This window comes from Scrofimicrobium canadense (assembly GCF_009696615.1).
Taxonomy (GTDB): Bacteria; Actinomycetota; Actinomycetes; order Actinomycetales; family Actinomycetaceae; genus Scrofimicrobium; species Scrofimicrobium canadense.
Genome location: NZ_VULO01000004.1, coordinates 57672 through 115342 on the forward strand (window position 1 = coordinate 57672; position 57671 = coordinate 115342).

The 57671-nt window shown below is 51.9% G+C and carries 56 protein-coding genes (2 of these 56 cut by a window edge); 10 read left to right on the top strand and 46 right to left on the bottom strand.

Features of this window, described 5'->3' with window-relative positions; all coding sequences use genetic code 11:
- The 7 genes from ruvX to aspS form a co-directional block, all read right to left on the bottom strand.
- A protein-coding gene (ruvX, locus tag FYJ24_RS03960) for a Holliday junction resolvase RuvX (protein WP_318656514.1) crosses the window boundary here: on the bottom strand, positions 1-102 show its 5' portion. Its footprint begins 387 nt before the window's first position; the window shows 102 of its 489 coding nt (coding positions 1-102); it begins with the start codon at positions 100-102; its stop codon lies beyond the left edge, outside the window.
- On the bottom strand, positions 102-2777 hold the full coding sequence (gene alaS, locus FYJ24_RS03965; protein WP_154543821.1) for an alanine--tRNA ligase: 2676 nt from the start codon (positions 2775-2777) through the stop codon (positions 102-104). The genes ruvX and alaS overlap by 1 nt, the downstream gene beginning before the upstream one ends.
- 219 nt (positions 2778-2996) lie before the next feature.
- Complete coding sequence (gene rpsD / locus FYJ24_RS03970; protein ID WP_154543823.1) at positions 2997-3620, bottom strand: 30S ribosomal protein S4; 624 nt, start codon at positions 3618-3620, stop codon at positions 2997-2999.
- 107 nt (positions 3621-3727) lie between these two features.
- Positions 3728-5062, bottom strand: coding sequence for a replication-associated recombination protein A (locus FYJ24_RS03975; protein WP_154544038.1), 1335 nt, complete (start codon positions 5060-5062; stop codon positions 3728-3730).
- Positions 5062-5679: an L-threonylcarbamoyladenylate synthase gene (locus FYJ24_RS03980; RefSeq protein ID WP_154543825.1), complete on the bottom strand. Its 618-nt coding sequence runs from the start codon at positions 5677-5679 to the stop codon at positions 5062-5064. The genes FYJ24_RS03975 and FYJ24_RS03980 overlap by 1 nt, the downstream gene beginning before the upstream one ends.
- 85 nt (positions 5680-5764) lie before the next feature.
- Positions 5765-6484, bottom strand: a complete 720-nt coding sequence (locus FYJ24_RS03985) for a TSUP family transporter (protein ID WP_154543827.1) — start codon at positions 6482-6484, stop codon at positions 5765-5767.
- A gap of 72 nt (positions 6485-6556) precedes the next feature.
- Entirely contained in the window at positions 6557-8350 is a 1794-nt protein-coding gene (gene aspS / locus FYJ24_RS03990; RefSeq protein ID WP_318656515.1) for an aspartate--tRNA ligase, read from the bottom strand.
- 79 nt (positions 8351-8429) lie between these two features.
- Here aspS and FYJ24_RS03995 point away from each other — a divergent pair, with 79 nt between their 5' ends.
- The 4 genes from FYJ24_RS03995 to FYJ24_RS04010 all read left to right on the top strand — a co-directional run bounded on the left by FYJ24_RS03995 (position 8430) and on the right by FYJ24_RS04010 (position 11877).
- A complete protein-coding gene (locus tag FYJ24_RS03995; RefSeq protein ID WP_154543829.1) occupies positions 8430-10073 on the top strand; it encodes a DEAD/DEAH box helicase in 1644 nt (547 codons plus the stop codon).
- Positions 10074-10134: 61 nt separating this feature from the next.
- Positions 10135-10287 carry a hypothetical protein gene (locus FYJ24_RS04000; protein WP_154543831.1) on the top strand — a complete coding sequence of 51 codons (153 nt, stop codon included), beginning with the start codon at positions 10135-10137 and terminating at the stop codon, positions 10285-10287.
- A 6-nt stretch (positions 10288-10293) separates the two neighbouring features.
- The gene (locus FYJ24_RS12840; RefSeq protein ID WP_154543833.1) at positions 10294-10704 is read left to right on the top strand and encodes a hypothetical protein; all 411 of its coding nucleotides are present in this window, start codon (positions 10294-10296) and stop codon (positions 10702-10704) included.
- Between the two features lie 93 nt (positions 10705-10797).
- Positions 10798-11877, top strand: coding sequence for an ABC transporter permease (locus tag FYJ24_RS04010; protein ID WP_263970218.1), 1080 nt, complete (start codon positions 10798-10800; stop codon positions 11875-11877).
- On the opposite strand, the gene FYJ24_RS04015 is transcribed toward FYJ24_RS04010, so the two are convergent.
- The 4 genes from FYJ24_RS04015 to FYJ24_RS04030 all read right to left on the bottom strand — a co-directional run bounded on the left by FYJ24_RS04015 (position 11874) and on the right by FYJ24_RS04030 (position 15162).
- The gene (locus FYJ24_RS04015; RefSeq protein WP_206192488.1) at positions 11874-12605 is read right to left on the bottom strand and encodes a YaaA family protein; all 732 of its coding nucleotides are present in this window, start codon (positions 12603-12605) and stop codon (positions 11874-11876) included. The two genes, FYJ24_RS04010 and FYJ24_RS04015, sit on opposite strands and share 4 nt — an antisense overlap.
- Before the next feature lie 89 nt (positions 12606-12694).
- Positions 12695-13822, bottom strand: coding sequence for an acyl-CoA dehydrogenase family protein (locus tag FYJ24_RS04020; protein ID WP_154543838.1), 1128 nt, complete (start codon positions 13820-13822; stop codon positions 12695-12697).
- 10 nt (positions 13823-13832) lie between these two features.
- Positions 13833-14651 (bottom strand): polyphosphate kinase 2, encoded by an 819-nt coding sequence (gene ppk2 / locus FYJ24_RS04025; RefSeq protein ID WP_154543840.1) that lies wholly within the window; start codon positions 14649-14651, stop codon positions 13833-13835.
- A 16-nt stretch (positions 14652-14667) separates the two neighbouring features.
- Positions 14668-15162, bottom strand: coding sequence for a SixA phosphatase family protein (locus tag FYJ24_RS04030; RefSeq protein ID WP_206192489.1), 495 nt, complete (start codon positions 15160-15162; stop codon positions 14668-14670).
- A gap of 52 nt (positions 15163-15214) precedes the next feature.
- Here FYJ24_RS04030 and FYJ24_RS04035 point away from each other — a divergent pair, with 52 nt between their 5' ends.
- Positions 15215-15445, top strand: a complete 231-nt coding sequence (locus tag FYJ24_RS04035; protein WP_154543844.1) for a hypothetical protein — start codon at positions 15215-15217, stop codon at positions 15443-15445.
- On the opposite strand, the gene FYJ24_RS04040 is transcribed toward FYJ24_RS04035, so the two are convergent.
- Positions 15432-17042 carry an ABC-F family ATP-binding cassette domain-containing protein gene (locus tag FYJ24_RS04040; RefSeq protein ID WP_318656516.1) on the bottom strand — a complete coding sequence of 537 codons (1611 nt, stop codon included), beginning with the start codon at positions 17040-17042 and terminating at the stop codon, positions 15432-15434. The genes FYJ24_RS04035 and FYJ24_RS04040 overlap by 14 nt on opposite strands.
- A gap of 26 nt (positions 17043-17068) precedes the next feature.
- Here FYJ24_RS04040 and FYJ24_RS04045 point away from each other — a divergent pair, with 26 nt between their 5' ends.
- Both FYJ24_RS04045 and tgt read left to right on the top strand, forming a co-directional pair.
- Positions 17069-17707, top strand: a complete 639-nt coding sequence (locus tag FYJ24_RS04045; protein WP_318656517.1) for a queuosine precursor transporter — start codon at positions 17069-17071, stop codon at positions 17705-17707.
- Entirely contained in the window at positions 17697-18980 is a 1284-nt protein-coding gene (gene tgt / locus FYJ24_RS04050; RefSeq protein WP_154543848.1) for a tRNA guanosine(34) transglycosylase Tgt, read from the top strand. Before FYJ24_RS04045 ends, tgt begins: the two co-directional genes overlap by 11 nt.
- A 3-nt stretch (positions 18981-18983) precedes the next feature.
- On the opposite strand, the gene FYJ24_RS04055 is transcribed toward tgt, so the two are convergent.
- The 26 genes from FYJ24_RS04055 to xerD form a co-directional block, all read right to left on the bottom strand.
- The gene (locus FYJ24_RS04055; protein WP_154543850.1) at positions 18984-19379 is read right to left on the bottom strand and encodes a metal-sulfur cluster assembly factor; all 396 of its coding nucleotides are present in this window, start codon (positions 19377-19379) and stop codon (positions 18984-18986) included.
- Positions 19372-19845 (bottom strand): Fe-S cluster assembly sulfur transfer protein SufU, encoded by a 474-nt coding sequence (sufU, locus tag FYJ24_RS04060; protein ID WP_154543852.1) that lies wholly within the window; start codon positions 19843-19845, stop codon positions 19372-19374. The genes FYJ24_RS04055 and sufU overlap by 8 nt, the downstream gene beginning before the upstream one ends.
- Positions 19842-21092 (bottom strand): SufS family cysteine desulfurase, encoded by a 1251-nt coding sequence (locus FYJ24_RS04065; protein WP_154543854.1) that lies wholly within the window; start codon positions 21090-21092, stop codon positions 19842-19844. The genes sufU and FYJ24_RS04065 overlap by 4 nt, the downstream gene beginning before the upstream one ends.
- Positions 21089-21838, bottom strand: coding sequence for a Fe-S cluster assembly ATPase SufC (gene sufC, locus FYJ24_RS04070; RefSeq protein WP_154543856.1), 750 nt, complete (start codon positions 21836-21838; stop codon positions 21089-21091). Before sufC ends, FYJ24_RS04065 begins: the two co-directional genes overlap by 4 nt.
- Before the next feature lie 18 nt (positions 21839-21856).
- Positions 21857-22159 (bottom strand): Rieske 2Fe-2S domain-containing protein, encoded by a 303-nt coding sequence (locus FYJ24_RS04075; RefSeq protein ID WP_154543858.1) that lies wholly within the window; start codon positions 22157-22159, stop codon positions 21857-21859.
- A complete protein-coding gene (gene sufD / locus FYJ24_RS04080) occupies positions 22160-23290 on the bottom strand; it encodes a Fe-S cluster assembly protein SufD (RefSeq protein WP_154543860.1) in 1131 nt (376 codons plus the stop codon).
- Complete coding sequence (gene sufB / locus FYJ24_RS04085; RefSeq protein WP_154543862.1) at positions 23290-24723, bottom strand: Fe-S cluster assembly protein SufB; 1434 nt, start codon at positions 24721-24723, stop codon at positions 23290-23292. The genes sufD and sufB overlap by 1 nt, the downstream gene beginning before the upstream one ends.
- Before the next feature lie 18 nt (positions 24724-24741).
- Positions 24742-25443, bottom strand: a complete 702-nt coding sequence (locus tag FYJ24_RS04090; protein WP_154543864.1) for a helix-turn-helix transcriptional regulator — start codon at positions 25441-25443, stop codon at positions 24742-24744.
- Between the two features lie 176 nt (positions 25444-25619).
- On the bottom strand, positions 25620-26228 hold the full coding sequence (locus FYJ24_RS04095; protein WP_154543866.1) for an NUDIX domain-containing protein: 609 nt from the start codon (positions 26226-26228) through the stop codon (positions 25620-25622).
- Positions 26218-27894, bottom strand: coding sequence for a CTP synthase (locus FYJ24_RS04100; RefSeq protein WP_154543868.1), 1677 nt, complete (start codon positions 27892-27894; stop codon positions 26218-26220). The genes FYJ24_RS04095 and FYJ24_RS04100 overlap by 11 nt, the downstream gene beginning before the upstream one ends.
- 46 nt (positions 27895-27940) lie before the next feature.
- Positions 27941-28834 (bottom strand): copper transporter, encoded by an 894-nt coding sequence (locus FYJ24_RS04105; RefSeq protein WP_154543870.1) that lies wholly within the window; start codon positions 28832-28834, stop codon positions 27941-27943.
- Positions 28835-28842: 8 nt separating this feature from the next.
- Positions 28843-29991: a putative cytokinetic ring protein SteA gene (gene steA / locus FYJ24_RS04110; RefSeq protein WP_154543872.1), complete on the bottom strand. Its 1149-nt coding sequence runs from the start codon at positions 29989-29991 to the stop codon at positions 28843-28845.
- Complete coding sequence (gene recN, locus FYJ24_RS04115; protein ID WP_154543874.1) at positions 29988-31622, bottom strand: DNA repair protein RecN; 1635 nt, start codon at positions 31620-31622, stop codon at positions 29988-29990. Before recN ends, steA begins: the two co-directional genes overlap by 4 nt.
- Entirely contained in the window at positions 31615-32451 is an 837-nt protein-coding gene (locus FYJ24_RS04120; RefSeq protein ID WP_154543876.1) for an NAD kinase, read from the bottom strand. The genes recN and FYJ24_RS04120 overlap by 8 nt, the downstream gene beginning before the upstream one ends.
- The gene (locus FYJ24_RS04125) at positions 32444-33286 is read right to left on the bottom strand and encodes a TlyA family RNA methyltransferase (protein WP_154543878.1); all 843 of its coding nucleotides are present in this window, start codon (positions 33284-33286) and stop codon (positions 32444-32446) included. Before FYJ24_RS04125 ends, FYJ24_RS04120 begins: the two co-directional genes overlap by 8 nt.
- Positions 33287-33357: 71 nt before the next feature.
- On the bottom strand, positions 33358-35403 hold the full coding sequence (locus FYJ24_RS13350) for an HAD-IIA family hydrolase (RefSeq protein ID WP_154543880.1): 2046 nt from the start codon (positions 35401-35403) through the stop codon (positions 33358-33360).
- A 111-nt stretch (positions 35404-35514) separates the two neighbouring features.
- Positions 35515-36324 carry a formate/nitrite transporter family protein gene (locus FYJ24_RS04135; protein ID WP_154543882.1) on the bottom strand — a complete coding sequence of 270 codons (810 nt, stop codon included), beginning with the start codon at positions 36322-36324 and terminating at the stop codon, positions 35515-35517.
- A 33-nt stretch (positions 36325-36357) separates the two neighbouring features.
- On the bottom strand, positions 36358-36789 hold the full coding sequence (locus FYJ24_RS04140) for a hypothetical protein (RefSeq protein ID WP_154543884.1): 432 nt from the start codon (positions 36787-36789) through the stop codon (positions 36358-36360).
- Positions 36786-37283 carry a hypothetical protein gene (locus FYJ24_RS04145; RefSeq protein ID WP_154543886.1) on the bottom strand — a complete coding sequence of 166 codons (498 nt, stop codon included), beginning with the start codon at positions 37281-37283 and terminating at the stop codon, positions 36786-36788. The genes FYJ24_RS04140 and FYJ24_RS04145 overlap by 4 nt, the downstream gene beginning before the upstream one ends.
- On the bottom strand, positions 37284-37970 hold the full coding sequence (gene cmk / locus FYJ24_RS04150; RefSeq protein ID WP_318656519.1) for a (d)CMP kinase: 687 nt from the start codon (positions 37968-37970) through the stop codon (positions 37284-37286).
- Positions 37970-39082 (bottom strand): prephenate dehydrogenase, encoded by a 1113-nt coding sequence (locus tag FYJ24_RS04155; RefSeq protein WP_318656520.1) that lies wholly within the window; start codon positions 39080-39082, stop codon positions 37970-37972. Before FYJ24_RS04155 ends, cmk begins: the two co-directional genes overlap by 1 nt.
- Positions 39079-39828: a pseudouridine synthase gene (locus FYJ24_RS04160; RefSeq protein ID WP_154543890.1), complete on the bottom strand. Its 750-nt coding sequence runs from the start codon at positions 39826-39828 to the stop codon at positions 39079-39081. The genes FYJ24_RS04155 and FYJ24_RS04160 overlap by 4 nt, the downstream gene beginning before the upstream one ends.
- The gene (scpB, locus tag FYJ24_RS04165; protein WP_154543892.1) at positions 39825-40403 is read right to left on the bottom strand and encodes an SMC-Scp complex subunit ScpB; all 579 of its coding nucleotides are present in this window, start codon (positions 40401-40403) and stop codon (positions 39825-39827) included. Before scpB ends, FYJ24_RS04160 begins: the two co-directional genes overlap by 4 nt.
- Positions 40400-41152 (bottom strand): segregation and condensation protein A, encoded by a 753-nt coding sequence (locus tag FYJ24_RS04170; RefSeq protein WP_318656521.1) that lies wholly within the window; start codon positions 41150-41152, stop codon positions 40400-40402. The genes scpB and FYJ24_RS04170 overlap by 4 nt, the downstream gene beginning before the upstream one ends.
- Positions 41136-41993: a ParA family protein gene (locus FYJ24_RS04175; RefSeq protein ID WP_318656522.1), complete on the bottom strand. Its 858-nt coding sequence runs from the start codon at positions 41991-41993 to the stop codon at positions 41136-41138. The genes FYJ24_RS04170 and FYJ24_RS04175 overlap by 17 nt, the downstream gene beginning before the upstream one ends.
- Positions 41994-42017: 24 nt before the next feature.
- Positions 42018-42938: a site-specific tyrosine recombinase XerD gene (gene xerD, locus FYJ24_RS04180; protein ID WP_404814693.1), complete on the bottom strand. Its 921-nt coding sequence runs from the start codon at positions 42936-42938 to the stop codon at positions 42018-42020.
- Between the two features lie 130 nt (positions 42939-43068).
- Between xerD and tkt the strand changes: the two genes are divergently transcribed.
- Positions 43069-45144, top strand: coding sequence for a transketolase (tkt, locus tag FYJ24_RS04185; RefSeq protein WP_318656523.1), 2076 nt, complete (start codon positions 43069-43071; stop codon positions 45142-45144).
- Positions 45145-45348: 204 nt separating this feature from the next.
- Here the strand turns inward: tkt and secG are convergent, their stop codons facing one another.
- The 8 genes from secG to uvrC all read right to left on the bottom strand — a co-directional run bounded on the left by secG (position 45349) and on the right by uvrC (position 53859).
- Positions 45349-45591 carry a preprotein translocase subunit SecG gene (gene secG, locus FYJ24_RS04190; protein ID WP_318656536.1) on the bottom strand — a complete coding sequence of 81 codons (243 nt, stop codon included), beginning with the start codon at positions 45589-45591 and terminating at the stop codon, positions 45349-45351.
- 50 nt (positions 45592-45641) lie between these two features.
- Positions 45642-46418 (bottom strand): triose-phosphate isomerase, encoded by a 777-nt coding sequence (gene tpiA / locus FYJ24_RS04195; RefSeq protein ID WP_154543896.1) that lies wholly within the window; start codon positions 46416-46418, stop codon positions 45642-45644.
- 3 nt (positions 46419-46421) lie between these two features.
- The gene (locus tag FYJ24_RS04200) at positions 46422-47612 is read right to left on the bottom strand and encodes a phosphoglycerate kinase (RefSeq protein ID WP_154544054.1); all 1191 of its coding nucleotides are present in this window, start codon (positions 47610-47612) and stop codon (positions 46422-46424) included.
- A gap of 95 nt (positions 47613-47707) precedes the next feature.
- A complete protein-coding gene (gap, locus tag FYJ24_RS04205; protein WP_318656524.1) occupies positions 47708-48712 on the bottom strand; it encodes a type I glyceraldehyde-3-phosphate dehydrogenase in 1005 nt (334 codons plus the stop codon).
- Positions 48713-48890: 178 nt separating this feature from the next.
- Entirely contained in the window at positions 48891-49874 is a 984-nt protein-coding gene (gene whiA / locus FYJ24_RS04210) for a DNA-binding protein WhiA (protein ID WP_318656537.1), read from the bottom strand.
- Between the two features lie 26 nt (positions 49875-49900).
- Positions 49901-50905, bottom strand: a complete 1005-nt coding sequence (locus FYJ24_RS04215) for a gluconeogenesis factor YvcK family protein (protein ID WP_154543898.1) — start codon at positions 50903-50905, stop codon at positions 49901-49903.
- Between the two features lie 6 nt (positions 50906-50911).
- Complete coding sequence (gene rapZ / locus FYJ24_RS04220) at positions 50912-51853, bottom strand: RNase adapter RapZ (RefSeq protein ID WP_154544058.1); 942 nt, start codon at positions 51851-51853, stop codon at positions 50912-50914.
- 26 nt (positions 51854-51879) lie between these two features.
- Positions 51880-53859, bottom strand: coding sequence for an excinuclease ABC subunit UvrC (gene uvrC / locus FYJ24_RS04225; protein WP_404814694.1), 1980 nt, complete (start codon positions 53857-53859; stop codon positions 51880-51882).
- A 375-nt stretch (positions 53860-54234) separates the two neighbouring features.
- Here uvrC and glnA point away from each other — a divergent pair, with 375 nt between their 5' ends.
- Both glnA and FYJ24_RS04235 read left to right on the top strand, forming a co-directional pair.
- Complete coding sequence (gene glnA / locus FYJ24_RS04230; RefSeq protein ID WP_154544062.1) at positions 54235-55659, top strand: type I glutamate--ammonia ligase; 1425 nt, start codon at positions 54235-54237, stop codon at positions 55657-55659.
- A 127-nt stretch (positions 55660-55786) separates the two neighbouring features.
- Positions 55787-57671 carry the 5' portion of an AMP-dependent synthetase/ligase gene (locus FYJ24_RS04235; RefSeq protein ID WP_154543900.1) on the top strand. It continues 53 nt past the right edge of the window, so 1885 of the gene's 1938 nt are visible here — the first part of the coding sequence; the start codon lies at positions 55787-55789; its stop codon lies off the right edge, out of view.

Consider the following 57671-nt stretch of genomic DNA (forward strand, 5'->3'; position numbering starts at 1 on the left):
TACCGTCTCCAACGGGATTGCCACGGTGCCTAGTGGATCCGACCGTGCAACTCCAATCCTCACAGTGCCAACATCAATGCCTAGACGAGTCCCCTGACGCACTACTTTCGTCCAATCTCGCTTTCGATAGCAGCTAAGGCTTCTGCACTCTTACTAGCATCCGTGCCACCGCCTTGCGCAAGATCGTCTTTTCCGCCGCCACCACCACCAAGGATGCCAGCACCGATTTTAACTAACGCTCCGGCTTTAATCCCCTTATCTCGCGCTAATGCGTTGGTTGCCGCTACCAAAACCGGTTTACCGCCGCTTTCCCCAATAACCGCGACAATCGCTGGCACGTCTTCACCTAGCTGGGAACGAATATCCCCGACTACAGTCCGGAGCGCATCGGCACTTCCGGCTGACCCCAGATTTGCTGTGACGACAAGAAAGTCACCAATTGTGGCGGCATTATCTACCAGAGAACGCGTCCGTGAGGACAGTAACTGAGTCCGCAGATCGGAAATCTGTCGCTCTCTGTCTTTGACTTTGTCCAGAAGTGAGCTGATCTTTTCTGGAAGTTCTTCTGGTCTACCTTTGAGGATACTTGCCAGCTGTGAAACCAGAGCGTGTTCCCGTGCCTGGAACTCATAGGCACCCTCCCCTACCAGAGCATCAATACGTCGCACTCCCGAGCCAATTGAGGCCTCTCCCAATACGGTAATGCGGCCAATTCTCCCCGTTGTAGGAACATGTGTCCCCACACATAGCTCACGAGACCAGTCGTCACCGATAGAAACAACCCGGACTTCTTTTCCATATTTCTCTCCGAAGAGAGCCATCGCACCAAGTGCTTTGGCAGATTCCAAATCCATGGTTTGATCTGTCACAGCCAAGTCCTGAGAAAGCTTCTCATTGACAAGGGACTCGATGTCTCCAACCTGCGCCTCTTCTAAAGCCTTTCCATGCCGGAAATCGAATCTCAGACGGGAAGGTGAGTTCTCCGAACCCGCCTGAGTCGCCTGCTCAGACACGATTTCATGTAATGCTTTATGCACCATATGCGTAGCAGTGTGTGCCTGTGCTATGGCGTGACGACGTTGCGGATCAATGCGTGCAATGACTGCGTCTCCCAACGCAATAGTGCCCTGATCTATGTGAGAGCGGTGGATTGCTAAACCTTTGATAGGCGCTTGGACATCGTTCACACGGGCTACTGTCTCATTACCCGAAATAGTGCCCCGGTCGGCTAATTGTCCACCTGACTCGGCATAAAAGGGAGTCTGATCCAAGATAATATCGACATCAACTGGCCCTGTAACCGCTGGAACTGCTTCACCCCCAACCAACAGGCCAGCAATTGTTGCCTCATCTTCCACGCGGTCATAGCCGATAAAGTTACTTTGACCACCGATAGAGTCCGCTAGCTTATGATAGACAGAAGCATCCACATGCCCTGCCTTCTTGGCTCTGCTATCAGCCCGGGCACGTTCTTTTTGCTCATTCATGAGTGCCCGGAAACGCTCTTGGTCAACACTGACGCCCTTTTCAGCGGCCATCTCTAGAGTCAAATCGATAGGAAAACCATAGGTATCATGCAAGGAAAACGCCGCATCCCCAGGAAGCACTGAGTTATGAGACTCTTTCGCTTTCTTTACTGCCGTATCGAAAATCGAAGTACCGGACTCCAGGGTGCGCCTAAAGGCATCCTCCTCACCATATGCGACATCCGCGATTGAGGACCATTGAGACACCAGCTCTGGATATGACGGTGCCATTGCGTCGCGAGAGACGGGAAAAAGCTGCGGCATTGTCGCCTCGTCCAGACCCAGCAAACGCATCGAACGCACCGCGCGACGAATCAGACGGCGCAGGACATAACCCCTACCGTCATTCCCTGGTCTCACTCCGTCACTAATGAGCATCATTGATGAGCGCACATGATCCGCTACTACGCGCATGCGCACGTCGGCTTCTGTATCTGAGCCATAGCGACGTCCCGTCATCTCTTCAACTTCGGTAATGACTGGACGAACTTCATCAATTTCAAACATATTCGGTTTGTCCTGAAGGACAAATGCGATGCGCTCAAGTCCAGCGCCCGTATCGATAGACTTATGATCTAGTTCGTGCAGTAGAGGGTAATTTTTGCCTTCTCCTGGGCCACGCATGTACTGGTCAAAAACTAGATTCCATAATTCCAGGTAGCGATCACCACCAGGGTCCACATTGCCGCCTTGTGCCGAAGGACCGTAGGAGGGGCCCCGGTCATAGTGCCATTCGCAGCATGGCCCAGCCGGTCCCGGCTGACCTGTATCCCAAAAGTTTTCTGAGCGAGGCAAACGAACAATATGGGCCGGTTCTAACCCGATCTCTTTCGTGAGGATATCGAAGCTTTCGACGTCTTCGTCCCAAATGGTGACCCATAGCCGATCGCCGTCAAGCCCGTACTTTCCTTCGTTTTGGGAACCGGTGAGCAGGTCCCAGGCATATCCGATCGCACCTTCTTTGAAATAATCGCCGAAAGAAAAATTCCCATTCATCTGGAAAAAAGTTCCGTGTCTGGTCGTGTGACCAACGTTGTCGATGTCGTTGGTACGCAGGCATTTTTGTACCGATACCGCACGCGGCCATGGTGCTTTTTCTTCCCCAGTAATGTATGGAATGAACGGCACCATCCCGGCAATGGTGAACAAGATTGAGGGGTCGGGTGAGATCAACGATACTGATGGCCTAAGTTCGTGACCATTGCTTGTAAAATAGTCCAGCCAACGTTGACGAATCTCAGCAGTGCGCATGTATCCTCGCTATTGATAGGTTCCCATGGACAAGTCTAAGGGTATTGGGGCTACTTCTTGACACGAGCAAGAATACGAGAGCGGATTGACTCTCGGCGTATTCTCTCCACAGAGGATAGCTAGGTCGTCTAAACCGTTGACGAACCCAATTCCTACATTGGTATCAAGACGAAAATCGGGCTCCGCGTTGTAGCAGAGCCCGATTCTATCGCTATAAAATTAGCGTGAGTAGTATTCAACGACCATCTGCACATCACAGATGACGGGAACTTCAGCGCGCTTAGGGCGACGGACCAGAGTGGCTTTCAGCTTCTCTAGCTCAACTTCTAGGTACGGAGGAACATCGGGAAGAACGTCCCGGTGAGCACCAGCAGCTGCGACCTGGAAAGGAACGGTGGTCTGTGACTTCGGCTTAACCTGGATAACCTGACCGGGCTTTACGCGGAAAGAAGGACGGTCAACAATCTTGCCGTCAACTAAGATATGCCGGTGAACGACCTCTTGACGTGCCTGCGGCATCGTACGTGCAAATCCTGCACGAAGAACCAGCGCATCGAGACGCATTTCCAGCAGCTCTACGAGGTTTTCACCCGATAGGCCTTTTTCTTTACGAGCTTCTTCGAAGGCACGCACCATCTGAGCTTCACGAATGTAGTACTGAGCGCGCAGACGCTGCTTTTCCTTCAAACGCACCGCGTAGTCAGACTCTTGACGACGACGGCTACGTCCGTGCTCTCCCGGACCATAAGGGCGCTTCTCAAAATAGCGCACGGCCTTGGGGGTCAATGCAATTCCGAGTGCGCGTGATTCACGCACCTGCTTGCGGGAACGATTCCCTGCCATTTTTTCTCCTGATCGTTAGTATCACGCGGAATTCCGCATGGGGCCCACCAAGTGGCTAAGACCCCAGGATTGTCTATATGGATTTCCCATATAGCAACTGCTCTAGATTAGCCCATATCCAGTATTTCTCTGAGCCGATCGAGGCGTTTAGTGAGCATTCCCTCATCACCGCGCTCCGTGGGGTGATAATAGCGGGTCCCTATCAGCGGATCTGGCAAATACTGTTGAGCGGCAACGCCGTGGGGCGAATCGTGGGCATAGCGATATCCCTGTCCATGCCCCAGTCCTTTTGAACCCGAATAGTGACTATCGCGTAGGTGCATAGGAACAGCGCCGATATTTCCTTTGCGGACATCTGCAAGCGCAGCATCAATAGCCATATAGGCTGCATTGGATTTTGGAGCCATTGCTACAGCTAAGACTGCTTCTGCCAGAATTATTCGCGCCTCTGGCATCCCGATAAGAGCTACGGCCTGAGCCGCTGCAACCGCTGTACGCAGAACAGATGTGTCAGCAAGTCCGACTTCTTCGGCCGCAGCGATAACCACGCGCCTGGCGATAAAACGGGGATCTTCCCCCGCTTCAATCATGCGGGCTAAGTAATGGATAGCCGCATCAGGATCAGAACCGCGCATCGACTTGATGAAGGCAGAGGCAACATCGTAGTGTTGATCTTCATCCCACCTCACTAAAGCGGTATTTGCTGCCTGGGCAACATGATCGGCTTCGATGGTTGTTGTGCCGATCTCGCGTGCGACTCCTGCAGCAGCCTCAAGCAATGTGAGAGCGCGCCGGGCATCCCCTCCAGACAGACGCCCCAAAGCATCGATCGCATCCTCATGTGCATGATATTTACCAGCCAGCCCCCGCTCGTCTTCGAGGGCACGGTGCAAGGCACTGTGCACGTGTTCTTCCGTGAGTGGATGCAAGACCAGGAGAATTGATCGCGATAGCAATGGGGAAATAACTGAAAAACTTGGATTTTCGGTGGTTGCCGCTACTAGCGTAACCCAGCGATTCTCTACGGCTGGCAAAAGCGAATCTTGCTGCGTTTTTGAGAAACGATGCACCTCATCAACAAAGAGTACTGTTTGCTCACCTGACGCGAAAAGTCTCCGTTTCGCCTCTTCAATCACCGCGCGTACTTCCTTCACGCCAGCAGACACAGCTGAGACTTCAACAAAGGTCTTTCTTGACTCTCGGGCAATGAGATATGCCAAAGTCGTCTTACCGGTTCCTGGAGGTCCCCACAGTACGACTGACGATGCGTCGTCAACATCTGGGGACAAAAGCCTCCGCAGCGGTGAGCCCGGCTCAAGAAGGTGGTCTTGTCCCAGGACCTCATCAACTGAGGATGGACGCATACGAACGGCCAAAGGAGCGCTGAGACTTGGTTTCGGTATTCCTTGGTTATCGACACCAAGAGAGGAAAAAAGGTCCATCACTCAAAGAGGGAGGTATCCCCCGCACCTTCGCGCACCACCTCAGGATAACCGGGAGTAAAGTCAATGACCGTAGTCGCACCTTCAAGACCAACTGGCCCCTCCACAACCGCATCTACGCTTTCCCCGATGGCATCCTCAACATCATCAACCTTGTAGAGAGCATCGTCAGTACCCGGAAGTATCAATGTCGAACAAAGCAAGGGTTCTCCAAGTTCTGCGACTATTGCCTGGGTAATCTTATGGTCTGGCAATCGCACACCGACAGTGTGCTTCTTCTTATTCAGCGTCATTCGAGGCACTTCTTTTGTGCCTTGTAAAATGAAGGTGTAAGCACCCGGGGTCAGAGCCTTGATAGTTCTATAGGCTTTGTTATCGACATGGACCAGCTCACCCAACTGAGCAAACGAGGCACACAGCAAAGAAAAATTATGCTTTTCGTCAAGTTTGCGAATATCCCGAATGCGGTCCATTCCCTCCTTATTACCAAGCTTTGATGCAATCGCATATCCCGAATCAGTGGGAAGAGCAATGATTCCACCATCATTGAGGATATCAACGATTTGGCGGACGAGGCGGACTTGTGGATTTTCTGGGTGGAGTTCGATTTTGCGCATAGTCATAGTGTAACCGGGCTCACCGACAAATGTTTATGAAAAAGCGACAATGCGCAGCAACTGCGCAATTCTCTCCTGGTCGTCCTTACAGGAAACTAGCGATTCCTGATCCAAGCATCACGCACCCTCCCAGTGCAGCAAGAGCCAGAATCGCAAGACGGGCCGCTTTCACCGGCAACTTGTTGGCAACGAGCATTCCACTAACGGTCCCCACTACAGCGGCACAGCACAGGAAGATCACGGTGCGAATATCCCACAATGGAATGCCAAGCGACGTTACAGAAGCCAAAGACATTCCCATGAAAAAGACCTGTAAAGTCCCACGCGTTGCGCTCGGTGACCACTGCGCGTTGACAGCATAGATAGCGACAGGCGGCCCTCCGGATCCTGAAAGCATATTCATCACAGCCGATAACAAGCCTGCTCCGGTCGCCCCGATTTTGCCTTTCAGTCGGGCAACATTATGTCCATTGAGGAGGAAGAATACGCTCATAAGAACAGCCACTCCCGCAGCCACAAGAAGATAGCCGTCGGCGACCTTACGCAGTCCCAAAGCTAATAGTGGTGTAGCAATGAGCGCTGGAATAGTCATGAATACGGCATTTTTCCATTGAATATCCCGGTGATTTTGCCAAAGAATTGCCGCCATCATCGGAATAGAGATAAGTGACAATAGCACGATTGAAGGTTCGCGTCCCAGAGTCACTACCAGTATTCCCCCACTGATAAGACCGAGCCCAGTTCCCGCTGAAGCTTGAGCAAATGCCCCTACCAGGACAGCTAAAACGCTAATCGCAATCGTCACATAGGCATACGCTACACCGATAACTCAACGGTGCCCGCCCTCTGTTCATAGGGCGGGCTCGTGGGTGCCAGATTAGCCTTGTTCGTTTTCCTCAGTTTTTGCCTTTGGCTTTGCATCAACACCGGCTTCTTTTCGTTGTTCGGGTGTGATTGGAGCCGGTGCCGACGTGAGTGGATCGAATCCGCCCCCCGACTTCGGGAATGCGATAGCATCGCGAATCGACTCAGTGTGAGCAAGAAGAGACACAATACGGTCCCAACCAAAAGCTATGCCGCCGTGAGGGGGTGCTCCAAACTGGAAGGCATCAAGAAGGAAGCCAAATTGTTCTTGAGCGCGCTCTTCGTCGATTCCCATGACTTTGAATACTCGTTCTTGAACCTCACGTTGATGGATACGAATAGAACCTCCACCAATCTCATTGCCGTTGCACACAATGTCATATGCGTAGGCCAAGGCGTTGCCAGGATCTGTATCGAAAGTATCGAGGGATTCCGGTTTTGGTGAGGTGAACGCATGATGCACCGCTGTCCACGCACCAGACCCCATAGCGACATCACCTTCGCTGACGGCATCAGCAGCCGGCTTGAATAGCGGAGCGTCGACAATCCACACGAACGCCCACTCATCCTGGTCTATCAAATTACAACGCTTGCCAATTTCAAGGCGTGCAGCACCCAGAAGCGCCCGAGCACCGTCTGGTTCTCCAGCGCCAAAGAAAATGCAATCTCCAGGCTGCGCACCAGTGGCTTCGGCCAATCCGTCACGTTCACCATCAGAGAGGTTTTTAGCGACCGGGCCGCCTAGGACTCCTTCGTCGTTAATGGTCACGTACGCGAGGCCTTTAGCTCCCCGAGACTTAGCCCACTCCTGCCATTTATCGAAGGTACGTCGCGGCTGCGAGGCGCCACCAGGCATAACTACTGCTCCAACATAAGGAGCTTGAAACACTCTGAACGTGGTGTTCTTGAAGTAATCGGTAAGGTTTGTAAGCTCCTGTCCGAATCGAAGATCGGGCTTATCAGAGCCAAAACGTTCCATTGCTTCTAGGAAGGGCATGCGTGGAATCGGAACAGAAATTTCGTAACCACCCGCAGCCCAGACGGCTTTCAGAACGGCTTCGGCAACCTCAATCACATCGTCTTGGTCGACGAAACTCATCTCGACATCCAACTGAGTGAACTCAGGCTGGCGGTCCGCACGGAAATCCTCATCACGGTAGCAACGGGCAATCTGGAAGTATCGCTCCATCCCCGCCACCATGAGCATCTGCTTGAAGAGCTGAGGTGATTGCGGTAACGCATACCACGAGCCAGGCGACAATCGAGCTGGAACCAGGAAGTCACGTGCCCCTTCGGGGGTAGATGCGGTAAGTGTGGGAGTCTCGATTTCAGTGAAGCCTTTTTCATACAAGGTTTCCCTCGCTGCCCGATTTACAGCAGATCGAAGCTTGAGAGGGTAGGCTGCCGCCGGACGCCGTAGATCGAGGTAGCGATATTTCAAGCGAACCTCTTCGCCCGCTGTTGGCTCACCCTCATGTGTTGAGACTTGGAACGGCAGTGGCGCCGAGGTGTTGAGAATCTCCACATCGTCACCGAGAACCTCAATAAATCCGGTAGGAAGGTCAGGATTCTCATTTCCTTCGGGACGCGCCGCAACCTCACCGGTGACTTTGATGACATATTCGCTGCGCAACTGGTGAGCAATATTCTCGTCACGGACAACTACCTGGGCGACCCCACTTACATCACGAAGGTCCACAAACACCACGCCACCATGATCTCGGCGCCGATCAACCCATCCAGTGAGGGTCACGGTTTGCCCGATCATGTCTTTGCCGAGTTCTGAAGCAGTATGTGTGCGTAGCACTGTGTGATCCTTCCCTTGCGTCGAATGGAAGTCTACCTGCCTTAGCCCCGCTAGACTAAGCGCGGTTAGAAGGGACAGAATGACAACCACCACCTTTTATGATTTAGGACTCCCAGAGTCTCTCATTTCCGTCGTCGATAAGCTCGGATTTGAACACCCCACTGATATTCAGACTGCCGCGATTCCAGTTCTTCTCGAGGGGCGTGACGTCGTCGGCATTGCGCAGACAGGCACCGGAAAGACGGCAGCATTCGGGCTGCCGCTCATTGCCCGGCTCGACAAAAATTTGGCCGAAGTGCAGGCATTAGTCCTGGCACCCACAAGAGAACTTGCTTTGCAGACGGCAGCAGCAATGGAGAGCTTTGGTGCCGATGTCATCGCCGTGTATGGGGGCAGTCCATATGGTCCCCAGCTACGCGCACTCAAAGAGGGCACCCAGGTAGTCGTAGGAACACCAGGCCGTGTTATTGATCTCATAAAAAAGGGGGCCCTACGCCTCGACCATGTCCACACTTTCGTTCTGGATGAGGCGGACGAAATGCTGCGGATGGGATTTGCAGAAGATGTTGAACTCATCGCCGCAGATATTCCAGAACACCGTTTGACCGCACTTTTTTCTGCAACAATGCCGCGCGCTATTGCCCGCGTCGCAGATACGCATTTGCATAATCCTGTTCGACTAGAAGTAAGTGTGCAATCCACCACAGTTGACACTATCCATCAAACCTATGCCGTGGTATCACCTCACTGGCGTTTTGAAGCACTTTCGCGAGTGTTAGCTGTACGCGAGGGTGGAACTATCGTTTTCGTTCGAACGCGCCAAAATGCTGAGGAGATTTCTCTTGACTTGGCGGCGAGAGGTTTCAAGGCCGCCGGAATATCTGGTGATGTTCCACAGCGCGATAGAGAACGCCTGGTTGAGCGCCTGCGAGGAGGTTCCCTCGACGTATTGGTTGCTACAGATGTTGCTGCGCGAGGCCTAGACGTCGAGAGGATATCTCTCGTAGTGAACTATGAGCCGCCGCGTGAGACTGAAGCTTACGTTCACCGTGTAGGCCGCACCGGCAGAGCTGGGCGAGACGGAGAGTCGCTCACATTTTTCACACCGCGCGAACGGCACAGGCTGCGCCAAATCGAGAACCTTACAGGTACCAGGATGGAACGTGCTCATATTCCTTCCGGTGCTGATGTCGCAAGATTTATTGCCCAACGTAAACTCTCAGCCACCGGCAATGGGGCGATTCCATTCGAGGAGGTCTTGCGCGATGCCATCACTGACGCAGTTCATGCTGGACAGGGATTGGAAGAGATTGCACTACGACTGTTGGCAACGTCCATAGGAGCTGACGCTCAAGGTCCAGCTGAGCTGACCGAAGACTGGTGGACACCAGGAGACAAGAAAAAGCGCAGCGGAAACAAGCGAGATCCTCGCCGAGATGAGGACAGTAGTTTCCATCATCGCTATCGCTTAGAGGTCGGAAAACGCGATGGCGTGAGTCCCGGAGCCATTGTTGGTACGATTACGGGCGAAGGCAACCTGCGGGGTTCATCAGTTGGAAAAGTTCACATTTTCCCGTCTTTTTCCCTTGTAGAACTCTCGGAGAATCTCTCATCTTCTCAAGTGAAAAAGATCGGTCGTGCCACCATCAAGGGACGAAAGCTCCGTATCTCAGTTGATCAAGGAGCCGCACCCCGGAATAGGGGCGGCAGAAAGTTTCGCTAAGGTCGGTTCTTTCCCTCTCAGGAGGGAAGACACGGGAACTACCAGCGCATAGCCTAAGCACATGAACGCGCCATTCCGTCATGACAACCGAGTGAAGGTTGACACGGTAATAGCGATCGGTCTCTACTTTCTGAGCGCTATCAGCATGGTGCTATGGCAGATGACAGGTCTCTTTAATGACCCTCTAAGTATGGGATGGTCACTTCTGCTATGAGCATTAGTGATCCTTCCTCTAGGGTTACGCCGAGTGGTGCCCTGCTCTGTTGCTGCCTTGGTGACAGTCGCGTTTTGTATCGCGACAGCATTCGCAGTCTCCGAAAGCTCGATCATTACCGTCGCTCGTTTTCTAGCTCTCTACAGTGTGGGGGCAGAAACCACAGACCGCACTCGCGCGTCGTGGGTGCAGGGCGCGCTGGTGGCAGTGCTCTTATCAGTGACAATAATAAGTCTCTACATGGTCAGCACGAATGAAAGTATCGCTGCCGACTTCGGAGGCGATATACAGGATTGGGCACTATCGCCCTTGGTTGCCTATTCGCTGGTAATAATGCTGATCAATGTAGTGTACTACGCTGCGCTATATGGTTCGGTAATCGCGCATGGGCGTCCAAACAAGACCGCGAACAGTTAGTGAACCTCACCAAAGCACTAGCGAACCAGCAACTCCAATCCGAACGTCAGGCAGTCACTATTGAGAGAATGCGGATTGCAAGAGAACTCCATGATGCTGTTGCCCACCACCTTCTATCTCGTGGCCAAACGGGAGATTCTTTCACAAGTAAAAACTAAATCCTTCCTGATCACAACGGCAATTCTGCTGGTCGTAGTTTTTGGGTCTATTATCTTTGGCAGTATCTTTTCGGGTGGCGAATCCAAACCAGATAGTGTGGCAGTTGTTGAGGGAATCACACCTGAAATTGACCTTTCAGGTGTGATCACTCCAGTAGCCGTATCGTCAATCGATGAGGCAAACGCATTAGTTCGCACCGGAGATGTCTCAGCAGCCATTATTCCTGAGGACTCCGTTCTCGGATATTCTCTTGTGGCCCTCGACAAAGAACCACAAGGCCTTATAACAGCCCTGAGCGTGAGCCCTACAGTAGAGTTACTAGAGCCCCCGGAAAGCAGTCCGTTGCTTCGCTATATAGTATCGATAGCTTTTGGTGCCATTTTTATGATGATGGCAATGGCTTTTGGATCAACTATTGCTCAAAACACGATCGTTGAGAAACAGACCCGAACGGTGGAATTGCTGCTGTCAGCGATTCCTGCACGGGCACTTTTGGCAGGAAAAAACGTTGGAAACTCTATTCTTGCCTTTGGTCAGATGGCCGCGATAGCTGCAGTCACTATTATCGGATTAGTGGTCACTGGGCAAGAAGAACTATTGGGACTTATCGGTGCCCCACTACTCTGGTTTCTCTTGTTCTTCGTTGTTGGTTTTCTTCTCATCGCATCAATCTTTGCGGCATCCGCGTCTCTGGTATCGCGGATCGAAGATTCGGGCACAGTTTTAATGCCCGTGATGATGCTGATAATGCTGCCCTACTTCGTTGTGATTCTCTTTGGTGACAACCAGCTAATCATGTCCATCGCCTCATACTTTCCTTTCTCGGCTCCAGTAGCAATGCCCGTTCGACTATTCACCGGCACTGCCCTCTGGTGGGAACCGCTGCTCTCACTCGTAATTTTGCTAGTATCAACACTGTGTGTCGTTCTTGTTGGTGAAAGAATCTATACAGGATCTCTGCTCCAAGTTGGCCGAAGACTGAAGATTCGCGAGGCACTCTCGCTTTCGCGTTAGGCTACAACGACCGTTACTCTCAACCCGTCGATGATAACGTCTTTCACATCAGGGCGTCTTGACAACCCTGCCAGGATCGCATACGGATCCTGTGCAGGGTTGCGCAGAAGTTCACGGGCCGCTACTCCTCGCCAGTACTTTGCAAAATGACTGACAACCTGTAGTTTCCCAAAGGCATTAAGTTTTACAGCTTTCAGCTCAATCACTGACGCTGTCTTTGGAAGAGGAAATGCCTGTCGATAGGGTCCAGAGCGTGCATCAAAAACACCTTCGTCAGGTACTTCGAGAACCTGTTGAAGATGCTTTCTCCACATCGCCGTTAGCGGACCAAGTGCGGGCAACGTAACTCCGATAGAAAGCCGATGGTTGGGAATAGGGTCTGTGGCTCTCACTACACCAAAGAGTCCCGAAAAAATTCGGATCTTCTTCAGTGCCTCTTCCGGCAGCTCGCTTGGTTGTAGGGCCTCGTAAAGAACTCCTGTATACAGGTCAATTGCTGGAGCACACGGCCCTTCAGCAAGTCTCGTATTTGCCTCAATCTCAAAGGCAGCTTTTGGCCCAACTTTGAGAATTTTTAATGCATCTTTGGACGAGGAAACTTCCTGTAAGTCCCTCATGACACGCGAACGAACCTCTCCTAGCTCCGGCAAGTACAGCGTCTTCAGGTCAAGCGCAGGCCCCGTTGTAGGTGCGTGTTTTCCCTCTGAAGGTGGCAACCAGATTTGCACACAAAACCTTTCATCGTGACAGGGACAGGTATTCCCGTACGGCCTATAGCTCGCAGCGATAAGATCGCAGCAACAATGTGCAATTGCGTCTAGTCGCCAGTAGGCCCCAAAACTATCCCCGCCCATGCACCGTGAAGAGATTCTTGATCTGAAGGCTGGAATAGACCAGCCAAGACATCTCGATATAGGCGAGAAAGTTCGTTCTTCGTGTAATAAGAACTACCACCACATGCGCGAATACACTGGTCTACTGCGTGGAGCGAGGCCTCTGCTGAAGCATTTTTCACTGCGGATAACCGTGGCATCCATAAGGCTCCAAGCTCATCCTTGTTATCGAAAGAACGCGCAAGTTCGCGAATCTGAGGACCGACGCCATCCATTCGAATCGCTGCATCGGCGATTCTCCACCGGATGTCTGGATCGTTGGCATACACGGATTGGTTCTTCACAGATTTCCTGGTTTTCACGTGCTCGGCTGCAACCTCGATAGCTCGCAAGCCAATCCCCATATACGTAGCAGCCAGCAACACTTCAAAGTTTGCGAAAATGCCAAAGACAACGGGGTCTGTCGACGGGCCTGGATCTGTAATCGTGAGAATCCAGTCGCTCTGTGCGTTATCGAGAACCGTAGTATTGGACTGAGTCCCACGCATGCCAATGGTGTCCCAATCATCCTTAATCATTATTCCAGGGGTTTCTCGAAGTATGATTGCAAATACTGACTTTCCAGTGTCAGTATCGCGTCCAAATGTAAGCATGCGAGTCCACGCTGGGGCCATAGAAGTAAAGACTTTAGTTCCTGTAAAAGAGTATCCCTCAGCGTTAGGTGTTGCCTGAGTGATGGAGCCAAAGAGAACCAGGTCATTGCCTGGCTCAGAGATACCGAATGCGAAGAGCTCCCCAGCCACAGCATCCTCAAGTATCTTTCGTCCCTGGTCCAGTCCTTCGCGAACCATATGGCGGGCCACGCCTACAATAATTTGATGCATGTTAACTGCCAAAGCAGTCGACGGCGAGGCTTTTGCCAACAGGGTTTGTTCAGCAGCAATCTCTTCGAGGTTTAGTCCTCCTCCCCCGTACTCTCGCGGAACAAATGCACCCAGATAGCCACATTCTTTCAACGCTTCGAAGTCCTCTTTTGGCCAAGCATTGTTCGCATCATAGTGTGGGGCGCGATCATGAATTGCAGTTAAAACGTCGTTGGAAAGAAAAGACATTATTTAACCTCTACAGGTGCGATTCGGGGTCTCCCAGTAGTTCAGCGACATGATCGGGAACATACGTCGAGAGATCTTTGGGGGGACGTTCATAGTGACTTTCCTGAGGAATTTCTGAAGGAAGCTCAACCTCAGGCCAGGGAATTTCTTTATAAGGGATTGTTGAAAGCAGATGAGCAATCATGTTGAGTCGCGCGGACTTTTTATTGTCTGATTCGACCACATACCAGGGAGCCCAGGGGGTATCGGTGTGCGTGAACATATCGTCCTTCGCCCGCGAATACTCATCCCAGCGATTGATCGATTCCAGGTCCATGGGCGATAGCTTCCAACGTCGGACTGGGTCCTTTAGCCTCGATGTAAAACGTTTGAGTTGCTCTTCTCTTGATACCGAAAACCAATACTTGCGTAACATAATCCCGTCGTTGTTCAGCATCTGTTCAAAGATAGGCGCTTCTCGTAAGAAACGAGCATGTTCCTGCTGAGTGCAAAATCCCATGACCCGTTCAACACCTGCCCGGTTATACCATGAACGGTCAAACAGCACTATCTCACCTGCTGAAGGCAGGTGTTCAGTGTAGCGCTGAAAATACCACTGAGTCTTCTGACGTTCGGTAGGTGTTGGGAGCGCGGCGATGCGAGCAACTCGAGGAGATAGGTATTCGGTGACTCTCTTAATTGCACCTCCTTTGCCCGCTGCATCGCGACCTTCAAAAACAACAACGATGCGCTCCCCCGTGCTCTTGACCCATTCTTGGAGTTTTACCAGTTCGCTCTGCAGGCGAAATAGTTCAGCCTCATAGACCTTATTCTTGAGCTTGCGCACCATCGCGATCTTTTCTCGTTTAGTGAATGAACTCTGCTGTGGTTGCCACGTGTGAGTGCCATTCTTTCCAATCGTGGCTTGCACTAATGATAATGGCAGATGCGGTAGGAATCCCTGCTGGGACCTCAACGTCATCCTTGACACTCAAACGTGCCACCTCGGAAATAGTGGGCTCATGGCCAACGACAACGACAGTTTCGCCATCTCCTTGGGCTCTCACCATGTCGAGAATCGCATGCGGCTCACCGGCATAGATCACTGGATCTTGCTGAGGATTGGGAAGATCTCCCGTAGAAAGGCCAGCTCCCTGTGTCATCTGCTCCCAGGTCTCAATTGCCCTAGTTGCGGGAGAAAGAAATATTTTGTCGACTTTAGCAAGAGTCGCTGTTAGTTTCTTCCCTAGCTGTTGCGCCTGTTCCTTACCCTCGTCTGTGAGAGCACGGCCACTGTCCCCCGTGGCTGACGACTGCGCAGCTTTAGCATGGCGTATGAAAATCACTGTATGTCTACTCATATCTTCAGGGTATGACAGACTTTGCCGGCAGGCTCGTTGTATCCTGTGGATCATGCCACTCACTCCTGGTCCCGATACGTTGATTTGCTCAGCTCGCGAATGCACACACGATGCGGTGAATGCAGTGGTCTGGTCGAACCCAAAAATTCATTATGGGCGACATAAGACCTGGCTTGCATGCGAAGAGCACACTCAAACTCTTCTTGAATATCTTAAACATCGCGGTTTTCCCGCTGAAGTAAAAACTCTGGACGAAATTGAGAACGACTCTACGTCAGACTGACCAGATCTAAATAGCTCTCATCCCACAGATCTTCATCGCCATCTGGCAGTAAAAGTACCCTGTCTGGGTTGAGGGCCTCCACGGCACCTGCATCGTGAGTCACAAGGACAACTGCGCCTTCATAGGTCCGCAAAGCACTGAGAATTTCTTCGCGTGACGCCGGATCGAGATTATTCGTGGGCTCATCTAAAAGCAAAACATTAGCACTTGACGCTACCAGAGTGGCCAGAGCCAAACGAGTCTTTTCACCTCCAGAAAGAACCCCGACTGGCTTAACGATGTCATCGGCGCCAAAAAGAAACTGTCCCAGAATCGATCTGAGTGCAGTATCGTCAAGGAAAGGGGCACCAGAGCGCATATTCTCTTCAACGGTGGCCTCGGTGTCCAAGAGGTCATGTTCCTGGGCGTAGTATCCAAGCAGCAACCCGTGCCCGGGCTTCACCTCACCGGAATCGGAGGATTCGACTCCCGCAAGAATGCGTAGCAAAGTGGTTTTTCCTGCGCCATTGAGACCGAGGACCACCACACGGGCACCACGATCAATTGCAAGGTCTACACCAGTAAATACTTCGAGGGAACCATACGACTTTGAGAGCCCCTCTGCGGTGAGGGGTACCTTTCCACACTCAGCAGGTTCAGGGAAACGAATGCGCGCCGCACGCTCTTCTGATGCCTCTTCACCGGCGGCTTTCCGCAGCTCCTCTGCGCGCCTAAGCATTTGTTGCGCAGCGACCGCCTTCGTTGCTTTGTATCGCATTTTTTCGCCCTGCGCCTGCAACGTCGCTGCTTTACGTAACGCATTAGCACGTTCCTTGCGGCGACGCCGCTCATCTTCTTCGCGTTGACGCAAATATGCTTTCCATCCCAGATGATAGACATCCAAAGTGGCAGTACGGGCATCAAGGTAAAACACCTGGTTGACGGTCTCTTCTAAAAGATTCACATCGTGACTAATGACCATAAATCCACCCGAATAGTTTTGTAGCCAATCGCGCAGCCACAGAATGGAATCATGATCGAGGTGGTTTGTCGGCTCGTCAAGAAGAAGCGTCTGTGCCCCTGAGAACAAAACTCTTGCCAACTCGACTCTACGGCGTTGCCCTCCCGAAAGAGTATCGAGAGTCTGGTCGAGTAGTCTTTCGTCAACTCCTAAAGCTGCGGCAATTTGAGCTGCTTCCGAGGCTGCTGCCCATCCACCGTTATTGGTGAATTCTTGGTCCAGACGAACGTATCGTTCCATGGCCTTCTGCTGGCGAGGTCCCGTTTGAGTACTCATCTCGAGCTCTGCCTTGCGTATACGGGCTAATAGTTGGTCGATACCTCTTACTGAGATGATTCTCTCTCGTGCACTCTGTGTGAGGTCACCTTCAGTAGTGTCTTGTGGCAGATATCCAACCTGTCCGCTTACCGTGATCTTACCTTCGTGTTCAGCTGCCCCACGGTCTTTCTCACCGGCCAATAGTCGCATTGTAGTGGTCTTACCGGCACCATTTCGCCCAACCAAACCTATTTTGGCACCTTTTGAGATGCTGAAATTGGCATTGTGCACTAGTTCGCGTGCGCCGATACGTAAAGAAAAGTCGTGTACAGATATCACCAGATGATCCTAGTAGACTATCGCCCGTGTCTAAATCCAATCCACGACTGTACGATCTCATTGCCATTAGTTTCGTGGCTTTTCTTCTGATTGCTAACGTCGCAGCAACAAAACTGTTTTCAATAGGAAGCCTGATTTTCGACGGCGGGGCCGTTCTTTTTCCTCTCACATACGTTTTGGGAGATGTTTTAGCTGAAGTGTACGGTTTCGCCCGTGCTCGACGGGTAATCGTCATCGGATTTGTGATGTCTGCCGTTGCTTCACTCACCTTTTTTGTTGTCCAACTGTTACCGCCAGCCCCCGGATACGAAAATCAGGAAGCATTTGAAGCAATTTTAGGTTTTGTGCCGAGAATCGTACTCGCTTCTCTTGTCGCCTATTTGGTGGGCCAGTTACTCAATGCATACGTTCTAGTGTCCATCAAGAAACGTTGGGGCGAACGCCGACTGTGGGTGAGGCTACTTGGGTCATCAATCGTTGGCGAAGCCGCTGATACGGCAATTTTTTGTACTATCGCGTTCTATGGTGTGTTGACCGGATGGGATTTTGTCAATTACCTCGTGGTCGGCTACGCGTACAAAATGCTCGTTGAAATACTATTTCTACCACTTCTTTACCCTGCCATTGCAGCGGTGAGAAAGAGAGAACTCTCTTATGACAAGTGATTGGTTAGGTTCAGCTCCAGTACACGCTTTTACTGAAGTACAGCGGGACCGCGGCTTTACAGTCGAGAAACGCCTAGACAACACCTTGGGCAGAGCTGGAACGCTTCATACAGCACACGGTGACATCCAAACACCCGCTTTTATTCCTGTAGGGACTAAAGCAAACGTCAAAGGGTTGGTTCCAGAAATGCTTGTCGCCTTAGGTGCTCAAGCAGTATTGGCCAATGCCTACCACCTCTATCTCCAACCAGGTTCCGATATCGTTGACGAGGCGGGCGGACTTGGAAAATTCATGAACTGGAACGGCCCCAGCTACACCGACTCCGGTGGATTCCAAGTACTGTCCATGGGAGCTGGATTCAAAAAAGTCCTTTCAGAAGAGTTTTCCGGTAAACGCGCCGCAGATGAAAAAACTGCACGTCTCGCGGTGCGCGAATCAAAAGCGGTCGTGAATGACGACGGTGTCGTATTTTCCAGTCACATTGATGGCTCAAAACATGTTTTTAATGCCGAGGTGTCTCTCCGTATTCAGCACGAGTTGGGCGCCGACATCATGTTTGCCTTCGATGAACTTACATCGTTGCTTCACCCGTACGACTATCAAATCGAGTCGTTGGATCGCACCGAAGCTTGGGCTGCTCGGTGCCTAGCCGCGCACAAGACGTTCACGGAAGAACGTACACACAAGCCCTATCAACAGTTGTGGGGGGTTGTGCAAGGGGCACAATATGAGAATTTGCGACGTCGCGCGGCGCGCAACCTGTCGCAGATGGTCGTTGACGGCTATAGTTTCGACGGCTTCGGAATCGGCGGAGCTCTAGAGAAGGAAAACCTAGGCACTATCGTTGGGTGGGTATGCTCCGAGCTGCCAGAGGAGAAGCCCCGGCACCTCCTAGGAATCTCAGAACCCATCGACTTTTTCGCAGCTATTGAATCTGGTGCCGATACCTTCGACTGTGTTAATCCCTCACGGGTTGCCCGCAATGGCGCCATTTATGGTCCAGATGGACGTTTCAATATCACTAATGCACGCTTTGCCCGCGATTTTTCACCCTTGGTCGAGGGATGTGGATGCTACACATGCACCCATTACACCCGAGCTTATGTTCGCCATCTATTCAAAGGTAAAGAAATACTCGCGGCAACATTGGCCACTATCCATAACGAATGGTTTACTGTTCGTCTCGTTGATGCGATCCGTTCAGCGATTGTCTCTGACTGCTTCTTTGAGTTCAAAGAAGCTATGCTGTCTCGTTTCTACAAAGAATACTGACTATCAGACGTTGAACCCGATGGCGCGAAGCTGCGCGCGACCATCGTCGGAGATACACTCGGGACCCCACGGCGGTAACCATACCCAATTGACGGTCACGTCGGTCGAATACGGCCCCAACACCATTTCTGTCTGACGCTCAATAACATCGGTGAGTGGGCAAGCAGCAGAAGTAAGGGTCATATTTAGCCGAATAGCATTATCTTCATGGATAGCAATGCCATAGACCAAGCCCAGATCAACAATGTTAATACCTAGCTCTGGGTCGATGACATCTTTGAGCGCCTCAATAACCTCTTCACCAGATACATTACCGTCTTCGACGAGGTCGATTCCAGGACCCTTTTCTGGTTCAGGCACCGTAAAGCGTTGTTCAGGCTTTGCCATTGGATTATCCATGGTTTTCTTCCTCCACAATATCGATTCCAGCTTGAGCTAGAGAATCACGCAGCGCATACCACCCCAGTAAGGCGCATTTCACCCGATTGGCAAATTTCGATGTGCCTTCAAGGACTGCGGCATCTCCCAAACGGTCCAAAACCTCATCGGGAACTCCTTTACCTCGCGAATGCATCATCTGGTCCATTGCCGAATACATGGACCGCAACTCATCATTAGAAGCGCCTTCGATGAGCTCATTCATCATTGACAATGATGCTTGAGAAATGGCGCATCCATCCCCCTGCCACGCAACGCGAGTCAACTGACCATCTGGATCAACGTCAACACCCAATGTCACCTCGTCCCCACAGGTGGGATTGACTTGGTGTGAGCTGAACGGTAGCCCATCGATTGCGGCTTCCCCCGTACGCCTACGTGAGTGATCCAAAATAACCTGCTGGTACAACTGTTCTAAGCTACTCATGCTTGCACTCCGAAATAACTGCTTACCTTATGCAAGGCCCTTGCAAACTGGTCAATCTCATCTAACGTCGAGGTCAACGATAGAGAAGCACGCGATGAAGCTCGCACCCCAAAAAATCTATGTAATGGGATTGCACAGTGATGCCCAACCCGCACCGCTACATCTTCAGCATCGAGGAACTGCCCCACATCATGAGGATGGACACCCGCGATCTCAAATGACACTACGCCAGCTCTAGCTTGTGCCGTTGCCGGCCCGAGAATGCGTGCTCCCGGGGCTTCTTTCACCGCTTCGATCAATGCAGGCATCAAGGTTGATTCTTGAGCCTGAATCCGTCCCATTCCCCATTCACTCATGTATTGGAGGGCAACCGCCCAGGCCACTGCTTGAGCTACAGGCTGAGATCCAGCTTCGAATCGGTTGGGGGCAGGCAGATACTCGGCAGATTCCATCGTCACGTCAGCGACCACAGAGCCTCCCGTGAGGAAAGCAGGCATATTCGCAAGCAACTGATGACGCGCCCACAGCGCCCCGATCCCCGTTGGTCCTAACATTTTATGTGAAGAAAAAACAGCAAAATCTACGCCCAAAGTTCGAACATCAACCGGTATGTGCGCACTCGACTGACATGTATCGAGTACCACTTTGGCGCCAACTGCCCGAGCCTGCGCAACAATCGCCTCTACAGGTGAGATTGCTCCCGTTACATTCGACATGTGGGTAAAGGCCACGATCTTAGTATTTGCTGTGATCCGTCCAAGCGTTTCGAGATCTATCCGCCCATCTGGAAGCAGATCAAGCCACGCCAATTCGGCTCCAGTGCGAGCAGCTAGTTGTTGCCAAGGAACGAGATTGGAATGGTGTTCAGCCCTGGTAACAACGATTCGATCTCCCGGACTAAGAACCATATCGCCATAGGACCGTGCAACTAGATTAAGTGCCTCGGTTGCATTCTTTGTCCAGACAATTTCATCCCCTCGACCGCCGACAAATGAAGCTATTGTTGAGCGAGCATTATCAAAGGCCTCTGTCGCTTCGTCACCAAGGAGGTGAGTTCCTCGGTTGACTGCCCCATTGCGCACCTGATAAAAATCCGCTTCTGCCTCCAGCACGCACAGAGGTTTCTGTGAGGTTGCAGCCGAGTCGAAATATGCAATGGGGTTTCCACCTCGGCCTATGCGCGAGAGGATCGGAAAATCCCCTCGCACAGCTGCAAGCTCAATGGCAGTGAAAGGCGCGCCGCTCATACCAGGTACTTGTCGTAGCCTTCCTCTTCAAGACGATCAGCCAGTTCTGGGCCTCCTTGTTCTGCCACCCGCCCATTCACGAAAACGTGAACGAAATCCGGCTTTATGTATCGCAGAATTCTGGTGTAGTGAGTGATAAGGAGAACTCCATTATCCGTCTTATCATGCACTCGATTGACTCCCTCTGAGACAATCCGCAATGCATCCACGTCCAAACCGGAGTCGGTTTCATCGAGGATCGCAAAACTAGGGTGCAGCATCTCCATCTGGAGAATCTCTAGGCGTTTCTTTTCTCCGCCTGAGAAACCAACGTTGACATCACGATCGGCAAAGTCCGTGGGCATACGCAAATCTTCCATTGCCTTTGCCACATCTTTTACCCAATGGCGCACGTTGGGCGCTTTTCCGTCGATTGCAGTTTTTGCTGTGCGCAAGAAGTTAGAAACAGAGACTCCTGCAACCTCGACCGGGTACTGCATCGCTAGGAATAGACCGGCTTTGGCGCGCTCATCAACCGACATCTCTAGAATATTTTGATCATCCAACCATGCTTCCCCCGATGTCACTTCATACGCGGGATGTCCAGCCAAAGCATAAGCTAGAGTAGATTTTCCTGAACCGTTAGGCCCCATCACCGCGTGAATCTCTCCGCTCTTGACTTCAAGATCAACCCCCTTGAGGATCTGCTTGGTACCTTCTGGGGTCTCCACCGAAACCTGCAGGTCCTTGATATTCAGAGTCGCCATGTCACTTCCTTGTTTTCATTATATTTCGACGAGGACGCGTCCGCCCTCAGTTTTGAGTCTGTATGTGTTCACTGGTGCTGGAGCTGGTAATTCTCCTTCGCCAGTCACTAAATCGAACTGTGCGCAATGCCCCCAGCATTCAATACTGCGCGGACCAATTTCTCCCTCAGAAAGAGAAATATCCGCATGGGTACAGGTATCGTCGATCGCGTAAAGATCACCTAGCGAATCGCGGACAACAGCTATGACGTGATTACCGATAGTAACTCGACGTGCAGAAGCAACATCGAGATCAGCCGTACCGGCATCATGCCATGGCATCTAGTGCGCTCCTTGTAGTCGATCTTCAATAGCGTCGAGAAGATGATCGCGAACTTCCTCAATCTCAATCTTGTTGATGAGCTCGGCAAAGAATCCACGTACAACGAGACGTCGCGCGTCGACTGCCGAGATTCCTCTACTCATGAGATAGAAAAGTTGTTCGTCATCAAAGCGCCCAGTTGCAGACGCATGTCCGGCTCCCTCAATCTCACCATTTTCAATTTCTAGGTTAGGAACCGAGTCGGCCTTCGCACCCTCAGAAAGGATCAAGTTGCGATTGAGTTCATAGGTATCTGTTGCATCAGCATTTTCACCAATGAGGCAATCCCCGATCCACACTGAGCGTGCATCCTGGCCCTGCAAGGCTCCCTTATAGACCACGCGGGAATAGCAGTTTGGCTCAGAATGGTCAACGAATACGCGGTGTTCGAGGTGTTGGCCGGCATCGACGAAATAAATTCCGTTAAGCCGCAGTGTCCCTCCCGGAGCAGTGTATTCAGTATCTACACACACCCGCACCAAATCGCCACCCAAAGTAACCACCAAATGATCCAAGGACGCGTCCCGTCCAACACTAACCCGGTGATTCGATGCATGGACAGCATCCCGATCCCATTCGTGGACAGCGATGACGCTAAGTTGGGCTCCGTCTTCGGCCCGGACTTCAACAGTCTGGTTCAGCGCTGCGGGACCTTCATGGCGCAGCAAAACTGTTCCCTTTGAAAGAGGTTCTGCCCGAATCACAATATGGTCAGTACTGAGCTCTTCAGTTGCACGCACATCGACGATCACTGGATTCTCGAGTTCAACTCCCCTCGGGATAGTGATCACAGTCGCTTGGTCGAAAGCTTCCCATGCAACAACAGCCGTTCGATCGCCGGGAGCCAGTACGGTTCCCACCCGGGGATCATCTCGCCCCACCTTCTCGATAAAAACCTCTTGCGGAGACTGTTTGGCCTCTAGTTTCGCCCGTTGCGTATACCCTTGAGGGTCGAAAAGTTTCTCAATGCGTCGCAGAGGAGTAAAACGCCAATCCTCTTCTCGCCCCATGGGGACTGGAATATCATCCACATTGAATGATGTCGGCCTATCCGCCCTTGATGCATGAGTTTTCGTCACAATATCGGCCATTAGCCAACAGATCCTTCCATCTGGAGTTCAATGAGACGGTTGAGTTCCAAGGCATATTCCATGGGGAGCTCCTTGGCAATTGGCTCCACAAAACCGCGAACAATAGTTGCCATTGCCTCGTTTTCATCCAAGCCACGGCTCATCAAATAAAATAGCTGGTCTGCATTAACTTTCGAGACGGTAGCTTCATGCCCCATCTCGACATCTTCGGTTCGCACGTCTACATAGGGATATGTGTCAGTTCGGCTGATCTTATCAACCAAAAGAGCATCGCAGAGGACATTCGATTTCGAATGCGTAGCCCTTGAATGCACCTCTACAAGTCCGCGGTACGAAGTACGGCCGCCACCACGTGACACAGACTTTGCCACAATTGAGGAACTCGTATTGGGCGCCATATGTACCATCTTCGCACCAGTATCCTGGTGCTGTCCGTGACCGGCAAAACCAATAGAGAGTGTTTCACCCCTGGCATGCGCACCGCGCAGATAGCATGCAGGGTACTTCATGGTGATACCGGAACCGATATTTCCATCAATCCACTCCATAGTGCCGCCCTCTTCCACCATTGCGCGCTGTGTCACAAGGTTGAGGACATTATTCGACCAGTTTTGAATGGTGGTGTAACGCACTCGAGCATCTTTTCGGACGAAGATTTCAACTACTGCAGCGTGAAGAGAGTCCGTATCGTAGATTGGTGCGGTACACCCCTCCACGTAATGAACATAGGAGCCTTCGTCGGCAATAATCAGAGTTCGTTCAAACTGTCCCATCGCTTCCGTATTGATACGGAAGTAGGCCTGTAACGGAATCTCTACATGGACGCCCGGTGGAACATAGACAAATGACCCGCCCGACCAGCAGGCTGTGTTGAGAGCGGCAAATTTGTTATCACCAGCGGGAACCGATTTTCCAAAATACTCTTCAAATAGTTCTGGGTACTCTTTGAGACCAGTATCAGTGTCAAGAAATACGACACCTTGCCGCTCAAGGTCCTCTTGAATTTGTTGATAGACAACCTCGGACTCGTATTGAGCAGCTACGCCTGCAACGAGCCTATTCTTTTCGGCATCAGGTATCCCTAACCGATCATAGGTATTGCGGATGTCTTCGGGAAGATCTTCCCACGCTTTGACTTGTCGATCTGTAGGCCTGACGTAGTATTTGAAGTCGTCAAAATCGATACTCGAAAGATCTGGTCCCCACGCTGGCATGGGTTTGCGTTCAAAGAAGCCAAAGGCTTTGAGACGACGCTGTAGCATCCACTCAGGCTCACCTTTAGTCTGCGAGATAAACCGGACGATGTCCTCATTAATCCCCTTAGGCACGCCTTGAGAGTAGTCATCGTTATCGTGCCACCCGTACTCATATGCGCCGATCGAATCAATGATCTCATCGTCCGACATCGGCTGGGCTGGCGCAGTTTGCGTCATGAGTGCCTCGCTCCTCTTCTATCTATTCCTACGGAACGCGTGTCGCGCCGCAGGGTGTACTACCGGCATGCCAATTGGCACGTGAGTGGTGCATACGTGTCCTCCACCTGCAAGTGTGGAGAGCCGTTGCACATGTACTCCAAGAATTTTTGAAAATGCTGTAAGTTCCGCTTCACACAATTGCGGAAACTCTTCGGCAACTTTTTCTATGGGGCAATGCCCCTGACATAGTTGCACCGCAAAGTGACCATCACCCACAGGGCGGATACTCGCCGCATAGCCGTCTTCTGTGAGCGCGTCAGCAAGTGCGCTGGCCCTCATCAGTGGATCAGATCCTGCCGCGTGGACAATAGGGGTGTATTTCCGCTCAATCTCACGCGCCCGCGATGACGCAAATGCTTCAACAGCCTCTTCACCCATCGTCCTTGTCATATAGGACAGTGCTTTCACCGCGATTTCGGAGTGGCCATCTGTCAAGGTTCCACGTCCGGTGTCGGTAGCAACGTAATAACGGGCCGGCCTACCTCTTCCGCGCGGTCCGCGTGGGGGAACGTCATGTTCTTCTATTTCCCCGGACTCTTCTAACGTGGTGATATGTCTGCGTACGGCAGCAGTAGTAAGACCCAAGATTCGAGCGATAGCTCCTGAAGTCACCGGACCCTTTTCAATGACTAAATCCAGGACGGTTTGGCGCGTTCCGATATCGCTTAGATCAGCCATACGCCCTCCTAGTTGCCCGGTATGGATTACCACTGCCCCAGTCTAGCCGATTTTAGCAACAAGGTGATGCACATAATCATGGGACAGAAGTCACAGTGGCCCCGTATAGCTTGTGCATAGGGATAGACAGGCTCCACAGAACGAATCTTCCCTCCAACAAAGAGCTATCTAAGCCACTAGCGAAACCAAGGAGCATCAGAAGGCCTAATGTCATGAAAGCTACGCCTCATACTGCTCTCAAGAGCAAGAATCCCACTTACCAAACTCGGGTTGTGAAAATTGCCTGCCAGCACGTATGCCACTGCTTCGTCGACTGGGACCCATTTCACGGCAATATCTGCTTCTTCATCTTGCCTAAGAAATACCGACTCGGCTGCGTGCAGATCGCGGGCAAGAAATATCCGCAGTGACTCCGTGCTACATCCTGGAGAGAGAAATAGATCCAGCAAAACGTTCCATTGATCGGCATAGAGATCTACTTCTTCCCGTAGCTCTCTCTTCGCAGCGCTCAGGTAGTCTTCTCCTTCGATGTCGAGAAGACCCGCAGGTATTTCCCACAGCTGGGCGCGGACTGGGTGGCGGTACTGGTTAATCAGCAGGACTTCATTAGCGTCATTCAATGCGAGAATAGCCACTGCGCCTGGGTGGCGCATGTATTGACGGGTAATGGGATTACTATGTGCAGACAGAAGCAGTCGGTCTTCCTGCATGCTCCACAGGCGACCGGCCCATCGCCTCTGCGAATCTACTACTATCGCATCATCATTATGCTCATCACGCATCATTGTGAGTCTCCAAGGCAGCTTTCACTAAACCGGCAAAAAGGGGGTGTGGTCGCGTAGGACGACTTTTGAACTCTGGATGAGCTTGAGTCCCCACATAAAAAGGATGCAGCTCCCGATCCAACTCAATGAATTCTGTCAAAGTGCCATCGGGAGAGGTGCCAACAGTTTTAAGACCGACACTTTCCAGTTGGTCTGCATAGGCACCATTTACCTCAAAGCGATGGCGATGTCTTTCGCTGATTTCTTCCGATCCATAGAGATGCGAAATCAAAGAGCCTTTAGTCAACCTCGCAGGATAGGAGCCAAGGCGCATAGTTCCCCCTAAGTCGCCTTCTCCAGCAATAATCTTCTTTTGAGAGTCCATCGTAGCCACCACGGGATTCTCTGTTCTGGGATCAAATTCTGTCGACGATGCATCAGTAAGCCCTAGCAGATTCTTAGCGGCCTCAACAACCATACATTGCATGCCAAGGCAAATACCAAGAGCAGGCACCCTATTTTCCCGGGCCCATCGCAGAGCACCAACTTTGCCATCGATGCCCCGAACTCCAAAACCTCCTGGAACAAGAATCCCATCTACCCCACCCAACGATGCTTCAGCGTTTTCTGGAGTGTCACATTCATCCGCAGGTACCCACCGAATCGAGACATCCGCATTATTTGCGAAGCCACCAGCCTTAATGGCTTCAACAACCGATAGATAAGCATCGTGGAGTTCGATGTATTTACCCACTAGCGCAATCGTCACTACAGGACGGTTTGTTGATACCTGATCTAGTAGTGCTTTCCAGGTACCCCACTCAACGTCACGGAAAGATAAGCCCAATCGACGCACAAGGAATGCGTCTAACCCCTCTGAATGAAGAATCCGTGGAATCTCATAAATGCTCTTTGCGTCCGGACAGATCACCACAGCCTCACTGTCTACGTCACACATCAAAGAGATTTTCCGCTTGACCGATTCTGGCACGTCATGGTCAGTGCGAAGGACCAGTGCATCTGGTTGAATCCCAATGGACCGCAAAGTAGCCACCGAATGCTGAGTGGGTTTGGTTTTGAGTTCTCCAGCGGCTCCTAGATAAGGCAGTAACGAGACGTGTACGAAAGCGCAATTGTCTCGCCCCAATTCTCTTCTCATTTGGCGAGCTGCTTCAAGGAAAGGTGTCGATTCAATATCTCCGACAGTCCCACCTATTTCCGTGATGATGACGTCCGGTGCCGCATCGGAGTCTGTGGGTTCGGACTGGGCACGCATGATACGCATGATTTCGTTTGTCACGTGTGGGATAACCTGGACTGTATCGCCGAGATAATCTCCTTGGCGTTCACGAGTCAAAACATTGGAATAAACCTGCCCTGTCGTGGCATTAGCAAGACCAGATAGATTTACGTCAAGGAATCTCTCGTAGTGGCCAATATCGAGATCTGTTTCAGCTCCGTCTTCAGTAACGAAAACCTCACCATGTTGGAATGGGTTCATAGTTCCTGGATCGACGTTTATGTATGGATCCAGTTTTTGCATCACAACGCGTAATCCCCTACCACGCAGCAGCATACCCAAAGATGATGCTGTCAATCCTTTACCTAAGGAAGAGACCACTCCACCTGTGACGAAGATATGTTTCGGTATTGACGGGTTCTTTACTTCACAGACTTGATTTACCATGGAATACCATCATACTCGTAAACCAATGATCAAATCTTTCAAGACGTCATTTTTGGATAGGGCCAACGGGTGATGTAGCACCTTCTTCGACCCCGTAAGCTCCTTTTCCAGTCGACAAAGCCAAGGCTGTATTAACAGCTGCCATGGAAGTACCCACCTGGTCCACTGTCGCGATAGAGGCTCCCTCTTGACGCAAAACAGCGATAAAGTTGGTTTCGTTTTCACCATTTCCTACGGCAACAGCCCCATTTTTTACCGTACCAGCAGCATTGGCTAGTGCAACCAGTGCCCCCGGAATGGGCAGGGACAAATCATCTTCGCCAGCGTTAGTTTCTTCAGCGGGACCCAAAATTACCAATGTGTCTGCTGGCTTATTCGGCAGAGTCTCACCTTCAATAAGTGGGGTATTTGAGTCAGTGAGTATCTCGGTGAGGAGGTTCCGTTCAGCTCCTTCAGTTGTCAACACTTCGACAATCGCCTCAGCAATCGTCTGGTCCGCCGAGCCACTTCCGCCACTCGATAGGTGGCTAGATACGGGTCCAGCTAGGCTCTCACGATAGTCACGCTGCCCCAGAGAAACAGCAGCTTGAGCTAAAGAAACTGTGCCCACAACGTCAGCCCCAGCCAATTGAAGCTGTTCGGTAATTTCTTGCGCAGACTGAGCAGAAGCGCCCGGTAGCATAATGATTCCTATGGCGCGATCGCTAAGAGTTTCCGGAAGAACTTCTGCGCCCACCCCGTCGATGAACTGATTTAGCTGCTCGATATCTGTCTGGTAGGCGGAAGTCTCTTCAGTCAACTGTTCAATCTGAGACTGCGCCCCCTCCTCAGCAGACCCAGCAATTCTCGATTGCAGCGGGCCGGCGCCTAAGACAACTCCCAATGCAAGAGCCAAAAACACTGCTACTAGGGAGACGATGTGATATCGAATATTAACCATTGTTCCTCTTACCCTCCAGGAGTACCAGAATTAGTCCACGGCCAGACGGTTCCCACCCATTCCCACCAAGGCTGCGAAAAGCTCTGTCCCCAAGGGGTGAACAGCACTGCAACGCCAGATATCACAAGTGCGGCCACCACAAGAAATATCAAAAGTGCCAATGAGACCCGCGGACGGTAAAAACTTCTAGCTACAGAAGCAGAAACTACCTTTGACGAGGCACGCGTTCGTATGAAGAAACTCGCAATCTGTTGGGGCCCAGGTAACTCAAAAAAGTCTTGCAGGTCTCTTTCTTCCGATACGGTGATAACTGACTTTGCTCCTCCAACATCAGCAAGAAGTATGGCCGCATCGAGTTCACTGGCAGCCGTCGGAATAACATCATAGGTTAAACCTATCGATGACATGCGAGAACTACCCTGTGGTTCAGCCGTTCCCTCACGTAAGAGCACATGTGCGCGTGCTCGGCGAAGAATTTTTTCTGGCACCGCAGTGGGGTCACCGACAAGAACATCAATCCCGCGTCGAAGCTTCCACGCAGCCTCAGCCCCACTGGATGTCGCTACTATCACCGCATCAAAATCTGCGGCAATCGGCCTTATCCCCTTAAAACCTTCAGGTTCACCGTCAACAACAATAGAGGTCTTTCCCGACCTGAATTGCTCAAGGCGCGGCACCCCTTGTCCCTCAATATACAGTGCAGACTCTTGCTGCCAGACTGCACCTGCTCCACTTGCAAAAGCCTGCACCTGCAATCCCAGTCTGCCACGAGCTTCAGAAGTAAAACGATTGAGTTCATCAAGGTTACGAAGCTGTCCCTGCGCCAGGATCTGATTTTCACAACTAATCTGGGCGCCTCTAACTTCTATGACCTCTCCTTCTTTGAGAGTAAGCAGCTCTGGGCCCACCTCGTCAATCAGGGGTATACCTTCACTGACTAGCAAACGCGCGCCTGCACTCACAGTACGCCCGGTAGTCGAAGAGGAAACGTTCACTACGGCAAGAGGCCTCTTGCTCAGGAGCGAGACTGCCGATGCGCGGTCGAGATCTACTCGATCAATTATGGCGATCTCACCCGGTTCTAAGCGTGCAGCCAGTCTCTGCACATTCTCATCCACCCGCACAGTGCCTATCAGAGGCAGATCTTCGATACTCACTCCTGTGATTCTGCCAGCCCAAGAAGCTCGGAGGCATGACGGCGCGCCGCAAGAGAGGTGGTCTCTCCTCCTAGCATCCTCACAAGCTCATCAATACGTGCCTCGCCAGCAACTTCCCAGACACGCGCAGTTCCCGATTTCTTGGCAACTACCATGTGTTTGTCCGCCATTGCAGCGATTTGTGGAAGGTGCGTAACGACAATGACCTGTTGCGTTCGCGATAGACTCCGAAGCCTGTTACCGACTTCCAGAGCTGTCCGTCCTCCTATGCCAGCATCAACCTCGTCGAAAATATAAGTTGTTGCTCGAGTTTGCGATCCCAAAGCCACTTCAAGGGCAAGCATCACTCGCGAAAGTTCTCCGCCAGATGCCCCCTCTCCTAGTGGCCGTGAAGGAGCGTGTGGATGGGGTCGCAATTCCATTGTGATCTCATCACATCCGTGGCTTGCTGGGCGCACTGCAGTGACGTTGATTGAGAAGGTGGCTTCTTTCATCGCCAACCCAGATAGCTCCTTATTTACCGCGGTTGTTAGCCTCTTCGCCGCTTTCTCTCGGGAGTGATGAAGTCTTTCACCTGCGGTCAAAACACGCTGTTGTGCTTCCTGTAAACGTTTTTCGGCCTCGTCAGGACTCATACCCGCATCAGTAAGTTCAACGAGACGATCTCGGGCCGCTGACTCCCATGCGAGAAGCTCAGATACTGTCTGGCCTCTCCCTTTGAGTAATTCTTCGAGCTGTGCACGACGCTGCGAGAGCCGTTCTAACTCTTGAGGATCATCGAGAAGGCTCTCTCCGTAGTCAGTCAGGTCACGTACCAGCTCCTGAGCGTCAGCAATGATGGCTTCCAGGCGACCAGCATAATCGCTAATAGACGCATCAAGTCTCTCGATGCGGCGCAGTATTCCTAAGGCATTACCAAGCGTGTCAGTTACCCCACCATCGCGGTCCAGGCTACTTACGACTCCTCCAATATCATCGCGCAGACGATTGGCATTGGAGAGCCGATCAATCTGTGTGTTGAGAAAGTTCTCTTCATCAGCAGCAAGTTCGAGTTTAGCGATCGCATCTACCATGGTCTGCAAATACTGTACTTCGGCCTGAACTTTATCGAATGATTCTACAACTTGGTCCCGATGCCTTTTCGCGGCAACGGCTTTCTTCCAAGCATCGACGTAAGCTGCTAACAGTTTGTCGTGACCTGCGAAACTATCCACCATAGTTCTTTGTGCTTCTTCGCGGCGCATCAACCATTGGTCAGATTGCCCGTGAATGGTGACTAGTCCCCCGACGATCTCAGTGAGTAGTCGTAAAGGTACCGGCCTTGCATTGATTGCCGCACGAGTTCTTCCGTGTGCTGGCAGTGTCCTCCAAATAATGAGTTCATCTCCATCGAACTCGATGTCTGCAATGAGCGGGGCTACCAGAGTGAATACGGCATCGACCTCCGCACGGTCACAACCTGATCGTACCGCCGAGGAGTCAACTTTCTCCCCCATGAGCATACGGAGCGAAGTGAGGACCATGGTTTTCCCTGCGCCAGTTTCACCAGTAAGAACAGTGAAACCGGGAGAAAACTCGAGATGAGCATCGTCGATGACGCCAAGTCCTCGAATCCGCAATTCGTCAATCATGCACACCACCCGAACGCCATCCGCTAACAGGTAACGAGAACTTATTGACTAGCCTTTCCGCAAAAGGCCGACTATCCAGACGAGCCAGCCGCACAGGACGCACACCTCTTTTGGCTCTTACCGTGCAGCCCAAATCAGCGTTTTGCCGTGCTAATCCATCAAACCAGACATCAGAGCCAACGTTGCCTGAATCGAGAACCGCAACTTCTAGCACCGAGTTGGGATGAATAACCAAAGGACGGGTGAAGAGTCCATGAGCAGCAAGTGGTGCGACGACTATAGCTTCCGTATCTGGCCATACGACTGGCCCTCCGGCCGAGAATGAATACGCAGTTGAACCCGTTGGTGTCGAGAGGATGATGCCATCAGCTCCATAGGTAGACACATTTTGGCCATCCACAGCGAACATCAGATCGACCGGCCGTCCGGGATCAATGTGCATTATTGCTGCCTCATTGAGAGCCCAGTTAGTTTCTACGGTTCCGTCAGGTCGAATGATTTCGACGTCTAGGGTCATCCTATTTTCGACCGTGTACTCGTCAGCTCCAATCCTCTCAACTACGCGGGTGAGTGATTCGCCTGATGTATCTGCTAGAAAACCCATGTGACCAAAGTTAATTCCCAAAAGTGGAACGTCTGCAGCGCGAGCTTGCCGAGCACCCGACAAGATAGTTCCGTCTCCACCCAACACCAAGACCAAATCTGGATTAATCTCTGGGTGTGAACTCACCGTCATACCTAAGTGTTCACATACCTGCCGGACCTGCGCTGCCGCTTGCGCAATATCGTGGCGGTCACGGTGGGTAACGAGGAGAATACTCTCAGCCATTGTCGATTCCTTGGGGTCCCATCTCTACCGCACGCCTAGCAGCAGCCTCAATGTCGACAATGGGCTCATGCCGTCCTTGAGGGGAAAAACAGACAAAATATTCGACGTTTCCTGCTGGACCAGGTAGTGGCGATGCTTCGATTGCCCACACATCCATACCAAGATTCTGTGCGAAATGAGCAATCTTCACAACTGCCCATATTCGATCAGCAGGATCGCGCACCACTCCGCCTGAACCGAGTCTGCCTTTTCCCACCTCAAATTGCGGTTTCACCATGAGAAGGAAGTCTGCCTCAGGGGCGACATCCACCAATGCAGGAATGATCAATTCTAACGAGATAAAGGAAAGATCCCCGACTACAAGATCAATCGGTACTGCAATGTCTTCTTTTTTCAGATATCGGATGTTTGTTCGATCCATGATCTGAACGCGAGAATCTGTCTGAAGGTTCCACGCCAACTGTCCATATCCAACATCTACAGCGATGACATGCGCGGCTCCGCGGCGCAATAGTACATCGGTAAAACCACCTGTGGAGGCACCCGCATCCAGACAGTTGCGCCCTCTGATGTGAGGTACACGATCCCCTAGCGCATCCAATGCCCCTATCAGTTTGTAGGCCCCTCGAGACGCATATTCACCGCCCCCAGGCTCCGCAATAATGACGATGGGCGCTGCAGTATCAACCTGTGTGGCAGCTTTGTGCGCGACGGCTCCGCTCACTTTTACCCTCTTGGCGTGAATCATCTCTTGAGCCGCGGTGCGAGATTTCGCGAGATTCCTTCGCACAAGCTCATTATCGAGACGACGCAGTGCCACGCACAGTCCGTTCATTATCCAGTTCAGCGCGAAGCTCACGTTCAAGCTGCTGGAGTTCCGCTAGTTTTTCAGGCAATTGTTGGGACTCATTCGTCATGCGTATCCCCATTGACTGCCTCGTCCTCAACTGGCACCTCACTGGGAGCAGTATCATCCGCTTCTTCGACGACGATGCGGTTGCTCATGGTTACTGTTCCGGCAGGATCGTCATTGGGGACGACCCGAAGTTCAGGACAACGCACTCCCCGTCTCTCATCGGAATAATCCCAGGCTGCAGCAATGAGTGCGCGATAGGTATCCAGTGCCAGCGTCACTGGATCACCGTCATCGGCCAGCTCGATATCGAGGATTTGGATAACGCCGCCGCGTCCAATTTTCACGGGTTGAGACACGCCACAGGTCCATGTGCCATCTTTGTGGTGCAGTGGACGGGGATGCACTTCGTTGAGAGCCCCCACATCGATACCTACGAAACTGGGACGGCGCCCCTTGGGTGCGCGAATTACGTCCCGCGCACTATTGACACCGCTGAGAACATGTAACGATGCCATTCGCGCATTGATCGCACCAGCAATATCCGTATCGAGCCTGTCACCCACAGCGATAGGCTTCTCCGCTTTCATCATTTCTGCAGTGCGAAGAAAGATTTCCGGACGAGGCTTACCAGCTGAGATGGGCCGCTTTGATGTCGCACGCGTAACTGCGGCCACCAGCGCACCATTTCCCAATGCGAAACCTCGCTCAGTAGGTAATGTTGCGTCCAAATTTGTCGCAAAATACTGGGCTCCAGCATTGATGGCATACGCTGCCTCACTCAACAACGCCCAATCAACATTTGGCCCATATCCTTGAACTACTGCATCGACATGCCCCTGCGCGTCTGTCACCGCGACAAAACCATTGTCCTCTACAAGCCCTGCCAGGCTAGGAGATCCCACAACCAGTACAGTCGCACCGGCTGGAAGTTTTTCTTTCAAATCGATCATGAGGTCGGTGGCAGCGGTCATTACCTGGTCTGCTTGCGCCTCATACCCCATAGATGTTAGTTTTTCAGCAACTTCTTGGGGGCTGCGGCTAGCATTATTGGTCATAAAACCTAGTTTCATGCCTGCATCGAGAGCCTCAGTTAGTGCTGCTGGACCGCCATCTTGGACGCGTTCACCATGGAAAGTGACGCCGTCTAGGTCCAAGAGTGCTGTATCGAATTCCGCACAGAGCGCCTGTTCGGTTCCTCTAAGATCGGTGCGTAATGTGTCGGTGTCAGCATCGAGGATCGCATCGAGGTCCACGATTTCCATGACGTCTGGTTCTTCTGGCATTGCAGCTTCCACTGCATCAGCTTCTGCAACTTTACCGAGATCGCGCAGCCGTTCAACCTGGAGAAGCATCAGGCGTCGTCGCAAAAAGTCGGGAGAATTTTCCGGCAGTGCCTCAAGTGCCCTCTCGACCACCATCAGGGAGTACTCAAGCTGTCCCAGATCAGCGCGGGCTCCTGCCGAGACTAAGACGATCTCGACCTGGTCCTCAAGCGACAACGATGCCAAATCAATCGCTTCGACAATCTCAATTGCCTTTTCAGAACGTCCCAGACCCCTTTCACAATCGGCTTCAATAGCGCGCAGTGAATCATCGCCTCTCATACGCCTCACAGCGCGCACTTCCCGCAAAGCCTCTTCATAGCGGCCCGATGCATAGGCTGTAAGGGCTGCGGCCTCGCGGACCACGTCCACTCTCCCAGCGCGTTTCACCGCTGCCTGCGCGTGTTGATAGGCGACTTCCGGATCAACCTCAAGCATTTGCCCGGCTGCTACTAGATGGCGAGCAACAATTTCTTGGTTTGATCCAGACAAGGTAGAAAGTGCCTTACGGGCTTCTCTATCTAGATCATCAGCGATCACACCGGCGGGAATGACTGGTTCATTGGGGTCTTCTGACCGAAACTCTCCATGATGTGGACGTTTGTTTTTCGGTTTATCGCCCTGGCGGCCCTGTCCTTGCCTATCGCGGGAAGGAAATCCGAGTCTACCTCCGCGTCTATCGGAACCTTTGCCGTGTCCGCGGTCATAGCCTCGCCCTCGTCCCTTGCCCGACTTCGAGCTATCGTCTCGTCTCTTGCCGCGGTAGTCCGCCACGCCGCCTCCAATATGAAGAATGATGTACTTGCTTATTCTACCGGCATCTACCTGACTATCACAGTGTCCCCATATCCGTAGCCATGACTCAGGTGAATTCGAAACACTATTTTATTCGACGGGATTCGCCGCTATAGGCGATACCGAGTCAGATTCACCAAGAAGAAACCAGTACGCCACACCTACAAAAAAGGCTCCGCCGACCAGATTTCCGACTCCTACAAGTGCGAGGTTTCGACCGAACTCCATCCACGTTGTCAGTGACGGATCGTGAAAAAGACCTAAAGTGAAGGTCGTCATATTTGCCACCACGTGTTCGTATCCTGAGGCGACAAAGGCCAAAAGGCACCAGAAAATTACGGTTGCCTTGCCAATTTCCGTTTGACACCGATTCGCACACCAGATGGCAAGACACACCAGAATGTTGCATAGGACTGCACGCAAAAAGAGCTGGTACCACTGAGCGTCGGATTTTCCTTGGAGTACAGTGGCCAAGTAGTCGCCTGCAGCAGCGTTATAGTCCAGCACTCCTGAATACACGACGATAAGACCAAAAACCATAGATCCTGCAAGATTGCCAATAAAACAGAACGACAAAGTTCCAGCCCACTGTTTGAGGGAGATTTTGCGAGCGAGAACTCCCTGAGTCAATATCATCATGGCGGAGGTAACGAGTTCTGCACCAGCAAATACCACAAGTATCAAGCCAACCGCGAATACGGCTCCTGATATGAATTTCGTGAGGGGATCACCTTTGACAGCAAATGGCCCTGCAATCGATAGCATCGTCACTACTGCTATACCCACGTAGGCGCCAGCGAGCATTGACGAGGCGAAGAATCGGTAGGGTTTTCGAGTCCCCACAACTTTGTCTTGAGCTAGTTCAAGTTGCAGGTTGAGAGTATCAGGAAGTGTAAGCACGCCTTCTATTGTCTTTAGAACGAAGTGCTTATCCTAATCAGCTTCAACTTCTCGCCACTTCGGTTGTAACTGAGTGAGGCGCGCTGTGAGATCCATAGTTTCACCGTCGCGGCCTCCCGCACCAAGGACTAGCGGAGGCGCTGTTGGTGTGGGAGTAAGGCGCCGAAATCGATCGAGAAAACTTAGGTCCATCTGCAATAAATAGTAGTTTCCTGATGTATCTACCGCCACTGATTCATCCACTTTGAGGTACCAGCCAGATAGAGTGGTAGCCGCAGAGTTTCCCGTTCGACCGTGCACTCGCAGAGGCACCGGAGCTGGCCCCATTGTGAGAGCTGCGGTGACGAATTTCTCTAAAAAAGCGCGTGCTTGTAGGCTCTCTGCAGCCTTACGCTCGGCGAGTCTTTCAGCTTGGAGCCTCGCAATTTCTCGGCGAGTCTCAGACCAGCTGCTACTTTCACTCATCGGGTATACACGTCCAAGTGATTACCCGAAGTGCCACGGTCATAGACTTTCCCCAGATTCCCGAACGGGGTCTCGAAAACTGTTCCCTTCGGAGCATCGTTCGCCAGGACAATATACCCATCCGCGTCAGCGACAAATCCCCCATCATTCACGTGTCGTCCGGGAATTGCTAGACCACCTCCAGGAAGAACTGATTCCGAATAGTACGTAAATCGGTATCCACCCCAGTTGATCACTCCACTAAACAGCAAGTCGCTGAGTGTATACAGTGCTGGCGCCCTATCCGAAATACTTGGAGCTGTCGCTATTTCAACGGTGACGGCAACCTCGTCAACAAAATGTGTTGGATCTACATCGCTGGACTCAATAACACCAATACGGCCTGCAGTATTCCAGTCGCCATTATCAACAACAGTGTCGGCCAGCGATTGTGGAGCCAGGACAAAAGTTAATGTTATAGCCGCACCTAACGATGCCAATCGTCTGCTACGCATTCACAAGCTCCTTGTCATTGCGACAATCTCATCGACAACATCTTCGATGCTTTTCCCGGTTGAGTCAATAACGCTGACTCCTTCCGCCGCCTCAAAAAAATCCGACACGGTGGCGTCAGAGCGGTCTCTCTCGCCTATTTGTTTTGCTGTCGCTTTGAGGTATTGGGGGGCGTCACTTCCATAAAGCTCATAGGTGCGCCTGCGAAGACGTTCCTTCTCGTCTGCTAGCAATAGGACGCGCACATCTGCATCTGGACATACAACGGTTGTAATATCTCGTCCCTCGGCAATCATTCCGTGCCCGGACTCTCGTGCCTGCGTCATAACTCGGCGTTGTTCCGTCGCCATCCACGACCGGACAGAGAGATTTCGTGCCACCTCTGCCACGCGTTCGGCGACCCGCGGTGTTCGGATTTCCGCGGTGATATCTATGTCACCGGCAAAGAACCTTGGGCTGTGAGGGTCGTGTGTCATGGAGAAATCGAGAGAATCAGCCTGTTGGCGCACCAGCTCAGTTTTATCGAGATCAATTCCCTGTTCAAGGCAAAACCATGTCAACGCTCGGTACATAGCACCGGTATCTAAATAGGTAATCCCAAGCCGTACCGCAATTGCTTTTGCAACCGTAGACTTGCCTGATCCCGATGGTCCATCGATGGCGATAAGGATTCCCTTATGTTCCGTCACTATTTGCTCTCTCCCACGCTTATCACGCGCCAACCGCGTTTTTCCAGTTCTTCTGTAGCTGTGAGTATGCTAGCCGGGTCAATTTGTACTCGTGCTAGTCCGTACTTTTTTCCCGCCGCATGTTCCAAGGTCAAATCCTCGATATTGACCTCTGCCTGTCCCAGTTCCGTAAAAAGGCGCCCCAACTCACCTGGGCGGTCAGGTACCAACACCTCAATTTCAGCCCAGGATCGCTGAGCCTGCCCGTGTTTTCCCGGTATACGGGACACTCCCCGATTGCCTGCTGCGACGATATCACTGATGACACCGATTGCCCCTACTTGAGATCCTTGGGAGTATTGCTCTAGGCGTTCCACTGCATCGGCCAAATCATCTTCCAGGTCGTGCAAAATCGCAGCTATAGGGCCCGCATTGCCTGCAACTATTGCTGTCCATAGTCGAGGATCCGATTGGGCAATACGGGTTGTGTCACGCAGGCCTTGGCCAGCAAGTGAAAGCGCATGAGAGGGCGCACCCAGAAGACGAGCTGCAAGCAACGACGACACTAACTGTGGTACATGGCTGACATAGGCAACTGCCGTGTCATGATCATGGGCGTCCATTTGGGTAGGAACAGCGCCTAAATCGATTGCTAGGTTGCGCACAATCATAACGGCTTCTTGTGTCGACTGCTCGGTGGGGACAATTACCCATGGACGCCCATAAAACAAGTCTTTATCGGCGAAAGCAGCTCCAGACCTGGCTCTTCCTGCCATCGGATGTGACCCAACGTATCGCTTGGAGTCAGAACCCGACTGGCATACGTCATCGGCAATCGCTTGTTTCACCGATGCGACGTCGGTGACAATCGCATCGGGAAAGCGCTGAAGAGCATCGGTAACTTGCTGGGCACAGACGTCTGGCGGCGCAGCAACAATCACTAATTCGGGCATTGGTGCACTGGAATCCCAGGCAAGGCCAGCCCCCATATCGACAGTGAGAGCAAGAGTGGTTGGGGACGGGTCATCCAAATACACGCTGAATCCCAGCGCGCGCAAACCTAACGCGATGGATGTCCCAATCAGGCCGGTGCCTATAATGAGGACCGGTCCTTTGACGTCCCCTTGGTTCACAAATCCACCTCGTTGTATAAAGAAGACAAAGCATCCCCTTTCACTCGGCGTAAGACTCCAGGCTGCAGTCGGTCTAAACGCACTGGACCAAATTGAATGCGTACCAGTTCGCGCACTGGAAAACCGAGCTCATCCATTAAACGTCGCACCAAACGATTGCGTCCCTCGTGAACGGTGATTTCCACTGTTGTGATTTCTCCGTAGGTGTCTTTGACGGAAAAAGCATCGACTTGGATATGACCATCCTCCAAATCCACGCCGCGCAGTGCCTTACGGCGGATTCCTGGTTTCACTTCCCCATGCACTCTAGCAACATATGTCTTTGCTACTTGGTAGGAAGGATGGGTGAGACGATTGGCAAGTTCCCCGTCGTTGGTAAGTAAGAGCAACCCTGACGTGTCAATATCAAGCCTCCCCACATGGTAGAGACGTTCGGGGTATTCACTCAAATAATCAGACAGACACGGACGGCCCTCTGGATCGCTCATAGTCGAAACCACGCCTACCGGTTTATTAAATGCTAAAACCGTACGCTTCACCGAATCCGTGAGGACGCGTTCGCCATCCACGTGAAGAGTCTGTTTCTCAGGGTCTATACGCGTGCCGAGCTTTCGCACAACAACACCATCGACACTCACGCGACCTGCAAGAATCATATCCTCAGCAGCTCTGCGCGAGGCGATTCCCGCTTGAGAGAGCACCTTTTGTAGGCGTACTCCCTCAGACACATGCGGATCATTTTTCATAACCGTTCCTCCACCTCTGCTGTCAGACTCTCTATGCTATCTGCATCGGGCAGTAAGGGAGCTAACGGGACCAAGTCATCTAAGTCTTTCATCCCCATGCGCTCCAAGAAAAGTTGTGTCGTTCCATATTGGATCGAGCCGCCCGGCGCAGTACCGGTTTCTTCGATAAGTCCTCTTCCCTGCAATGACCGCATCACAGAGTCCACGTTGACCCCTCGAATGGCACTGATTTGTCCGCGTGTCACAGGTTGGCGATAGGCCACAATTGCTAGCGTTTCAAGAGCCGCCTGTGACAGCTGAGAAGTTGCTTGCCCCACAACAAACTTTCCTACAATTGGAGCCCACTGAGGAGCCGAATAAATCCGCCAGCCTCCCGCAACTTCCCTGAGAATAAATCCATGCGGACGCCCCCCGTTACTACCGGCGTACTCATCGCGCAAAGCCTCCAATGACTCACGCACGACATATTCCGGAATCTCGATTGCCTCGGCCAGTTCGGAAACTGTGGCAGGAGTTTCAGTAATCATGAGTATTGCTTCCAAAGCACTCAGGACTTGGCTGGATACATCGCTCATGTCCCCTCCCAGGCAATATGCAATGGCGATAGTGGGGCCTCTTGATCAAAGATGACCAACCGGCGTCGATAGAGTTCCAGAAGTGCCAAAAACCGTCCTATCACAGTGCCCACGTCAGATGTTTGTGCCACCAACGATTCAAAACTGATCCTCTTTTCGACCCGCAGCTTTTGCTCTAGAAAAGTGACTTGTTCCTCAACTGATACGCGCGGCCGGGCGACGTGTGCCGCTTCGTCCGGAGCGGGCGGCTGGCGCATAGCGGAAACCGCAATGCTTGCCAACTGATCAGGGCTGATGTTCCATACAAGTTCCGGAAGCAATACTGCAAAGTGAGGTTCCATCGGGACTGCCCTCGGGATTGAGTCTTCTTCTTCCGTCAACCGGTCGGAAAAAATCTTGGCCATTTCCTTGAAAGCTCGATACTGCAGCAGTCGCGAGAACAAAAGGTCACGCATCGACAAATCTTCGGCGTTGTCTTCTGACTCCATCCCAATGTCAGGAACGAGCCGGGCTGCCTTCATATTGAGAAGTGTCGCCGCAACCACCAAAAACTCTGTAGTTGTCGACAAATCTGGAAAACGAGACATGTAGCTGATGAACTCATCCGTCACCTTCGAGAGAGCAACTTCCGTGACATCAAGTTCCTGACGAGCAATAAGCTGTAGTAGCAGATCAAAAGGACCTTGAAAGACGGGCAGATCTACCGCGAAGCTATCGAGCGCTGGCGCAAACTCAGGGGGCTTCGCCACGGCTGATAACCTCTCGGGCCAGTTGTCGGTAGGCCTTGGCACCGGCATGTTCTGGCGCATGCGTGGTAATCGGCTCAGTGGCAACAGTGGCATCAGGAAACTTTACCGTACGATTAATCTGAGTTCTATAGACTTTGTCCTTGAATGTTTCTCTGAGTCTTTCAAGAACTTCTTTCGAATGGAGGGTACGTGGATCAACCATCGTCGGTACAATCCCGTCCATGTGTAGGCGAGGATTGATGCGGTCTCTAACCGTCTCGATAGTATCGACTAAGAGTGCAACACCTCGCAAAGCAAAGAATTCAGTGGCAACTGGAACAATGACTCCATGCGCCGCCGTCAATGCATTGACTGTCAACAGTCCTAATGAGGGTTGGCAGTCGATCAGGATGACATCGTATTCGTCTAGTACGGGACGTAAAACACGCGCCAAGGCATTCTCGCGCGCGACCTCATTGACCAATTGCACCTCAGCTGCCGACAGATCAATGTTGGCGGGAAGTACATCCAGTCCGGGAATCTTCGTATGGCATATAGCATCGTGAATATTGCGCCCCGAACTCATAAGCAGCGTATACACCGTGGTGTCTAGATCTAGGCTATTGATGCCTAGGCCTACTGTCGCTGCCCCCTGTGGATCAAAATCCACCACAAGGACCTTACGTCCGTATTCCGCTAACGCCGCCCCCAGATTGATAACAGTCGTTGTCTTTCCCACTCCCCCTTTTTGGTTGCACATTGCTATCACCCTGGCCGGACCATGTCCGTTCAGGGGCGCTGGTAGGGGTATCAGAGATTCGTCCTCTTCACCTAATAGGCTGGGTTGCAGATCGTCACTCACGACTCGATTCTAGTTCATCGTCGGCTATGTGAGTGCCCGAGGATGACTTGAACGATAAACTTCCTGAAGGGTTTGTGGACTCAGTCTGGTATATACCTGAGTGGTTGTCACACTTGCATGGCCTAATAATTCTTGCACTTCTCTCACGGATGCTCCCCCCTCAAGAAGGTGCGTAGCAAAGGAATGGCGCAAGGTGTGAGGTGACACCTCCTTGGTAATCCCAGCTCTTTCGGCGGCTTTACGAATAATCTCCCAGACACTCTGTCGACTCAAAACTCCACCTCTCAAGTTGAGGAAAAGATAATGAGTCCCTTTACCCGCAGCAGCCAAAGTGGGCCTGGATCGGGTGAGATAGGCATCAAGTGCCTCCATAGCGTATTTTCCCACCGGAACCATCCTCTCTTTGCCACCCTTTCCCAACAGCCGAACGACGGTGATATCTCCGTATTCATAAAAATCATCAACACTCAAGGAAACGACTTCACTGACCCGCGCGCCAGTTGCATACAGAAGCTCAAGGAGTGCAGCATCCCTTATCGGCCTTGCGCCTTCACCACGAGCTGCCATGAGTAGTTCTTCTGTTTCTGCCACAGTGAGTGCCTTAGGCAGGCGGAGCCCCGGCTTAGGAGCTCGCACATGCTGCGCCGGGTTCGCTGATGAAAGATTTTCTTTTCGCAGCCACCGGTGAAAAGATCGAATTGCCGCAAGAGACCTAGCGATCGAGCTTGCAGCTAAGGGGCGTTCACCCTGAGTAAGACTATTGATATAGGTTTCCAGCACCGCGTCGGTCACATCATTCCAGTGATGTATCCCAGCAGCTATCATTGCTTCTCTGTATCGTTCTAAATCCCTAGAGTAGTTGCTCAGCGTGTGGTTGGACGCTCCCTTCACAACCCGAAGGTCGTCAATAAACCAATCTATGTATTGCAACTCTTCTTTCACCACGCCCGCTCTCTTTCTCCACCCATGTTACCTTTGCCGCAAACACGGACAATGGACCGTTATTTTTTCCGCCTTTGTAACTACTAGACTTGCTTTCGTACATTTCGATGTCGAAAAAGAATGGAGAACCGTTGTGGCCCTGAAGTGGGATGAACGTGATGATAGAGCGGTAACGACCGCGAAACTTCTTGCAGCAGATGCCGTTGAAGAGGCCGGTTCCGGGCATCCTGGAACCCCAATTTCTTTAGCTGCAGCAGCATACCTCATATATCAGCGGTATCTTCGTTTTGACCCTCGCGATCCACAGTGGGTGGGTCGCGATCGTTTCGTACTCTCTGCGGGACATGCTTCTCTACTGCAGTACGTTCAGCTCTATCTTGCTGGTGTCGATATGGAAATGTCAGATCTCCAATCGTTCCGCACATTTGGATCAAAGACACCCGGACACCCCGAACGAGGGCACACAGCTGGTATCGAGATCACAACAGGTCCACTCGGTTCGGGCTTGGGTGCAGCTGTCGGCATGGCGATGTCAGCCCGCCGCGAACACGGAATGTTCGATCCTGAGACTCCCCTTGGGCAGTCTCCATTCGATCACGACGTTTATGTGATTGCAGGGGACGGATGTATGCAAGAAGGCGTCGCCTCCGAAGCAGCTTCATTGGCGGGCACGCAGCAACTAGGAAATCTCATCCTCATCTATGACGACAACCATATTTCAATCGAAGACGACACGAATATTGCTTTCAACGAGGATGTTCTAGCACGATTTGAAGCATACGGCTGGCACACACAGAGGGTCAATTGGCTCCAGGATAATGGTGAGTACCAGGAGGACGTCGTTTCTCTTGCCGATGCAATTGATGCTGCTAAATCCGAAACTTCCAAGCCATCAATTATTGCTTTACGCACCATTATTGGATGGCCAAGCCCTGACAAACAAAACACTGGTGGCATTCACGGCGCTAAGCTCGGCTCAGAATCACTTGCGGCACTAAAGAAGGCTCTCGGGGCCGATCCAGAAAAGATGTTCGACGTTGATCCTGCGATCGTCGAATATACTCGAGAAAATGCCCTCATTCGCGCTAATGAAGCTCAGGAACAATGGGATGAAGCTTTCCGGAAGTGGGCCGCAGGCAATCCAGATAAGGTGGAGCTCTTTAACCGGATTCGTACAGGCGAACTTCCCAAGGGGTGGGAAGCCTCGCTCCCAGTTTTCGAAGCTGGCAAAGATCTTGCCACGCGCTCAGCTTCAGGGGCCGTTCTCAATGGAATATCTGGTGCGATTCCTGAGCTATGGGGAGGTTCGGCTGACTTAGCTGGTTCTAATAATACGTATATGAAGGGACAGGGGTCTTTCCTCCCTCCCTCTCGCGGATCAAAGATGTTCCCTGCCGATCTTTACGGGCGTAATCTCCACTTTGGTGTTCGCGAACACGGTATGGGTGCCATTATGAATGGTATGGCCTCCGATGGTCTCACCCGGGTCTACGGCGCTACATTCTTTGTCTTTGCAGACTACATGCGCGGAGCAGTACGTCTGGCTTCGTTGATGAACCTACCGGTTACCTATGTATGGACCCACGATTCAATCGGTGTGGGCGAGGATGGCCCGACCCACCAACCGGTAGAACATTTGGCGGCCTATAGAGCTATACCTAACTTAGCCATTGTTCGCCCTGGCGACGCCGACGAAACAGCTCAAGCATGGAAAAACATCCTTGAAAAGAATGGACCTGCCGGGCTCATTTTGACTCGCCAGAACCTTCCTAATCCGGGTCGGAATGCTGAAACGGGCCTGGCTTCTGCTGAGGGCGTTGCGCGCGGCGGATACATTATCGCTGATTCTGAAGACGTTCCTGATGTTATCTTGATGGCATCAGGCTCAGAACTTCACCTAGCCTTGGCTGCACGCGAAGTACTAGGAAGAGAAGGTGTAGCCGCGCGCGTCGTGTCGATGCCATGCATGGAATGGTTTGATCAGCAAGACAAAGACTACCGTGACTCGGTACTTCTTCCAGAAGTCAAGGCCCGCGTTTCTGTCGAAGCCGGCTTGGCAGCACCTTGGCTGAAATATGTCGGTGACGCAGGTAAGACCGTCTCTATTGAGACCTTTGGTGCACCCGGTGCGGCAGGCGTTTTGTTTGAGGAATTTGGTATTACAACAGATGCAGTTGTGGCTGCAGCAAGAAGCACCTTGAATAACTAGCCAACATGAAAAATAGGCGAGGAGCTTACGTAAGCTCCTCGCCTATTTTTCATACGTTAAACCCCCCTACTTAAAACCTTAACATCTGCCACAGTATTGGCCTTGGTTCAGTTTTATGACTCAGTAACGCGCGGAAAGGGAAAACAAAAATCCCGGGTATGCTCTTCCATCGAGCAGGCCCGGGATTTTTGTGCTGCTTGATACTCACCAGTAGTTGATAAGCACTCCGTAAGAGACTACGCAGATTGACCAAATCACCAAAACACCGACGGTAATGCGATTAAGGTTCTTCTCTGCCACGCCTGACGAGCCCGCAGTATTTGAGATACCGCCGCCAAACATGTCTGAGATACCGCCTCCACGGCCCTTATGCATAAGAACAGTGAGGATAAGAAGCAGGCTGGTTAGTACGATAAAAACCACTAAAACCCACTTGATGATGTTGATAATGTCCACGAGGCTCCTCGGTAGTAATTCAGACTACGATGTAGTCTAGCTCAGAGATTCTGATAGTCAGCAATCTTTGCAAATTCGTCGGCCTTGAGCGAGGCTCCGCCCACCAAACCGCCATCAACATCAGGCTGAGCCATCAGTTCTTTGACGTTCTTTGAATTGACTGAACCGCCGTAGAGAATACGGATTGCATCAGCAACATCTTGGTCGTATAGGGCTGCGACAAGCTCGCGAATGGCCTTACATACCTCTTCAGCATCAGCAGGAGTAGCCACTTCACCGGTCCCGATCGCCCACACTGGTTCATAGGCAATCACAAGTTCTTTGACCTGGTCGGAAGTGAAACCCTGAAGGGCTGCTTTGACTTGGCCAACCACATGCGATACATGGTTGCCTTCCTTGCGGATTTCCAGAACTTCACCGCAGCAAATAATCGGAACCATTCCGTTGGCGGCCACAACCTGAGCCTTTTGGCCAACAAGTTCGTCACTTTCGTTGTGGTATTCACGCCTCTCGGAATGCCCCACTACTACGTAAGAGCATCCTAGTTTCTTGAGCATCTGAGCGGAGACTTCACCGGTATAAGCACCCGATTCGAAGAGCGACACGTCTTGCGCGCCATATTTAATCTTGAGATTGTCGCCATCCACAGTCGTCTGCACGGAACGCAGATCAGTAAATGGAGGGATAACAACGACTTCAGTAGAGAAATCGAAATTTCTATCAGAAAGTTCCATGGCCAGGCCTTGAACTAATTGGATCGCCTCTAAGTGATCCATGTTCATCTTCCAGTTACCCGCCATTATTGGCTTGCGTGTCATGTTTTAGTCCTCCAAAACTGCGATGCCGGGAAGGACTTTTCCTTCAAGAAGCTCCAGAGAAGCACCGCCACCTGTTGAAATATGTGAGAATTTTTCTTCATCGAATCCAAGGATACGAACAGCTGCTGCTGAATCGCCTCCGCCTACGACCGTGAATGCGCTAGCTTTTTCAAGTGCGGCTGCAACTGCTTTAGTCCCGCCCGAGAAAGCCTCGAATTCGAACACTCCCATAGGACCATTCCACGCAACAGTCTTCGCATCACCAATGTAGCTGGCAAAAAGAGCCTGAGTTTCAGGACCCACATCAAGGCCCATCTGATCTTCAGGAATCGCATCTACCGGAACGACGGTTGCCGGAGCATCTGCCGCGAATTCCGGTGCTACCACAACGTCAATGGGGAGTACGATCTTCACACCACGCTTCTCGGCCTCGGCCAAGTATCCTTTTACGGTGTCGATTTGGTCAGCCTCAAGGAGAGATTTTCCAACCCCGTATCCCTGCGCTGCCAGGAACGTGAATGCCATTCCCCCACCAATAATCAAAGAGTCAGCTTTGGTAAGAAGATTGGCGATAACACCGAGTTTGTCGGAGACCTTTGAGCCTCCCAAGATGACGACATAGGGGCGTTCAGGGTCCGACGTCACTTTAGACAGCGAATCGATTTCCTTGACAACCAACTCTCCTGCTGCGCTCGGCAGTTTTTGAGCAATGTCGTACACGGAGGCTTGCTTCCGGTGCACGACACCGAATCCATCTGAAACATAGACATCAGCCAATGCCGCCAACTCATCGGCAAGCTCACCGCGCTCGGCATCATCTTTAGAGGTTTCCCTCGGGTCGAACCGAACATTCTCTAGTAGCAGAACCTGTCCTGGCTCAAGTTCTTCAGCAGCAGCAACGGCCGAAGGGCCGGTCACGTCATCAGCAAGAAAAACCTCTGTATCCAGAAGTTCAGCTAAACGTGCGGCAACTGGCGCCAACGAAAAGTCGAGGTTGACCTGCCCTTTGGGGCGTCCCAGGTGAGCCATGACAATGACGGCAGCGCCTGCGTCGAGCAGTCGGTTAAGCGTAGGTAGTGCGGCACGAATACGGCCGTCGTCGGTGATTACCCCGTCTTTCAAAGGCACATTAAAGTCGGAACGGACTAGCACCTTCTTGCCAGCCACATCACCGAGGGAATCGATGGTCCTCAGCATATATTGCTCCTCAATTCAGTAGTAGCAGCCGCTTCATAGATTTACGCCCGCGCGTAATACACACGGGCGTAAATCCACTCAGCAAAACTAGCTCAGAGACGGTTACCGACGTAAACGGTAAGGTCAACGAGGCGGTTTGAGTAGCCCCATTCATTGTCGTACCAAGAGACAACCTTTACTTCGTTGTCAATAACCTTGGTTAGCTGGGCATCAAAGATCGAAGAGTGAGGATCACCTTCGATGTCCTTTGAGACCAGGGGTGCCTCAGAGTACTCAAGGATTCCCTTCAGATCACCCTCAGCCGCAGCCTTGACAGCTGCATTGACCTCTTCAGCAGTGACAGGCTTTGCCGAAATGAAGGAAAGGTCTGTAACGGAACCCGTGGGAACGGGAACGCGCAGTGCATAGCCGTCCATCTTGCCAGCCAGTTCGGGCAGAACCAAGGCAACTGCCTTAGCCGCACCTGTCGAGGTGGGAACGATATTGAGAGCCGCTGCACGAGCACGGCGCAAATCTGAGTGAGGAGCATCGAGTAGACGCTGATCACCGGTGTATGCGTGGATGGTGGTCATCAGACCACGCTCAATGCCAAATGCATCATTGAGAACCTTAGCCAAAGGAGCCAGGCAGTTCGTGGTGCACGAAGCATTCGAGATAATATTCATCGAAGCGGGATCGTATTCCTTCTCATTTACGCCCACAACGAAAGTACCGTCAATTTCTTTACCGGGAGCAGAGATAATGACTTTCTTTGCACCACCGTCAAGGTGAGCCTTAGCCTTTTCTCCATTGGTGAAGAAGCCAGTGGACTCGATGACGATGTCAACACCCAGGTCGCCCCAAGGAAGGTTGGCAGGATCGCGCTCTGCAAGAACCTTGATCTCCTTACCAGCAACGGTGATGGAGTCATCACTTGAGGTTACTTCCTCGTCAAACTTGCCCAGTACTGAGTCGTACTTTAGTAGGTGAGCGAGAGTCTTCGGGTCGGTCAAGTCATTGACAGCTACGACATCAATATCTGCGCCTTGGGTCTTAATGGCGCGGAAGAAGTTACGCCCGATACGACCGAAGCCGTTGATTCCTACGCGGATGGTCACTATTGTCCTCCTGCTGTGCCACACGGGGCACTCTTGTCAGTTACCGCCACGCGATTTACGAGGCGGTGGCAACCTGCTTTCAGGCACTTCTAATTTACACCGTTTAGTGCAGATTTCGCAGTCCTGGTCCAACTGGTGTTTTCGCATCATTTTGCCACGGGACCGAGGTCCTACACATTCAGTTGTCCTCTAACATTTCGAGTGTTAATGCTGCTTCTGTATCAGGTATACCTGCTTCCGAAGCTACTTTGTCGGCCATAGCCAGCAATCGGCGTATACGTCCGGCTACTGCATCCTTTGTTAATTTGGGATTTGAACGCTGACCGAGTTCTTCTAGGGAGGCCTGCCTGTATGACAGACGAAGTTCTCCGGCTTCGCGTAAGTGGTCTGGCACGGTATCGCCAAGTATTTCGAAAGCCCTTTGCACGCGAGCTCCCGCAGCCACCGCAGCTCGGGCAGAGCGCCGCAGGTTCGCATCATCGAAATTAGCTAACCGGTTGGCTGCTCCCCTAGCCTCGCGCTTTTCTTTCCGTTGGCGCCATAGTTCGTGTGTGTGCTGCGCTCCCATTTTTTCGATAAGAATACCGATTGCTTCGGAATCACGAACGGCCACTCTATCAGCGCCTCGAACTTCTTTTGCTTTCGCGACAGCTCCTAGACGCCGCGCACAGCCAACCAGTGCCAGTGCTGATTCGGCCCCCGGGCACCCCACTTCAAGCGAGGAAGAACGTCCCGGTTCCATGAGAGAACCGCGAGCCAAAAATGCGCCACGCCAAGCCGCTATTGTCTCATCAATGCCGCCACCTATCACACTAGGCGGTAGCCCGCGAACCGGCCTGCCGCCTCCATCAATAAGTCCGGTTTGGCGCGCGATTCCTTCTGCACCTTTCACGATGCGCACGACATACCTACTGCCCTTTTTAAGAGCACCCCCGCTAACCACTACTACCGCAGATTCCGCACCATACAGATGTCGCAAGAACGTCCGCAGTCGATGTGCTACGAGTGGTGAATCGACTTCTCCCTCAATGACGATACGCCCCCCAACAACGTGTAATCCACCAGAGAAACGTAAAAGCGTCGATACTTCCGCTGCTGCTTGTGTGGGCGTCTGCGGACGCAATCTCGCCAATTCTTCTTTCATCGTTGATGTCAAAGAAATCGGCATTCTGCGTGCAGACTCGGTCGTTAACTCAGCCATGCTTCTGATTCCCCAACTTCTCCTAAATATCCATCAAAAGCGTCCCTAAACGCTGCTGCCAACCGCAGCGGATCATGAACGGGCAATCCTGACCCGGTACGTACTTGCCGCAAAAGCAGTCGCGCTCCCAAAAGCTCACATGCTTCCACGAGATCGTCAACATCGTCGACAGCGGTTGGATCCGCAATGACAATATCAAGCTTAAAATCGGGGGCATAACTATGGACCACTCGTACATGGTCTGCGGGGGAAAAGCCGTCTGTTTCCCCGCTCTGGGGGGCGAGGTTAAGCACCAATGCGCGATGTGCAGCAGTTGTCACAAGTGCCCGATGAAGGTCTTCTACCAGAAGGTGCGGAAGAACTGAGGTGTACCAAGAACCCGGACCTAATACGACCCATTCTGCTTCGGCCGTTGCTTCAATCACGGCAGAGGGAACCGGGGGATGTTCTGGCAATAGCCGAACATCCGTGATGCGGTGCCCGGTTGTTGCTACTTCGCTTTGACCACGAACAACGCGTGTTTCACCCTCAAAAATAACGTCAGCCTCAATATCAACTGGGACAGAAGACATTGGCATTACTTGCCCGTGGGCCTGCAACAGTCGCCCAACCCAGTCTAAGCCTACGACAGGATCATCAAACATTTGCCATAAGCCTGTGATGAGAAGATTGCCTAGTGCGTGATCGGTCAGTGGGCCTCCCGTCTTGAAACGAAGCTGCATCAGGTCACGCCATGTCAATCCCCATTCGGAGTCGTCGCACAGAGAAGCTAACGCCATTCGTAAGTCCCCGGGGGGAAGAACTCCCATCTCTTCGCGGAGCCGACCCGATGACCCACCATCGTCTGCGACGGTTACCACCGCTGTCAGTTGATGGGTGAGGTGACGCAGAGCCTTGAGAGTGGCGCTAAGTCCATGCCCTCCACCGAACGCGACAACCTTCTGTCCGGCTTCGCCCCTGACTGGCCATCCCTGTGAATCCAACAGCGACATATTCCTCTACTTTCGGCCCAAATCTCGATGTCGAACTTGGACATGATGCCCTCTTTCACGCAATGCGTGTGCAATATGCTCACTCATGGCAACCGACCTATGGCGTCCACCTGTGCATCCGACTGCCACAGTAACAAATGGTTTCAGTTCCCGTTGATATCCAGGAATAGCACTGTCGATTAATTCTGCGTAGGTCTCCGCAAAATGCCTGGCGCCTTCCTGGCTCATTACGTAGTCTGCAACCGGCTCATCGCGACCAGTCAAATGGCGCAACTCTTCTACCCAGTAAGGATTCTTTAGAAATCTCACATCCACTACTTGATCGGCATCTAGTGGTACGCCATGTTTGAAGCCAAAAGACTCCACGGTAATCATGACTGGACGTTCACCTTCGCCAGCAATCACCCCTCGCATATGTCGTGAAAGGTCATGAATTGAGAAATTGGTAGTGTCGATTACCTCATCGGCCCTGCTCTTCAATGGTGCCAGCAGTTGTCGCTCAGCTTCTAGACCTTCCAGGAGAGGCCCCTCACCTTGAAGTGGGTGCGGGCGCCGCGATGAATCAAATCTTCTCACTAGTTCTGAGTCGTCGGCATCAAGGAAAACTAGTCGGTAGGGAATTCCCGTATCACGCAAGGTGTCTAAGACTTGTTCGAGATCGCGAAAGAAGTTGCGTCCGCGCACGTCAACAACCGCTGCCAATCGATGGACACCTTCACCGCCGGAAGTCATCATTCCAGCAAGGTGTGGCAAAAGAGTCGGCGGAATGTTGTCGACTACATACCAGTCCAGATCTTCGAGTGCGTTAGCGGCTTGGCTGCGCCCAGCGCCACTACGCCCAGAAATAATGAGTATTTCCGGTGGCGTAGGCACCGGTTCTGCTTCACCGCTTTGGTCTAATAGAGGTAAACCCTGCGGTGCTGTGAGGGGGTCTTGGCCAGCTTCCATATCTCTAGCTTGCCACTTTGAAGCAGTCACTGCGAGGCTTCTACTTTTTTTGCTGCCGATAAAGCCTCATGGATTGTACCTGCTAAAGATGGACCGATACCGGGTGCAGCCTGCAATTGCTCAACACTGGCCTCTCGGATAGCCCGCAGCGAGCCAAAAGTTCTCAAAAGATCCTTTTGTCGTGTTTGGCCAAGCCCGGGTATTGCATCGAGAGCAGAGCGCGTTTGAGCCTTACCTCGCTTTGCCCGGTGTTTTCTAATCGCGAACCGATGGGATTCGTCGCGCAAATGCTGCAAGAGGTAAAGTGATGCCGATGAACGCGGCAAGATAACTGGGTAGGGCACATTCGGAATCCACACTTCCTCGAGACGTTTGGCCAAACCTACGACGGGGACTGTCACCCCTATCTCCCGTAGTGTTTCTGCAGCCGCATTGACTTGCGGTAGCCCGCCGTCGACTACAAGAAGATCAGGGCGATAAGAGAAGCGGCGAGGCCTACCGGTGTCAGCGTCGATAGCCCCCGATACTGGTTGAGCCACTGTGGAGTCTTCCGCGTGGGAAAAACGACGTCGAAGAACTTGAGACATCGCGGCTGTATCGTCATTTTTTTCTTCTTCATCAACAATGTTAAATGTTCGATATGCGTCTTTACGGGGCGCGCCATCTTCAAACACGACCATTGACGCTACGCGATGTTGTCCGCCAGTATGCGATATGTCGAAGCATTCGATCCTCAAAGGTGCAGATTCTAGACCTAAGGCTTCCTGTAGTTCTTCAAGTGCGACGCCGCGTTGTGTAACATCTCCCGCCCGCTTCGTGCGATATACCTGTAGTGCATGGCTGGCATTGTCTGAGACTGTTTCGACAAAGCGAGCTTTTTCCCCTCTGGCCGGAACATTGAGTTTCACTGTGCTACCACGTACGGTGCTAAGCCATTCCTCGAGAAAAGCGTGGTTTGTGGGCATCTGGGACACCAACAGTAATGGTGGAATCGCATCAATCGTTGTGTGCGCTACATCATCAATCGACGTTGGCGCTTGTTTCTTCGTATCGTGGCGTTCTGCTCTCTCTAGGTAGACTCTTTCTAGGAGCTCACCAAGAAGCTGTTCTTTAGTTCGTTCATCCACTCTCTCGATGACCCACCCTTGTGTGCCTCGCACGCGTCCGCCTCGAACATAGAAGGCATGAACGGCGACATCGAGTTCGTCCCCTTCTAGCGCGAAGACATCGGCGTCTATTGGTTTTTCAAATGCAATCTGGTTGCGTTCTTGTACCTTTCGCAACGCCGTAAGTTGGTCGCGTTTTTTTGCCGCTAGCTCATAGTTCTGTGCTGCGGCCGCCACTTTCATTTGCTGTTCAAGATTACGGGTGAAGGGTTGAGCGTTTCCCTCCATAAAATGACATAGATCTTCAGCTAGTTTTCGATGATCCTCGGGACTTATTCGTCCAACGCAAGGAGCCGAACAGCGGTCGATATACCCCAAAAGGCATGGACGCCCCTGTGCCTGGGCACGCCGAAACACTCCCGCCGAACATGTTCTTACTGGAAATGCATCAATAAGAAGATCTATTGTTTCGCGAATCGCCCACACCTTTGCATAGGGCCCGAAATACCGCGTCCCTTTCCGCTTGCGATCTCGCGATATTGCCACCCGAGGAAACTCTTCCCCCATAGTGACACTCAGGTAGGGATAGGACTTGTCGTCACGAAAGATGACATTAAAACGAGGTGATAACTGATTGATCCACTGGTACTCCAACGTGAGAGCTTCAATCTCGGTGTTCACGATCGTCCACTGCACTGAACGCGCGGTAGCGACCATCTGGGCAGTCCGAGGGTGCAGTAGCGCAGGATCTTGGAAGTAATTGGTCAGGCGAGCCCTAAGATTCTTTGCCTTCCCCACATAGATGACTCGTCCCTCAGCATCGAGAAAACGATAGACACCGGGGGTTGTGGGGATATCACGCGTTGGTGGCCGCCACGCCAAGTATTCCTCACTCATCATTCACCTTTCTCACAGATTCTAACGTGAATTCAACCAGCCGCCAGCTAGCATGAGTCATACGTATCTATTGTTTTAGTAAAAATCGGGCAAACTATTGTACTGTAGACACCTTCCCAAATTAGAGTTCCTATAGCGCAAACCTGAGAAATCCGCACACGGTAATGAGAGATGTGTCATATTGGCACGCAGACTGTTCCTAATCAAAAGCCTTTCATCAGCACCAATGTCCAATTATTAAAATAGGCGTAAATACTATGCCAAGATTAGGGTGGTCGTATGGTGGAACGACCTCCCCCAGGTATTCGCCAAGGGCGATATTCTGCACATGTCATCACCCGAGCTTCAGGGTATCTATCTGACATGAAGGGACCTCACATGTTCAGCAATGCGGAAGAGATCATCACATATATCGAGGAAGAAAATGTCGAATTCATTGACGTTCGCTTCTGCGACCTCCCTGGAACCCAACAGCACTTCACCGTTCCGGCATCAGAGTTCACTGGTTCAGCACTGACCGATGGCGTAATGTTCGATGGCTCGTCAGTTCGTGGCTTCACGGCCATCCATGAGTCAGATATGAAGCTAGTCCCGGATGTCAGCTCAGCTTTTATCGACCCGTTCCGGCAGGCAAAAACCCTTGTCATCATCTTTTCTATCGTCGATCCTTTTACAGGGGAGCCCTTTTCTAGAGATCCTCGACAAGTATCAGCAAAAGCTGAGGCCTATCTCAAAGCAACAGGTATTGCAGATACCTGTTTCATTGGTGCAGAAGCTGAGTTCTACCTATTTGACGATGTTCGCTTTCAGATTTCCCCTGAATCCACCTTTTACAAAGTCGATTCAGTTGAGGCACCCTGGAATACTGGCTCCTTCGAAGAAGGTGGAAACCTTGGACATAAGCTAGCCACAAAGGGAGGCTATTTCCCTGTTCCGCCACAAGACCACTACGCAGACATTCGCGACGAAATGAGCGCACATATGGCTGAGGTCGGTTTGATCGTTGAACGCGCTCACCATGAGGTTGGGGCACCCGGACAACAGGAAATCAACTATCGCTTCGCTCCCCTGACTCAAGCAGGTGACGATATGCTGAAGTTTAAGTACGTCATCAAGAACACTGCCGACCTTTTCGGCAAATCGGCAACCTTTATGCCGAAGCCCATCTTCGGAGATAACGGCTCGGGCATGCATACCCATATGTCGTTGTGGAAAGACGGAGAGCCTCTCTTCTTTGACGAGCGAGGCTACGGATCGCTTTCTGATACTGCCCGCTGGTTTATCGGTGGTCTTCTAGAACATGCGCCAGCATTGCTCGCTTTCACAAACCCTTCGATTAACTCATTCAGACGCTTAGTCCCGGGTTTTGAAGCTCCCGTCAACCTGGTCTATTCGGCCCGAAACCGCTCGGCATGTATACGTATCCCCGTTACTGGAACATCACCTAAAGCAAAGCGCGTCGAATATCGAGTGCCGGACCCATCGGCAAACCCATATCTGTCTTTCGCAGCATGCTTGATGGCGGGTCTTGACGGTATTCGCAACCGTATTGAACCAGCAACCCCCATCGATAAAGATCTTTACGAGCTTCCACCAGCCGAATACGCAGATATTGCCAAACTGCCTACTTCACTGGAAAAGGCACTTGAAGCATTGCGAGCTGACCATGAATTCCTTATGGAAGGTGACGTATTCACCGAAGACCTCATTGATGCGTGGTTAGAACTCAAGGACACGCAAGAAGTCGCTCCTTTCCGCGTATATCCACATCCCTTAGAGTTCCAGCTTTACTACACCGTGTAATCGCTCAAACCATTACAAAGTGAGGGGTGGCAGACCGTGTTGGTCTGCCACCCCTCACTTTTGCGCGGAACAAATACTTAAACTTCTGTAGAATACTTGAGAATAAACCTACAAAACAAGGACGGACATGCATCAAAGCCCAGATGGCGCCTGGGATAACCCAGCGCTGATCGAAGTCGATGACAATGACAGCATTCCGGCACTGGTGTTCAAGAGAGCAACAGAGCGACCTAAGCAAATTATCGCGGAGAAGCGCGCTGGCGTTGGGCATTGGCAGGAAGTAACTGCGGGTGAATTCGTCTCCCATGTCAAAGAACTTGCGCGTGGAATGTACGGACTTGGCGTACGCAAGGGTGACTCTGTTGCTATTTTGGCGGCCACTAGCTATGAATGGGCCGCTCTCGACGTTGCAATCTTATCGTTGGGTGCCAGAACAGTACCCATCTATGAGTCTGACTCTGCTGTTCAAATTGCACATATCCTAAGGGACGCCCATGTCACTTTGGTTGTGACGCAAACCGCACAACAGGCCGATCTCGTTGCTTCAGTTCGTACCGATTCAGTAAAAGATATTCTTTCAATCGATCGTGCGGGCATACGTGTTCTCATTCATGAGGGCCACGCCGTAGAACCGGCTATCATTGAGCAATCGGTCGAAGAACTGACAATGGATGATGTTGCCACGATTATCTACACTTCAGGCACAACTGGAGTGCCCAAAGGTGTAAAGCTATCGCACGGCAACTTTATGCGCGCGGGGATGCAGGCTCACGATATCCTTCCAGAGCTCATCAAAGATCCCAACTCACGGACTCTACTATTCCTTCCTGTTGCGCATGTGTTGGCTCGTTTCGTTATGCACTGTATTCTCATTGGTCAGGGGCGACTGGGTTTTTGTCCGGACACTCGGACTCTTATCCATGATATCGAGACTTTCAAACCGACAATGATGTTAGCGGTGCCACGAGTATTGGAAAAGGTGTATAATACTGCAGCAGCAAAAACCGGTACCGGTCTCAAAGGTGCACTCTTCTCATGGTCTGCGAAGACTGCACGAAAAATGTCTCAGGCAACCGCTTTCCCGCTTGCGCCAAAAGAGAAAGACGAGACAACAGCGTCTGAAATTCCTGATGCTTCTACCATTCGCACCTCCGACGGCCCTACTTTTGCACTGAAGCTGGCTCATGGTGTAGCTGACACTCTAGTGTTGCGGAAGATTCGTAACATTTTGGGCCCTAATCTCCACACTATTATTTGCGGCGGCGCACCTCTCAACCCTGACCTAGCCAACTTTTACCGAGGTCTTGGGATCACTTTGCTGCAAGGATACGGCCTGTCTGAAACGACAGGTCCTATCACCGTTCACCGCCCAGACGACAACCCACCCGATTCCGTTGGCTACTTGTGGCCAGGAAACTCAATGAAGATAGCTGAAGACGGAGAATTGCTCCTCAAAGGAATATCAGTTTCCAGCGGATATCACAACCTTCCCGAAGCCACCGCAGAATCCTTCAAAGATGGCTGGTTTCATACGGGTGACCTGGGTGCTATTGACGAGGACGGCCGCCTCAGCATCACTGGACGCAAGAAAGAACTGATTGTCACAGCCGGTGGCAAGAATGTCTCTCCAGAAATTCTTGAGCATCACCTCGGCACCCATCCACTCATTGGCCATGTGCTGGTATTTGGTGATGCCCGCCCCTACATCGGGGCCCTCATCACACTGGATGCAGAAATGCTTCCGCAGTGGCTGAAGAACCACGGACTAGACGTAGTCTCCACTCACGAGGCTGCTTCCCTAGAAGAGGTGAAAGCTGCGATCGCCCGAGCAATTGTAAGGGCTAACGGTCGCGTGTCACGAGCCGAATCCATTCGTCGGTACCGCATAATCCACACTGAGTTCACAGTAGAAAATGGGTACTTGACACCATCCCTTAAGCTCAAACGTCACAAAGTCCTTGAAGACTACGCTCAAGAGATTACAGAAGTCTATGATTTCTCTTCTGACCAGA

Coding starts and splice junctions, on each gene's coding strand:
- alaS (WP_154543821.1), bottom strand. CDS start 2,777: ATGCGCACTGCTGAGATTCGTCAACGTTGGCTGGACTATTTTACAAGC.
- FYJ24_RS04020 (WP_154543838.1), bottom strand. CDS start 13,822: ATGTCTTTTCTTTCCAACGACGTTTTAACTGCAATTCATGATCGCGCC.
- FYJ24_RS04095 (WP_154543866.1), bottom strand. CDS start 26,228: ATGATGCGTGATGAGCATAATGATGATGCGATAGTAGTAGATTCGCAG.
- FYJ24_RS03995 (WP_154543829.1), top strand. CDS start 8,430: ATGACAACCACCACCTTTTATGATTTAGGACTCCCAGAGTCTCTCATT.
- glnA (WP_154544062.1), top strand. CDS start 54,235: ATGTTCAGCAATGCGGAAGAGATCATCACATATATCGAGGAAGAAAAT.
- FYJ24_RS03975 (WP_154544038.1), bottom strand. CDS start 5,062: ATGGACCTTTTTTCCTCTCTTGGTGTCGATAACCAAGGAATACCGAAA.
- sufU (WP_154543852.1), bottom strand. CDS start 19,845: ATGAGTAGCTTAGAACAGTTGTACCAGCAGGTTATTTTGGATCACTCA.
- FYJ24_RS04065 (WP_154543854.1), bottom strand. CDS start 21,092: ATGAGCGGCGCGCCTTTCACTGCCATTGAGCTTGCAGCTGTGCGAGGG.
- sufD (WP_154543860.1), bottom strand. CDS start 23,290: ATGGCCGATATTGTGACGAAAACTCATGCATCAAGGGCGGATAGGCCG.
- rpsD (WP_154543823.1), bottom strand. CDS start 3,620: ATGGCAGGGAATCGTTCCCGCAAGCAGGTGCGTGAATCACGCGCACTC.
- FYJ24_RS04140 (WP_154543884.1), bottom strand. CDS start 36,789: ATGAGTGAAAGTAGCAGCTGGTCTGAGACTCGCCGAGAAATTGCGAGG.
- FYJ24_RS04215 (WP_154543898.1), bottom strand. CDS start 50,905: ATGTCGCTGTTGGATTCACAGGGATGGCCAGTCAGGGGCGAAGCCGGA.
- FYJ24_RS03980 (WP_154543825.1), bottom strand. CDS start 5,679: ATGCGCAAAATCGAACTCCACCCAGAAAATCCACAAGTCCGCCTCGTC.
- FYJ24_RS04035 (WP_154543844.1), top strand. CDS start 15,215: ATGCCACTCACTCCTGGTCCCGATACGTTGATTTGCTCAGCTCGCGAA.
- rapZ (WP_154544058.1), bottom strand. CDS start 51,853: ATGGAAGCTGGCCAAGACCCCCTCACAGCACCGCAGGGTTTACCTCTA.
- FYJ24_RS04120 (WP_154543876.1), bottom strand. CDS start 32,451: ATGGCTGAGAGTATTCTCCTCGTTACCCACCGTGACCGCCACGATATT.
- FYJ24_RS04010 (WP_263970218.1), top strand. CDS start 10,798: ATGCTGTTGCCCACCACCTTCTATCTCGTGGCCAAACGGGAGATTCTT.
- FYJ24_RS04055 (WP_154543850.1), bottom strand. CDS start 19,379: ATGGATAATCCAATGGCAAAGCCTGAACAACGCTTTACGGTGCCTGAA.
- FYJ24_RS04090 (WP_154543864.1), bottom strand. CDS start 25,443: ATGGCTGATCTAAGCGATATCGGAACGCGCCAAACCGTCCTGGATTTA.
- uvrC (WP_404814694.1), bottom strand. CDS start 53,859: ATGATGAGTGAGGAATACTTGGCGTGGCGGCCACCAACGCGTGATATC.
- scpB (WP_154543892.1), bottom strand. CDS start 40,403: ATGAGCGATGTATCCAGCCAAGTCCTGAGTGCTTTGGAAGCAATACTC.
- tpiA (WP_154543896.1), bottom strand. CDS start 46,418: ATGACACGCAAGCCAATAATGGCGGGTAACTGGAAGATGAACATGGAT.
- sufB (WP_154543862.1), bottom strand. CDS start 24,723: ATGACGCAAACTGCGCCAGCCCAGCCGATGTCGGACGATGAGATCATT.
- FYJ24_RS04125 (WP_154543878.1), bottom strand. CDS start 33,286: ATGAACGGACTGTGCGTGGCACTGCGTCGTCTCGATAATGAGCTTGTG.
- recN (WP_154543874.1), bottom strand. CDS start 31,622: ATGATTGACGAATTGCGGATTCGAGGACTTGGCGTCATCGACGATGCT.
- sufC (WP_154543856.1), bottom strand. CDS start 21,838: ATGGCGACTCTGAATATCAAGGACCTGCAGGTTTCGGTGGAGACCCCA.
- FYJ24_RS04160 (WP_154543890.1), bottom strand. CDS start 39,828: ATGAAAAATGATCCGCATGTGTCTGAGGGAGTACGCCTACAAAAGGTG.
- FYJ24_RS04000 (WP_154543831.1), top strand. CDS start 10,135: ATGAACGCGCCATTCCGTCATGACAACCGAGTGAAGGTTGACACGGTA.
- FYJ24_RS04075 (WP_154543858.1), bottom strand. CDS start 22,159: ATGCCATGGCATGATGCCGGTACGGCTGATCTCGATGTTGCTTCTGCA.
- FYJ24_RS04105 (WP_154543870.1), bottom strand. CDS start 28,834: ATGGTTAATATTCGATATCACATCGTCTCCCTAGTAGCAGTGTTTTTG.
- FYJ24_RS04145 (WP_154543886.1), bottom strand. CDS start 37,283: ATGCGTAGCAGACGATTGGCATCGTTAGGTGCGGCTATAACATTAACT.
- FYJ24_RS04030 (WP_206192489.1), bottom strand. CDS start 15,162: ATGAGTAGACATACAGTGATTTTCATACGCCATGCTAAAGCTGCGCAG.
- FYJ24_RS04100 (WP_154543868.1), bottom strand. CDS start 27,894: ATGGTAAATCAAGTCTGTGAAGTAAAGAACCCGTCAATACCGAAACAT.
- ppk2 (WP_154543840.1), bottom strand. CDS start 14,651: ATGGTGCGCAAGCTCAAGAATAAGGTCTATGAGGCTGAACTATTTCGC.
- tgt (WP_154543848.1), top strand. CDS start 17,697: ATGACAAGTGATTGGTTAGGTTCAGCTCCAGTACACGCTTTTACTGAA.